This is a genomic window from uncultured Psychrobacter sp., assembly GCF_947500265.1.
Lineage (GTDB): Bacteria > Pseudomonadota > Gammaproteobacteria > Pseudomonadales > Moraxellaceae > Psychrobacter.
Window position 1 is genome coordinate 57672 of record NZ_CANMRN010000007.1, and the last position, 57671, is coordinate 115342.

A 57671-nucleotide genomic window follows, 5' to 3' on the forward strand; every position below is an offset into this window, starting at 1 on the left:
CGTTAGCAGTATTGGTAGAACCATAACATTTAGTCAAAACATCTTTGACACCAGCAACTTCTAATACAGCACGCATTGCGCCACCAGCGATTACGCCAGTACCTTCAGATGCAGGTTGCATGTAGACTTTACTAGCACCATGACGTGCTTTGATTGGATGATGCAAAGTTGCATCATTTAGCTCAACAGTAATCATATTACGTTTGGCAGCTTCTAGTGCTTTTTGGATAGCAGCTGGCACTTCACGTGCTTTACCGCGACCAAAACCTACACGACCATTGCCATCGCCCACTACAGTCAATGCAGTGAAAGAGAAAATACGACCACCTTTAACAACTTTCGCTACGCGATCAACGGTAACTAAGCGTTCTACTAGACCGTCAGTCTGTTCATTTTTATCATTTTTATCATTTCTAGCCATGATTAAAACTCCAATCCGTTTTCGCGAGCAGCTTCTGCTAAAGCTTTAACTCGACCATGATATTTGAAACCACTACGGTCAAAGGCAACTTTAGTAATGCCAGCTGCTTTTGCGCGTTCTGCGATCATTTGGCCTACAGACGTTGCTGAATCAGCATTACCAGTCGCGCCTGAACGCAAGCTGCTGTCTAAGGTAGATGCCTGAGCAATCACTTCACCACCATTTGGAGAGATAATCTGGGCATAAATATGTTTTGACGTGCGGTTAACCGTTAAGCGATGAACGCCTAAGAAACGGATATGCGCGCGTGTTTTCTTAGCTCGACGCAGACGAGCTGCTTTTTTATCAAACATTTCAACTCACCTTATTTTTTCTTAGCTTCTTTGCGAATCACATGCTCGTCACTATAACGAATACCTTTACCTTTGTAAGGCTCAGGTGGGCGGAAACCACGGATGTTGGCGGCTGCTTGACCAAGCTGCTGTTTATTGTTTGATTTCAAAACAATTTCAGTTTGCGTTGGCGTTTCAGCTGATACACCTTCAGGTAACGTATACTCTACTGGATGAGAATAACCAACGTTCAAGGTTACTTTGTTACCAGTAACTTGCGCGCGATAACCAACACCAATTAACTGAAGACGTCTTTCAAAGCCTTCGTTTACGCCAGTAACATAGTTGTTAACAAGAGCGCGCATGGTGCCAGTGTGCATCATAGCTTCTTTTGAATCGACTGTAGGTGAGAAAATGATAGCATCATCTTCCTGTTTCAGCTCGACCAATTCATGCAGGCGTAAAGACATAGTACCGTTCTTGCCTTTAACTTCGACCTGCCGATCGTTCAAAGTAACGCTTACGCCGTTTGGCAGCGTCACTGGGGCTTTAGCCACACGAGACATAGGAATATTCCTTAAAAAATTTAACTTCTTTATATTAGCGAAAAAACTAACAGGCTAAAAAGCGTGTTAGTTTAGCATAGTTGACTGTGTTAGACATCTATCAATTCAAAATAATTTAATATTACTCAACCGATAGAAGCCTAACAACCATCAAATAGACTTCATCGTCGTATAGCTTACGCTACAAATGCGACGATTTCACCACCGATACCAGCAGCGCGTGCAGCACGATCGCTCATGATACCTTGGCTAGTAGATACGATAGCAACACCCATACCTTGCTTAACAGTAGGGATAGCGTCTTTACCGCGGAACTGGCGTAAACCAGGACGGCTATAACGTTGGATAGTTTCGATGACAGCACGGCCTTCGAAATATTTCAATTCAATAGTAAGGGTTGCTTTGTTGTTTTCTTCTTCAGCAACAACAGCGCTAGCCACATAACCTTCGCTAACTAGCAAATCAGCAATTGATTTACGTAATTTAGAGCTCGGCATTGCTACCGATACTTTGTTAGCCATTTGTGCGTTACGGATACGGGTTAGCATATCCCCAACGGTATCTTGCATACTCATATAGTTACTCCTTACCAGCTTGCTTTACGAACACCAGGCACATCGCCTTGCATGACACGCTCACGCAGCATATTGCGTGACAAGCCAAACTTGCGGAAGTAACCGTGAGGACGACCGGTGATAGCACAACGATTACGCAGACGTACTGGTGATGAGTTGCGTGGAAGAGCTTGTAGCTCTAACATCGCTTCCATACGAGTTTCGTCACTTGCAGTCATATCACTGATAGTTTCTTTTAGCTTGATACGCTTTTCAGCATATTTAGCAACCATTTTTTCGCGCTTTAATTCGCGGTTAATCATGCTCTTCTTTGCCATAACGTCTTTACCTTATTTAAATGGGAAGCCGAATGCTTTAAGCAACGCACGACCTTCTTCATCAGATTGAGCTGACGTGGTGATTGTCACATCCATACCACGGATACGATCAATCTTGTCAAAATCTACTTCTGGGAATACGATTTGTTCTTTGATACCCAATGAGTAGTTACCACGTCCGTCAAAGGCTTTAGGTGAAAAACCGCGGAAATCACGAATACGAGGAATTGCAATGGCAACGAGACGATCTAAAAATTCGTACATTTGCTCACCGCGTAGCGTTACTTTACAGCCAATTGGCCATTCTTCACGAATCTTAAAGCCAGCAACTGATTTACGCGCTTTGGTGACAACAGGTTTTTGACCAGCAATCGCGGTCATATCAGCTACAGCACCTTCCAACAATTTCTTGTCTTGAGACGCGCCGCCCACACCCATATTAAGTGTGATTTTAGTGATTTTAGGCACTTGCATCACATTTGCCAAACCAAGCTCTTCTTTGATTTGCTGCTTTAGTTCATCGTTATATAAAGATTTTAATCTTGCCATTACCATTACACCCTTAGTGTCTTACGCAGTCGCCACTACTTCACCGCTTGAACGATAGACGCGTTGTTTCTTGCCGTCTTCGCCAAACTGATAAGTAATACGGTCTGCTTTTTGGGTTTGCGCATTTAAGATTGCGACATTTGAGATATGCAGAAAAGCTTCTTGCTTAAGAATGCCACCTTCAACGCCAGTTGCCTGATTTGGCTTCTGATGTTTAGTAACAATATTAATGCCTTCAACTTTAATACGATCGTTTTTTACAGCTTGTACAGTACCTTGCTTGCCTTTGTCTTTCCCAGCAATCACGATAACTGTATCGCCTTTACGTAATTTTGACATGGATTACCTCACAATACTTCTGGTGCTAGTGATACAATTTTCATAAACTGATCACCACGTAGTTCACGAGTTACCGGTCCAAAAATACGAGTTGCAATCGGCGCTTTGTTTTGGTTCAACAATACCGCAGCATTGTCGTCAAAACGTAACACAGAACCATCTGGACGACGAACGCCTTTTTTGGTACGTACAACTACTGCATTCATCACGTCGCCTTTTTTAACACGACCACGAGGAATGGCTTCTTTAACCGTTACTTTAATAATGTCGCCAACTGATGCATAACGACGATGAGAACCACCCAGTACTTTAATGCACTGAACTCGCCTTGCACCGCTATTGTCTGCAACTTCCAGCATTGACTCAACCTGAATCATAGCGTTACTCCACACGTATGAGCAATAAAAACCAGTTGCTGCCGCTAGCACAGAATGAGTAGGACGGCATTTTAATATAAATAACCGCGACTTACTCTTAATGTGAGTGATATACGCTCGGCGCAATCAGCATCCTTAAAAAGGCGGCTATTTTAACAGCTTCTGGCTTTTAATGCAATTTACTTAGATTTTTTCTACTTTTTCAACCACATCAACTAAAGTCCAAGACTTAGTTTTTGAGATTGGACGCGTTTCTTTGATGCGGACAAGGTCGCCTTGTTGGCAAACGTTATTCTCATCATGAGCTTTGATTTTCGTAGAACGACGAAGCTGCTTGCCATACAAAGGATGACGAACCAGACGCTCAATCAAAACTGTGATGGACTTGTCCATCTTGTCGCTGACAACTCGTCCTGTCAATACGCTAGCATTGGTAGCTGTTTGATTGTTATCGCTCATGAGTCGCCTCGTTGTTTCTCGTTAATCAAAGTCTGAAGCTGGGCAATCGTGCGACGATTGGCTCTAACTTCATGGGTATTACCCAACTGACCAGTTGCTTTAGCCATACGAATACGGAAAGCATCAAGTTGCTTTTCATCAAGTAACTGGGTCAGTTCTTCTAATGATTTATCACGTAATTCACTGATCTTCATTACATTATCGTCCGCTTAACAATGGTAGTTTTAAAGGGCAATTTTGCTGCAGCGAGCGTTAATGCATCACGAGCAAGCTCTTCAGATACCCCTTCAATTTCATATAGCACTTTACCAGGTTTGATTTCGCATACCCAATATTCTACTGGACCTTTACCTTTACCCATACGTACTTCTAATGGTTTGTTGGTAATTGGTTTGTCAGGGAATACACGAATCCAAATCTTACCGCCACGCTTAATTTTACGAGTGATGGTACGACGTGCTGCTTCGATTTGACGAGCTGTCATACGACCACGCGTCAATGATTTTAGACCAATTTGTCCGAATGCAACGGTGCTTCCACGATGAGCTAGCCCAGTGTTACGACCTTTGTGCATTTTACGAAACTTGGTACGTTTTGGCTGTAACATAGTTTAACCTCTGTCTGAGTTTCGACGGTTTCCACGACCACGGCGTTTTGGCGCACGAGTCTGCTCTTCTTTGACGGGATTATATACACTGTTCATACCGTCAAGGATTTCGCCACGGAAAATCCAAACTTTAACACCGATGGTGCCGTAAGTTGTCTCTGCACGAATTGACGAGTAGTCAATATCAGCACGGAGTGTATGCAATGGCACACGACCTTCACGGTACCATTCACTACGAGCAATCTCAGCACCGCCTAGACGGCCAGACAGCTCAACCTTGATACCTTTAGCACCAGAACGCATGCTGTTCTGTACCGCGCGTTTCATCGCACGACGGAACATAACACGACGCTCAAGCTGGCTACCGATGCCGTCTGCTACCAAACGTGCATCAAGGTCAGGTGACGTGATTTCTTCAATGTTGACCTGAGCAGGTACGCCCATAATTTTGGTCAATTCTTTTTGAAGTCTTTCGATATCTTCGCCTTTTTTACCGATAACAATACCAGGACGCGCAGTGGCGATGGTAATCTTAGCAGCGCCAGTAGGACGCTCGATCATGATGTTGCTGATCATAGCGTTATCTAGCTTTTTGCGTAGATATTCACGAACTTGAATGTCGTTGATTAGGTATTCTGAGTATTGTTTAGGGTTAGCATACCAGTTTGCGTTATGCTTTTTTACAACACCAAGACGAATTCCGATTGGATGTACTTTTTGACCCATAACTTATTCTCCTACCTTTATAGTGATGTGACAAGTACGCTTGCTGATACGATCAGCACGGCCTTTGGCACGTGGTAGGATACGTTTTAGCGTAATGCCTTCATCAACATAGATAGTAGCGACTTTTAGGTCGTCAATATCTAAGCCGTGATTATGTTCGGCATTGGCGATGGCTGAGTTAAGGCATTTCTTAACAAACACAGCGCCTTTTTTATTGCTATACGTTAGGATATCCAAAGCACGCTCAATAGATTTGCCACGAACTTCATCAGCAACGAGTCTAACTTTTTGTGCCGATATGGCGGCACCGCGTAATTTTGCAGTTACTTCCATGGTAAGCACCTTATCTCTTAGCTTTTTTGTCAATGCCGTGACCACGATACGTACGAGTCGGGGCAAATTCACCTAGTTTATGACCAACCATCTGCTCGCTCACGATAACCGGTACATGAGTACGGCCGTTGTGAACAGATAAAGTTAGGCCAACCATTTGTGGCAGAATCATCGAGCGGCGCGACCAAGTCTTAATTGGCTTGCGTGAGTTGGTGTCTAATGCATTCTCAACTTTAGCAAACAAGTGCGCGTCTATGAATGGACCTTTTTTCAATGAACGAGGCATGAAATTCTTCCTTTATTTCTTCTTGGCGCGACGGCGGATGATCATGTTGTCAGTACGCTTATTGTGACGCGTTTTAAGTCCTTTAGACTTCTGACCCCAAGGGCTGGTTGGATGGCGACCTTTGTTACGACCTTCACCACCACCGTGTGGGTGATCAACCGGGTTCATAGCGACACCACGAACAGAAGGACGAACACCACGCCAACGTGAAGCACCGGCTTTACCAAGTGATTTCAAGTTGTTTTCAGTGTTAGAAACTTCACCAATAACAGCGCGGCAATTTACGTGTACACGGCGAGTTTCGCCAGAACGCATACGTAGAATAGCATAAACACCGTCGCGACCTAGTAACTGAACGCTAGCACCCGCAGAACGAGCCATCTGTGCACCTTTACCGATTTTAAGCTCGATATTGTGAATCACAGTACCCAATGGGATGTTTTTTAGCGGTAAGCAGTTACCTGGACGAATTGGAGAAGTCTCGCCTGACATTACTGTATCACCAACTACTTGTTTCTTAGCAGCGATAATGTAACGACGTTCGCCATCAGCATACTTAAGTAGAGCAATATGAGCAGTACGGTTAGGATCGTATTCGATACGCTCTACCGTTGCTGGGATATTGTCTTTAGTACGTTTGAAATCGATAATGCGATAATGTTGCTTATGACCACCGCCAATGTGACGAGTAGTAATGCGGCCATTATTGTTACGACCACCTGACTTGCTTTTTGATTCTAGAAGTGCTGCAAACGGACGACCTTTGTACAGGTGTGGATGCACTACTTTTTCAACAAAACGACGGCCTGGTGATGTTGGCTTTGCTCTTACGATAGGCATGAGTGTAATCCTTATTCGTTATTCGCTGTTTCACTAGTAGAATCAGTAGTATTCGCTACTTCTTCACCAGCATCAGCCATTTGTACATCTTGACCAGCTTTTAAGGTAACATAGGCTTTTTTGTAGTCGTTACGACGGCCGATGCTTTTACCAAAACGCTTTGTCTTACCTTTAACATTCAAAGTGTTTACTTTAGTAACTTCAACACCTTCAAACATCAACTCAACTGCTTTTTTGACTTCAAGCTTAGTAGCATTAGAATCAATTTTAAATACCTGCACACCAAGTGAGTCGCCAAGCATTTGAGATTTTTCTGAGAATACAGGCCCTCTTAAGACCTGATAAAGTCTTGCGTTATTCATGCTAGTGCTTCCTCAAATTGTTTCGCAGCTTCAACTGACATGATCACTTTATCAAATGCGATCAAGCTCACTGGGTCCACTTCATTTGTACCAAGTACATTGACGTGTGGAATGTTGCGAGCAGCTAAGTATAAGTTTTCATCAACTTCTTTAGTAACGATTAGTGCACGAGGTGCATTCAAATCGTTCAACTTAGCAATCAGTTCTTTGGTTTTCGGCCCAGAAACGCTCAACTCTTCTACCAAAATCAGACGCTCTTGACGAATCAATTCTGCTAGGATGCACTGCATCGCACCGCGATACATTTTACGGTTTACTTTCTGTGACCAATCTTGTGGTTTTGCAGCGAATGCACGACCACCTGAACGCCAGATTGGGCTACGAATAGAACCCGCACGAGCGCGACCAGTACCTTTTTGGCGCCATGGCTTAATACCACCGCCAGAAACTTCGGCACGTGTTTTTTGTGCGCGTGTACCTTGGCGAGCACCAGCTAAATAAGCGGTGACGACTTGATGCACTAGTGCTTCGTTGAATTCACGACCAAATGCCGTATCAGAAAGCTCAACCGCCGCACCTGTAACTGTTTTTAAATCCACGTTAATCCCCTTGCTTAGGCTTTGACTGACGGACGTACGATAACATCGCCACCGGTGGCACCTGGGATAGCACCCTTGATGACAAGTAACCCTTTTTCGGCATCAACCGAAATCACTTCTAGGCCCTGAACGGTAACACGTTTGTTACCCATCTGACCCGCCATCTTCTTGCCTTTGAATACTTTACCTGGTGACTGGTTTTGACCAGTTGAACCATGCGCACGATGAGACACTGAGTTACCATGAGTAGCATCTTGCATACTAAAGTTGTGACGCTTAACAGGGCCTTGGAAACCTTTACCTTTGCTCTGTCCTGTCACATCAACCATCTGACCTTGTTCGAACAAGTCAGCTAGAATCTCGCCACCAATCTCACGACCTTCAAGATCGCTTTCGTTGGCACAGAATTCCCAAACACCACGGCCAGCTTTAACACCAGCTTTAGCGAAGTGACCCTTTTGTGCAGCTGTTACGCGGCTGTCACGACGAGTACCTGTGGTAATTTGGATGGCTTGGTAACCATCTACATCAGTATTTTTTACTTGAGTAATGCGGTTTGCATCGACCTCAACAACTGTTACAGGGATAGATGCGCCTGTTTCAGTGAAGACACGGGTCATGCCGCACTTTTTACCGACTAAACCGATCGCCATTTTAGACCTCTTTATATCTTATATTAATGGGTTGGGTGTTTAATGTGCATTAACCCAAAGCAATTTGAACGTCAACACCCGCCGCTAAATCTAATTTCATTAGCGCATCCACAGTTTTGTCAGTTGGCTGAACGATATCAACCATACGCTTATGAGTACGGATTTCGTACTGGTCACGAGCGTCTTTGTTAACGTGTGGTGAGGTTAGAACGTTGAAGCGCTCAATGCGAGTCGGCAACGGTACAGGACCACAAACTTGCGCACCGGTGCGCTTTGCAGTATCAACAATCTCTTGTGCAGATTGATCAATCAGACGATGATCAAAAGACTTAAGACGGATACGGATTCTCTGGTTAGCCATGCCAGCAAGCTCCTAATATGTGCCTTTGTCATTCTTGCGTCGCAAGACCATGATCAAAAGCAGTTTGGTTAAATATTCACTTAAAGCGGCCTTCTGTTCTTAACCAGAATGAGTTCTTTATCCGAACTTATAGCGTGCCAAAAGCAAAATAGTTTAAAGCCCCGCCAACCCTCCTATTAATTGGAAAGTAGCAAAGGCATAATGAAATAGTGCTAGAAACGATGCTCTAGCTGTCATAGCGCCAGCTTTTTTTATTCAGCTGCGCATATATAATTCAGTGGTGTATATTATACATAGTATTTTAGGTATTGCAAGAGCAATCTCTAGTATCATTAGAGATGCTCCATCTTATACTGGCTACTAATCACACAAATATTTTCATCTAAAATTATTATTTATTTTAAATAATATTAATCTAAAACAATATCATACTGCTCTTGGGTGTATAGATTCTCTACATCAAAAGTAATGACCCTACCCAGTAGATACTCTAAATCAGCCACTGTGTCTGACTCTGTTGTAAGCAGTAAATCAATGACTGCCGCATGAGCAACCACTGTGAACTTTTTGGGAGAGTTATAAGTGCGGGCGCAGCGCATAATCTCACGGAAAATCTCAAAGCAAACCGTCTCTGCGGTTTTGACAAACCCTCGCCCTTGACAAGTTGAGCACGGCTCACACAGTTGTTGACCCAATGATTCACGCGTGCGCTTGCGTGTCATCTCTACCAGTCCAAGCTCACTGACCTGCGTAATCTTAGTTTTTGCATAATCTTGAGTAAGCTGCGCCTGTAAGCTCTCAAGCACGTCATCTTTATGCTGTTGCTCAAGCATATCAATAAAATCTAGAATTATAATGCCGCCTAAATTACGTAGTCGTAGCTGACGAGCGATAGCATGTGTGGCTTCTAGATTAGTCTTATAGACTGTATCCTCTAATGAGCGACCGCCTACAAAAGAACCTGTATTAACATCAATCGTCGTCATAGCTTCGGTCTGATCGATGATCAGATAGCCGCCAGACTTTAGATCGACACGGCGCTTTAATGCATCACGTAAGTCGTCTTCGACACGGTGTACATCAAACAACGACTGCTCAGCGGTGTAATGCACGATACGATCATAGACGAAGGGAACAAACTCTTTGGCAAAGTATCTGACTTGCTCATAAATCTGCGTATTATCAATAATGACTTTTTCGGTATCAGCGTGAACCAAATCACGGATAGAACGTAATGGTAATGACAGTTCTTGATAGATCAGCTCTGAGCTCTGGTGATGATTAATCTCTTGGCGACGAGCACAGATAGTACGCCACAGCTGCAATAGATAATAAATATCTTCTTCTAGCTTATCGACAGGAACTCGCTCAGCAGCGGTACGGGCAATCAGTCCACCCTTCAGATTGACCGTCTGCATCAGGCTACTAAGCTCAGTCTTTAATCGGCTACGCTCTTCTTCACCATCGATACGCTGCGATATACCAATATGATCGCTCGATGGCAAATATACTAGATAACGTGATGGTAGCGAGATATTGGTTGTTAGACGAGCACCTTTACTTCCTAACTGGTCTTTGGTTACCTGTACCAGAATACGCTGACTTTCATGCAAGCGATGCTGAATCAAAGTTTTAGACGCTGGTACGATCTCTGTACTTTGCGCACTGACAATAGGCGGTGTCACAGCCAAGCTATCAGCAGCAGCGTTGGTAGTTGCATCGTCCTCATTTATCTCGTGCTTAGTGGCCTTAGCCGCTTTGTTTTTTTCTACAACGGGTCGTGGTTCACGCTGCATATCGTTGACATGTAGAAATGCGGTCCGTGATTGACCAATATCTACGAAGGCTGCCTGCATACCAGGAAGGACGCGTACGACCGTCCCCAGATAGATATTGCCGACCAACCCCAGTTTGTGATGTCGTTCAATATAAATCTCGCCCAAAATACCATTGTCTAAAACCGCAACACGGGATTCCATTGGACTAATATTAATCAGCAGCTCTTCGGACATAGTTTTTTCTCTTATCTCTCAGCTTTCTTATTAGACGGTCATCGCCTATTAGATTGACAGTGTAACAAATGCGACTTGCTCTTGCCCATTACCCTACCGTGTCATTATGTGCATATCCCATTATAACGGGTTGACTGTGTCCATACTGCCTTCTGTCATTTCTTTGATTAGTGCCAGTGTTTGTGCCAGTGGCAGACCAACGACATTGGTATAGCTGCCATTAATACGACTGACCCATGTAGCACCAAGTCCTTGAATGCCATATCCACCTGCTTTATCAGCAGGTTCGCCACTATTCCAGTAGTCGCTCATCATCTGTGTCGTCAGTGGTATAAAAGTCACTTCCGTACGCTCAGTGATTCGCTGCTGGTCAATAATTTGCAAGCACTGTGTAGGTTCTGATGGGCTTCGTTCTGCTTTAGGCAATAGCTGTACTTGAGTCGCTTGAACGGCAGTCCATACTTCATGGATGTTATCAGACATACGCTGCCACATACTATATGCATGGTCGCGATCGATGGGTTTGACCAATACTGTTTTACCATCTGACAGCACGCCAATAGTATCAGAGGTCAGAATAATAAACGGTGAGGTAAGGCTATCGTGATCCGCTTGAGAGGTATCGCTTAATTGTTGTATCGCCGCATCGGCTTTGGTTTCGACCATGCGTTCGATATAGTCTGTCGGCGACTCATTATCTAACGGCGTCTCATCAATATCTACACTTAAGATAGTAAAGTCTAGTTGCGCTCTTTCTAGTAGCTCACGACGACGCGGAGAGCCAGATGCCAAAACGATATCCATCGATATTCTCTTCATTTATAAATTTATGATGTGGGTGGTCATACAGTATTGTGGGCCGAGCAAGCTAAGCTGTTAATCAGAGTAACAGCTATAACTAGTGATTCATTAACGCGAAAACTTGCGCAAAGCAAACAGTACGAGTGGCCAGCTGAGGATACTCATAAACAGTGATAAAGCAGACTGAGCGACAAAGACGTTTTGAATAAACATCTGTAGTATCCATAGATTTAACTGAAAGACAATCAACCCTAGACTAGCAATTAACCACGCGCTAACGGTATTCAACTGTCTGACGTAGATACTGGTAATTTTGATAACCAGTGCAACCACAACAGCGGCGAACGCTTGCTGACCTAAATGCGTATCCATCAATAAATCAGCAATCAGTCCAACCGTAAATGCGGTAAAAATGCCGACATAGCGCGGCTGAAACAGCAACCAATAAATCAGCACCATGATCATGACCATGGGACGCAGTGTGGCCATGCTTGGGCTTAATGGATAGACATTGAGTGATGATGCAGCGATGAAACTCAGAACAATCACAACTATCAATAGTACCGTGGCATTCTCAGAATCAGGATACGACATGGGTACTTACCTTAGCGAGTGTTTGATGGTTGCGGTGATATTGTTGATTGGATATTGGCAAGGTGAATACCATAAATGAAAAGCTTTAAAACATCAATAAGCCAGCTAATTAGCCGTCAATACCATGGCTTACGTCATTATCTATGGAGCAATAGCAGCAGCATTGTTCTCATTTAGTAGCTTGTCTTGAAGTATTAAAACATAGGCATTATCGATAAAGTTAGCTGCTGGAGTAACTTCGATCGTTCTAAAGTTATCGGTTTGCTCGTCTTTGACATGCGCGATACGCCCTACTCGATAACCTGCTGGAATACGACCGCCCAGTCCTGAAGACACTAGTTCATCACCTACTCGCACATCCGATGTTTTGAAGACGTAATTGAGACTTAATGAAGATGGGATGCCTTGACCTGTGACGATAGCACGCTGACCGGTACGCTTAACAGTGACCGCAACTGACTGCTGCTCATCTGTAATCAACAACAGACGGCTAGTATTCGGATAGACATTGATAATCTGTCCTAATACACCGTCTTCATCGATGACCGTTTGCCCAACTTGTACACCATCTTGCTCACCTTTATTAAGCACGACAATTTGTCTGAGCAAATTGGTATCTGTACCGATGACTTGCGCCAAATTAAGATCGAACTGCTCGGGCTTGGTGGTAGATAAGATACCTTGCAGGCGTGCGTTCTGTGCCAAGATATAATCTTGCTGTTGTAGCTTGGCATGCGCGTGTATCAATTGCGACTTTAGCTGCATGTTTTCGCGACGCAGTGCTTCTTTTGATTGCAGACTACCACCAGCCCAATGCTTGGCATAGCTTGGCAATAGAGACAGCTCATAGATTGGCTGCATGGCGGCATGACTGGTACTACGTACAGGCTTGAACCAATCAGAGTTTTTGCTATCAAACCACATCAAAATTAAGGCTGCTATCAATACAATAACTGTCTTACGAAGTGATAACGGCTGGCGAGCAAAAATACTTGGAGTCATAAGTCGTCTGATTTAAGGATTCTAAAATGAACAATAGCACTTATTTACAGCATCAGTGTTTATCGAGGATATTGGGTTCTAGCACAAATGAATGCAATTAAAGGTAGCACAATCGGCTACCTTTAATTTTATATATAGTCAATTTTCTATAAATTGGATACGGTGTCAGTCACGCTCAGCCTAATACTTATAGTACTTTCGCTCGGCTTCCTTGTATCCAAATTATATTGAACCGACTATATTTATAATTTCATCATTCACATAAATCATCATATATTGCCAAGACTATATAGCAATTAAAGATAAAGATGACTTAAACAAAAATCATGTTTAAACTTTTATTATTGATGAAATCAAGCGCGATACCACCACCACGGCTAACGCAGGTTAATGGGTCTTCTGCTACCGTCACTGGCAAACCGGTCTCTTGTGAGATAAGTTTGTCTAAGTCACGTAATAGCGCGCCGCCACCTGTCAATACAATGCCACGCTCAGCGATATCTGATGATAACTCTGGCGGAGTCTGCTCAAGTGCTACTTTTACAGCGCTAACAATACCACTCAATGGATCAGTCAACGCTTTTTGCACTTCTTCTGAATTGACAGTAAAGGTCTTTGGTACACCTTCTGCCATGCTACGACCACGAACTTCTACTTCTAGTTGGCTGTCTTCATTCAATGCAGAACCGACTTCTTTTTTGATGCGCTCAGCAGTCGTTTCACCAATGACACAACCATGCGTACGGCGTACATGAGTAATGATCGCTTCATCAAACATATCGCCGCCGATACGAATCGACTCAGCATATACGCAACCAGACAGTGCGATAACAGCAATCTCAGTTGTACCACCACCAATATCCACAACCATAGAACCACTGGCTTCATGAACTGGCATACCAGCACCGATAGCCGCAGCCATCGGCTCTTCTAGCAATAATACTTTGCTCGCACCTGCTGACGATACTGCCTCACGAATCGCCTTGCGCTCAACTAGAGTAGACTTGCATGGTACACAAACCACGACGTTAGGCTGTGCCATAAAACGCTTGGCTTTTACTTTGGCGATAAAGTGCTTAAGCATTTTTTGCGTCACTTCAAAATCAGCAATCACACCGTCTTTTAACGGGCGAATTGCTGTGATGTTCGCAGGCGTACGACCTAGCATCTGCTTGGCATCGATACCAACAGCGGCGACGGTCGGGTTCTGAGTACGATTGCTTCGTAACGCGACCACCGTAGGCTCGTCAAGCACGACGCCTTTATTAGGAATAAAAATTAGGGTGTTCGCAGTACCGAGGTCGATAGCGATATTATTTGATAAAAATCCAAACAGGTTCATGACTAATATATCCAGCGTCTTACGAATGAGGCGAATGAGATTGACTGAGGTGTTACTCGTCAGTATTGAGCAGGTCGTCGTTAAACATTACTTGTGGCAACAATTAATCATCCCAACAAGTCAAAATCCAAACAATAATGATGAAATGAAAAAACTGAGCTAAATTATACCGATTTAGCTCAAAAAAAACATAGATATTTGCATCAGTAAGTAAGGATTTTTGTCTTAGACGCCAAAAGTTGTTACAAAGTTTGAAATAGTAGCGAATATCATTCAACTCAATGAAACATCATTTAATCTGATAACTAACAAGGCTCTACAGGCAGATGAATGTTTTGCTTAATAGCAGATGCATACTGTAACGTATTTTAGAAGCTAATTGGAGAGCAATTGAGGAACAATGATGAATTAGGGGGTCAGTTTTGCAATTCTCTGTAAATCATTGTGTCTTAATTGGCATTATGGCTCGGCTGGCACCATATCTTATTCAATATTACGTTTTTATCAATTCAGTCTCTTGGTTGAGATTGTGCATCAATCAAGCGTCATGCTCTGTAAACTTGAGTCAGATGCTTTATAATAAGCCCACTTACTATTTGTTTGTATTTTAGTTGTTTCTATTTTAGCGCTTACGTATTTTCGTTTTCGTAACCAACTACTCTAACAAAAACTGTCCTTAACTGGAGAAACTATGTCTCAGCAGCCAGCAACGTCTGACAGCAACGTCAGCCGTGAAGAAATCCTAGAAGTTGCCAACCTTGCCCGCTTAGGTGTCGATGAAAGTACAGCCGATAGCTATGCTGATGATATCAGTAAAGTATTAAAACTGATGAATACGCTATCTAATGTTGATACCACAGACATCAAGCCACTAGCCAATATCCATGAAGCTTGCCAAGAGTTGCGTGCTGATGTGGCAAAACACGACATCAATCGTGAGCGTAATCAGTCAGTTGCGCCTGCCGTAGAAGAAGGCTTATATCTAGTGCCTCAGGTGATTGAATAATAGTGGCTGAATAACACAATTACGCATTTGCCATTATCCTATTTTATTTTATGCTATTAACATTTTGACGGACGACACCTTATGTCTGAACTTCATTTATTAAGTACCGAGCAGCTCATTACTGGCTTGCAAAACAAACAATTTAGCAGCGCAGAATTAACCGAACACTACATCAAGCGTATCGATGCGCTAGATAGCAAGATTAACAGCTTTATCACTCATACTTCTGAGACAGCACGCGCACAAGCAAAAGCAGCAGACGAGATGCGTGCTCAGGGCGATCAGCGTCCGCTACTTGGTGTCCCGATGGCGCATAAAGACATCTTTTGCACCCAGGGCGTACTGACCACTTGTGGCTCAAAGATGCTACATAACTTTGTCTCACCATATGACGCGACTATCGTCTCTAACATCGACAAAGCTGGCATGATTAGCTTAGGTAAGCTCAATATGGATGAGTTTGCGATGGGCTCAGACAACAGTAGCTCTTACTACGGTACCGTACAGAATCCTTGGAACCTAGAGCGCGTCCCTGGTGGCTCGTCAGGTGGTAGTGCTGCCGCCGTTGCCGCTGGTTTTGTCCCTGTTGCTACCGGTAGTGATACGGGTGGCTCTATTCGTCAGCCTGCTTCATTCTGTGGTCTAACGGGCATCAAGCCTACTTATGGGCGTGTGTCACGCTTTGGTATGATTGCCTACGCTTCAAGTTTGGATCAAGCAGGTAGCATGGGACGCAGCGCCAAAGATTGCGCCTATCTACTCCAGCCAATGATTGGTCATGATCCGCGCGATGCAACTTCTATCAAGTACGAGATGCCTGACTACGTACAAGACATCAATGATGCAGAGGCCGCGGCTGGTGATAAGCCATTTGAAGGTCTTCGTATTGGTGTGGCCAAAGAATACTTCGGTGCAGGGCTTGATAGCGAAGTCGAGCAAGCAGCACGTGCTGCGCTCAAAAAATACGAAGAGCTGGGCGCAACGATTGTAGAAGTGAACATCACTGATCCTGAAATCACGCTTGCCACTTACTATATGCTAGCGCCTGCTGAAGCATCTTCGAACCTATCACGCTTCGATGGCGTACGTTTTGGCTATCGCTGTGAGAATCCAACGGATCTTATCGATCTATACACACGCTCACGCTCTGAAGGCTTTGGCCCTGAAGTACAGCGCCGTATCTTGACAGGAACGTATGCGCTATCGGCTGGCTACTTTGATGCTTACTATACTAAAGCACAGAAGATTCGCCGCTTAATCGTTAAAGACTTCGATGAAGCGTTTGCTAGCTGTGATGTGATTGCCAGTCCAACCGCACCAACCGCTGCTTATAAGCTCAGTGAAGACCTAGATCCTGCAACGATGTATTTAGGTGACGTTTATACCATCGCGGTCAACCTAGCGGGTCTACCTGCCCTCAGTCAGCCAGTTGGTTTGACGACAGAAGGCCTACCTATTGGCTTACAATTAATCGGTAAGCACTGGCAAGAGAGTCAACTGCTCACGACTGCGCACCTGTTCCAGCAGCATACTGATCATCACCTACAACACTCTACCATCGCAAAGGAGACGGTATAATGAGTACAGCTACTACTGATAACAATGCTGTCCGTGAGCACGCCGTGCGTAAAGAGCTATTTGTCGATGGCTATGAAGTGGTCATCGGTATCGAGATTCACTGCCAGCTAAATACGGAAAGTAAGATCTTCTCAAGTGCGCCGACTGACTTTGGTCATGAGCCAAACAGCCAAGCTAGCATCGTCGATCTAGGTTTGCCTGGTGTATTACCAGTGTTAAATGCTGGTGTGGTCGATCGCGCGCTAAAATTCGGTATCGGTGTCAATGCTGAGCTGGGTCTATTTAATACGTTTGACCGTAAAAACTACTTTTACCCTGACTTGCCTAAAGGCTATCAAATCACCCAGATGGCTAATCCTATCGTTGGTGAAGGCTATATCGATGTCGTCGTCAACGAAGGCGAAAAGAACGAATATCCGAAACGTATGGGTATCACTCGCGCGCATCTAGAAGAAGATGCGGGTAAATCTGTACATGACGCAGTCGACGGTATGACTGGCGTGGATTTGAACCGTGCTGGTACGCCACTAATCGAAATCGTCTCTGAGCCAGACATGCGCTCTGCTCACGAAGCACTTGCCTACATCAAAGCCATTCATCAGCTAGTCACGTGGCTAGGTATTTCAGACGCAGTAATGGCCGAAGGCTCATTCCGCTGTGACTGTAACGTCTCTGTGCGCAAGCCAGGCGCTGATCTTGGTACACGTACTGAGCTAAAGAACCTAAACTCGTTCCGCTTTATCGAGCGTGCTATCAATCGTGAAATCGAGCGTCAAATCGATATCCTAGAAGATGGTGGCAAAGTCGTTCAAGCGACGATGCTGTATGATCCAGAGCGCGATGAAACGCGTACCATGCGTACCAAAGAAGACGCTAACGACTATCGCTACTTCCCTGATCCTGACCTGCTACCTGTCCGTATCGAGCAGCATACGGTTGATGCGATCAAAGCAGCGATGCCAGAGCTACCAGTCGCTCGTCGCGCACGCTTTGAAGAAGCGCTTGGTCTATCAGAATATGACGCTCGTATCTTAACTGGTAGTCGTCAAATTGCCGATTACTTCGAAGATGTGGTGGCTGAAATCGGTCAGCAAGATGCCAAAATGGCTGGCAACTGGGTCATGGGTGACTTGCTCGGCGCGCTGAACAAAGATGACACCGATATCATCGACTCCCCTATCAGCGCCAAACAATTGGCTGGCATGCTCAAGCGTATCAAAGATGACACGCTATCTGGCAAACTGGCCAAGAAAGTCTTTAGTGCTCTATATGAGCGCGAAGGCGGCGATGGCGATGATGCAGCAGATAAAATCATCAAAGACAAAGGCCTCAAGCAAGAAACCGATACTGGCGCTATCAAAGCGATGGTCGAAGAAGTCATCGCAAAAAATGAAGCGATGGTCGAAGAGTATCGCGGCGGTAAAGAAAAAGCCTTTAACGGTCTGGTCGGTCAGGTCATGAAAGCCAGTCGCGGTAGTGCGAACCCACAGCAAGTAAACCAAATTCTAAAAGAATTATTGGGTTAACATTGGCTGCTAAGCGATTATACTGACTATGCTAGGCAGAATAATATTGTAGATTTTGGCTACTATAAATAGCCCTTGCAATATACATAATTTTGCGTAAAATAGTCAGTCACTCGGGGCGTAGCGCAGTCTGGTAGCGCACTACACTGGGGGTGTAGTGGTCGCAGGTTCAAATCCTGCCGTTCCGACCAAACATAGCAGTAATAGAGAAAAGCCAATCATTGTTTTCAATGGTTGGCTTTTTTTTGTGCTAAATTTGGTGGGTGATTTTTTGATTAAGAAAATAATAATGATTATAAAAATTCTGTAAGGCTAGGACTGATTACTTGAAAGCCAGCTACTCACAAACCTTTGGATTGGCTTGTCTTACATTTAACTTTAATTTAAAGGTAGAAAGGTGCGAACGTGAGTTTAAAAACAGCTAAGGATTATTTAGAGAACTATAAAAAAGATATGGCTATTCAATATATAAATGTCTGTACCTTCCTTGAGCTGCTTATCGATTTTGAGCAGACAAATCTAGAAGAGATTATAATTTATCTAAATATAAACTCATTCCCTTCTACTACTACTCTGTATAGAAAAAACAAAGGTTATATTAGCCCTAAAGGGGATAACGAAAATGACTGTCAAAGCACTTGTAACTTTTTTTATGAGATTGATAAAGTAACGAGCTTCTCAGTAATTACAGGGTTTGCTTATGAAGAACAGGAGAAGTATGCAGACTTATATTTTTCATTGCTAGAGCTGTTTAAGTCTAACGCTTTGAAGCAGGTTAGCTTTATAAAAAAATATGCTGCTCATGAAGCTATGAGCAGAGGGTTTGGTTATTTAAGTAGAGATGCAACAGGTAGCTTATTTAGTTCTAATGAACTTGTAACGGGACTATCACAGAAAAAAATAGATGAACTAACCGCTGCAGAACATATTGTTAAGGTAGAGATTGATCATAGTACAGATTTAAAAGAAGCCACTGATATTCAAAAGATAGTAATAGCAAGGATTAATGAATATATGAATGCTCAGATGGAATCATACAATGCAAGCCCTACTCATCGCGATGAGATATCAAAACTTCTTACTGATAAGTCTAGTGATAGTAAAAAAACAATAAAAAGTGACAAAGAGTTGATAGCAGAACTTCAAGCAAAAGTAGCAGCTCTTGAAAGCCAATTAGCAGAAGCTAAAAAAAATCTAAACGACTCAGAGCAAGTTATTTCTGGCAAAGATAAGTCTATGCACCCTAGAACTGCGAATAATGCAAGCAAGATAATAGCAGCTCTCACTAGTGAACTTCTGAAGATGGATATAACACAGCCTTTCGCCAAAAATAGTAATGGGCAAATAATGACAGCTATTGAAAAACAGGGGAATACAGTTAGCAAAGATGTTATTGCACACTGGCTAAAGCTTGCCCATGAAAACAGTATTTAACTCTAACTAGAACCTCTGTTTTTCTAATTAGAACTATCGAATAACCTTACTTCGTAAACTAGCAACCATAAGCCGCAGCAATCAAGTTACGGTAAATTATGGAGCTAGATACATGAAACAGAAAAATCATATCCCAACTAAGCCAAAACAGAAGCCATCTCAATATCAGCCTAAATGGCAACTCTCTCTACTTAAAGCGGTAGTTAGCATCCTATTACCCTACCTGCTATCGTCGCCTGATATCAGTATTCATATCCATCACATTAATATCATGTTTTAAAGCCAAAAAACTGAGCACTGCCCTAGCCGATACTCGTATCCTATAGACTTTTATAGAGCGAGCCGTTAGGGTAAATGCTATACCTTCACACTGGTTTATCCTATGTCCGATCCTGTCAATCAGCCCACACCTAATCGCCTCATAGATAACTCACCTTGGGAACGTTACCGCCGACCCTATGTGCGTGATTTGGCTTATGTACTGGCATGCCCCAATGTTTTGACGCAGTGGCTAGACTTTGCGCTGCATCAGATTACACATACCGTTGCCGTGCATAGCGCACAATTTTGGCAGACGCAGTTTGAGGCGTATAAGCAACGATTAGTAGAGCTAGACACCACTGCCGCCTATCAAGAGCTGACTCGCTATTTACTCAAACGCCCAAGTCCCAATCGACTGGGTTTTCATTTTGAAGGCTTAGTGTCATATTGGTTAGAGGATGGGTTCGCACGCAAGCTGCATCCGTATGAGACACTGGCTAGCAATGTGCAGCTCTATAATGGCAAGCAGACGACAGGTGAGCTTGATTTAATTTTGTATAACCATACAGAACAGCTGGTTGAACATTGGGAGCTAGCCATTAAGTTTTTTATGGGGTCAGCACCTTTTGAACCTGTGAACTGGGTTGGGATTAACTCCAATGATAATCTACAGCGCAAAATGACACACATGCAAACCAAGCAGTTTCGAGCGGTGTGGGTAGATACAGAAAACCATGGACAGGTAAAAATTGATAAGCGTTATGGCGTGATCAAAGGGCGATTCTTTTTACCAATTAATACAAATGATTGCGGTGATTATGACTGGCCATATTGGCTAACGCCGAGCTTTCCAATGCATGAGTGGTGTGATAAGAGAGACATGGCAGGTCTTGCAACGATTGACAATACAGCTTTGCGAGCCGCGCATTATATTGAATGGTTCACCAAGCGCGACTTTTGTGATGAGCGAAATGCTTATGATAGTCGCCAGCAGCCGATAGTTTGGTCAGATAGCGAGCTACCTAAAACAGGTTTATATTTTGAAGGTAATCGACCAATCGTTATCTATCCAAGGCAGTCAGACCAACTCGATGAATAAATTTAGCTAACCTAAAGTTTTAAGATGAAACTGCTTGGATAATGTTTTAGCCTTAACAATCGGACAGCTTTCACAGAGCGCTTAATAGCTCTCAATCACTTGCATTAGCTCATATCTAAGCATATCGGCACTCGGCATACGCTCAGCGTGGAAGCGCACCATCGCAATACCTGCACTGGCAAGCGCCTTATCTTTTTTATCATCCGCTTTTTGACGGGCTTTGCTACTATGCGTCCAGTCATCAAGCTCGATAGCGACCAAGGTAGTCTGAGCATCGACATCCACAATCACATAGTCAACGCTCTGGCGGCAGATACGATTGAACCAAAAGCTACGCTCTGATGTCTCGCTACTATTAGCCTCGATGATCCGTGACAGCTGTACTTGGACAAATATGTGATACTCCGGCAGCGCATTTTTTAACTTATTAAAGAATATCACTTCCGTATCGGTCATAATCGGCATCGGCGCAAATGGCCAAATAGCCAACTCATCACCGCGCACAGGTTTTGGATCAGGCTCAACGACAGGGCGTTTTGCTAATAGCTTCGGTAACGTAATCAGCCCTAAAAAGCCAACGGCCAATATTAAAAATACAACACCAAACGACATGGTTCTACCTTATACAATATGAGAGTGATGGGCTACTTGTCATTATTAATAGCAATGAACAATGCACCGACCACGACAAGGCAACCTATATAGGCTGACAGGTTATACAACAACAGATTATAAAAATGGCGCTCATCTTAACCAAGGCTACGCTAATCAGCAATCTATAAAACAAAAAACACGACAGTATTTGTCGTGTTTTTATATAGAGTAGATAAAAGTCGAATTGCAACCGTTAGAAACGCTCTAGCTTAACGCCAGTAAAGCACCCAAGCGCTGGTCGTATTAACTTTAGGGTCACTATTGATTTTATCTTTTAATGCCAATGCTGCGACTTTGCCACGTTCAGGCCCAACCACGACACGTACTCCACGACTGGTGGCACTGGTCTTGACTTGATAACCTGCTGCTCGGAATTTTTTCGCTAACTCATCTGCTTTGGCTTGGTCGTTTGCTAGAGCCACTTGCACCCCAAAACTACCCTTAGCGTCTGTTTCTTTGACTTCTTTACGCGCTTCGCTCAGTTTTTGCTGCGCTTCACGTTTTGCATCGGCAGATTTCTTCGCAAGGGCTTCTTCTTGTTGACGCTTCTTCTCACGTGCTTGTTCAGCGGCTGCCGCTTCACGCTCTAAACGCTGTACCTGTTTGCTCGATGGGATAGTAATACTTTGACCCAGTTGTAGCGCTGCCGATGGCGATAGATTGTTAGCTTGAGCCAATACTTCTACAGGCATATTATATTGTCTTGCCAGTTTGATGAGTCCATCACCTTTCTTAATTTGGTATTCAGAAGGCGATTTTGGTGGCTCATTTTTAGCCGCTTCAGCTGCTTCTCTTTTTCTCTCAGCCGCTGCTTGGGCTTCAGCCTGCTTTTTTGCTTCGGCTAGTCTCTCTGCCTCCGCTTGTTTTTTACTTTCAGCAAGTTTTTTGGCGGCCGCTTGCTCTTTGATAGCCGCTTGCCTTTGAGCTTCTTGTTGCTCTTGAACCGATTTTTGCTTCTCGGCTTCGCTAGACTTTGTAGTATCAGTAGCAGATTGACTCTCAGTACGAGGCTGAACGGTCAGATTTGTAGTAACGTCTTTTGTAGCCTCTGTACTGCTGGTGTCATCAGTAGCTGGCGCACTATTATCGACATATTGCTGGCTCTCAGCACGTGCCTTGGCCAACGCTTCTGCTTCTGCAACTTCCTGCTCTGTCAAAAACTCTTTTGCACGTTTTTCTTGCTCTGCAACGCGGGCTGCACGTTCTTTTTGCTTTTGCGCAAGGATACGTTTTTCTGTCTCGATATCAGTGGTGAGCGGCTGCGGGGACTCTTGCTCCGAGCTTGATTTGTCAACCATCGCTGACATCGGCTCTGGTTGGTCACTATCGCCAATCTGCTGCACCATGGCGTATAGCATCACGCTACCGCCGATAATCATCCCAATGCCCAATAAGGCTTGTCTCGAAAAGTTCATCCGTTTACGTCTCTTAGTTGGTAATAAGGTTGATTGAGCGGCGCAGCGACTACCTCAAAGCAGTATATCCAATCGCTTTAATCATAATCTCTTACCGCCAGTTACTGTCAGTTAATGCCATCAGGGTTCAAAATTTGTGCCGACCGTCTTCTACCAGTCTGGCAAATCATTTTGATTATAAAGCATATTTTTCATGCTGTCTGCTATCAGGCTACGACTAAGATTAACATTAAACAGGCACTACTTTAACTTAAATTGTCATATGCTAAGGGCACTTAACGCTTCCCCAATCGTATGAAACGAGCCACATACAACGATAAGGTCTTGCGGTTGGCTCGCCTCTATCACTGTATGGGTCGCTGTATGCAAACCTTCAAACTCATATATATTGGTGCTATCGACATATTTAACCAAAACACCTTGCAGCTGCTCAGTAGTCGCGGCACGAGGGTAATCAATCTCAGCGACAAACCAGTCACTAATCGGTAAGCCTGCCTCAGTCAAACGCTGTACCACTTTATCGATGTCTTTATCACCTAACATAGAAAATAGCATTTTTATCTTTGGTGTAGGGATATTCGCTGAGCTATCTTGATTATTTTGCTTGGCTACGTGCTGCTGCCAAAACGGTAATAGCTGCGCTAGTAAAAACTCAACACCTTGCTCATTATGCGCCACATCAAATAACCAGTGGCGACTATGACTCTCACGATAATCAAAACGACCTGCCAGTTTGACAATTTGTAGTGCTTGCTCAATGGCTTTGATACCGACATCTAATGGACTTGCTAATACTGCGGATAAGGCATTGGCCGTGTTAGTTAACGATAACGCAGGACGTGGTAACTGCAAGGTAACCGCTGCATTACTATATTGCCAAGTCGTTGAATCAATATCGCGGTAGCTAAAATCTTGTCCTATTTGGTAGCAAGTCGCCTGCTGAGTATCGATAGCGTGTTGCACGCTAGCTGGCATCTCAGTAGCACCGTAAATCAGAGGAATGCCGTTGCGCAAGATACCTGCTTTTTCGCGACCAATATCCTCGACATTGTCACCCAACCAGTCAACGTGATCGATGCCGATATTGGTAATGACTGCCATGTCAGGATCAATAATATTGACCACATCTAGCCGTCCACCCAGTCCCACTTCTAATACCCACACGTCACAATCTGCCTCAGCGAATATCAATAGTGCTGCTAGTGTGGTCATCTCAAAGAACGACAACGTCAAATCACATTGTAAGCGAGCTGCTTCTACTTTGCTAAAAGCCTCAATCAGCGTCTGGTCGCTGACCATCTCGCCATTGATACGTACACGCTCATTGAAGGCACTAAGATGTGGCGACTGATATAGCGCCGTCTTGTACCCTGCGGCTTTACACATTTCGGCGATGACAGCAGTTGTAGAGCCTTTGCCATTGGTACCTGCTACAGTAAATACATAAGCGTCATCTTTAGCTGACTGCACCACGCCTAACGCTTCTGCAACAGGCAATACACGTGATAATCCCATATCGATTGCAGACACATGAATCTGCTGCATATAATCGAGCCACTCAGTTAGGCTAGCACTTTCATTAGGACTATGGGCATTAGGGCTGCGAAGGTCAGAGGTTAAAAGGTCAGACATGAATAAAACCTATATAAAATTTAATAAGAGATAAAAATATATGTGTTAGCTAAAACCAAAAATAGCACTTACCGTGCAATGACGATAAATGCTATTAAGGGTCTTGCATATGCAGTAGATGTTAGCACGCAGCTAAGTCTTTATGCACTCAATAAATGATTCATTATACTGAGTCATTTATCTTGTCGAGCATCTCATTTTACTGAGCATCTACATTTGGGACGCGGCATAGTTTTGCAAGTAGACGATAGATCGTATCAATTAGCTGATGACGATGTACCACTTCATCCACCACACCATGCTCTAATAAGAACTCAGCGCGCTGGAATGGCTCTTCTAACGTCTCGCGTACGGTCTGCTCGATCACGCGCTTACCAGCGAAACCAATCATCGCTTTTGGTTCTGCTAGATGGATATCACCCAGCATCGCCAGTGATGCAGTTACGCCGCCGTACACAGGATTGGTCAATACCACAATGTAAGGAATCCCAGCGATTCTTAGACGCTCAATCGCTGCTGCCGTGCGTGCCATTTGCATTAATGACAATAGACCTTCTTGCATACGTGCACCGCCAGAAGCAGCAAAGCAAATCAAAGGTACTTTTTGCTCTAGCGCTTTTTCAGCTGCTTGCACGAAACGATCGCCAACGACTGAACCCATTGACCCGCCCATAAAACGGAAGTCAAAAGCACAGGCGACGATATCAAGGTTACGCAGTTTGCCATACATCGCAACCAACGCTTCAGTCTCACCTGTTTTTTCTTGTGCTTCACTCATACGCGCAGGATATGGCTTACTATCCACAAAGCTCAATGGATCTTTTGCCGTAAATTCTTGTCCTGTCTCGCCGTCTACTTGATCAAGTAACCAGTTCAAGCGCTCACGAGCACTCATCGGTAAATGATGATCACAATGCGGGCACACATAGCAGTTAAAAATCAGCGCTGTGTTGGTAATCATCGAATGACAATTACTACACTTGGTTGACGGTTCAGTCTCTACCGCAGACAGTGGCGCAGTCAAATGCTGCTTGATACCTGGGATAGGGCGATTGAACCATGACTGCCTATCCGTATTGCTGTTTGGCGCGGCTTTAGCAGTATTGTTATCGGGTTTTGTTATTGTATCAGTCATATTATTTGCCATCATAAAAGGCTTATTGACAAGTTTGCTCATTCGCTTGTCATTGAGAGTTTAATGGTTGTCTAAAAAAAACGTCTAATACAGTCATAACATGAGCAGTCATGCGACATACTGATAAATAAATCTCGTATGTCGGTAATTTGATTATGCGCTTGTTGATAGATAATGTATTTGCCAATCAAAGTGACGAATAAATTACTGCTATCAGACACCATATAATAGTGATGTTAGTTTACACTCGTAAACTAATTTTAGCAAAGTCATTTAGTATTGTCTTCACGTAAAGCTTTTAAGTAAAGTCTTTAGGTAAACAATACTGCGATTTGACTTTGCCGTTTCAAATAACTATTTCTTCAAATAACAACAATATGAAAGCAATAGCTATTAAGCGCTTAAGCTGTCTAATGCTGCACGTAGCTCATCCATTTTTGCCATGATGTTTTGCTGTGCATTTGCAACCGCAGCGGTATCGTTAGCATCAATATCGGCAAAATTCTGTACCAATGCACTACCGACGATAACACCATCCGCATGAGTACCGATCGCTTTTGCAGAAGCACCATCACGGATACCAAAACCGACGCATACTGGCAAGTCTGTTTCCGCTTTGATTGCTTGTACTTGAGTTGCTACATCGTCAGTATCTAGCGTGGCTGAACCAGTCACACCTTTTAGTGATACATAATAAATATAGCCGCCACAATGAGTCAATACTTGCTCACGGCGCTCAGGCAAAGTTGTTGGCGATAGCAAGAAAATCTCATTCATCGAATGATCGGTCAAATGCTGAGTGAAACTGCCCGCTTCTGCTGGCGGCAAATCTACCATCAATAGACCATCAACGCCTGACTGCTCGCATAGCGCCACAAAATTGTCATAGCCGATGATTTCAACAGGATTGAGATAGCCCATCAAGATAATTGGCGTTTGCGTATCTGTTTGACGAAACTCTGCGACCATTTTTAGCGCATCACGAGTACTCGTACCTGCTGCTAATGCACGCTCGCCAGCCAAGGCAACAGTTGGACCATCTGCCATTGGGTCAGAGAATGGTAGACCGACTTCGATCATATCGGCGCCGTGTTTCACTAAGTCGTGCAACAGACCTACCGTAGTGGTCGGATTAGGATCGCCTGCCATTACATAAGGAATCAAAGCTTTTTTATTTTGTGATTTTAAGATTTCAAAGGTACTTTCAATTCTGGTCATAGTGGTCTCTTAATTGTTATAAACTGGCTTGTTTGACCCTTCATTTCATAATCTATATTGAACAATAAAAGGTCAAACAATTTTTCTTATAAAGAAGAATCTAGTAACTTATAAATTTGATAGCTTATAAAGATATTCGTTACTACAACTCAATCCCTTCTGCTTTCATCACTGAATGCAGATCCTTGTCACCGCGACCTGACATATTAACGATAATCGTCTGATCAGGGGTCATGGTTTTAGCCAGTTTCAATGCATAAGCGACAGCATGAGCAGTCTCAAGCGCAGGAATGATACCTTCTTTACGAGTTGCCTCATGGAAGCCTTCTAACGCTTCTTTGTCAGTACAGCCGACATACTCAACGCGCTTCATATCTTTTAGGAAGCTATGCTCTGGGCCGACACCAGGATAATCAAGACCCGCTGAGATAGAATGCGTCTCTTGAATCTGGCCATCATCATCTGCCATGAGGTAAGTACGGTTACCATGTAGCACGCCGATACGACCAGCCGCCAATGGTGCTGAATGACGACCTGACTCGATACCATCACCCGTTGCTTCAACACCATACATCTTCACTTCAGTATCGTTCAGGAAGTCAAAGAACAAACCAATCGCGTTTGAGCCACCGCCAACACAAGCAACCAATGCATCAGGCATTTTGCCTGTTTTTTCTAAATGCTGAATACGTGCTTCTTTACCAATAATCGCTTGGAAATCACGAACCAATAGCGGATAAGGATGCGGGCCTGCCACAGTACCGATAATGTAATAGGTGCTATCGACATTGGTCACCCAGTCACGCATGGCTTCGTTCATTGCGTCTTTGAGAGTACGTGAGCCAGAAGTGACCGGCACAACTGTCGCGCCAAGCAAGCGCATACGATAGACGTTCATTTTTTGACGCTCGACATCGTCAGCACCCATATAGACGATACACTCTAGCCCTAAGCGTGCGGCAATCGTTGCTGTCGCTACGCCATGCTGTCCTGCACCAGTCTCAGCGATGATACGTTTTTTGCCACACATTTTGGCAAGCAGTGCCTGACCAATGGTGTTATTTACTTTATGTGCGCCTGTATGGTTTAGGTCTTCGCGCTTAAAGTAAATTTGCGCACCGCCAATCTCATCGCTCAAACGCTTAGCATGATATAGCGGCGTTGGACGACCGACATAATTAACCAAATCGTTGTGATACTCTTCCCAGAATGCTGGGTCTGCTTTGACTTTGGTATAAAGCGTTTCTAGCTCTTCTAGAGCAGCCATTAGCGTCTCAGAGACAAAACGCCCCCCATGTACACCGAAATGACCGCGCGCATCAGGATACTGGTTAAAGTCCTGTACATTTTCAGGATTGGTAAAAGTATTTACAGATTGTGCGGTAGCAGATAAATCTTTGTTCTCGACATGACTCATGATAATTCCTACTGTAATAAGTGGTATTTTTTGGATAACTTTAGATAAATAGAGAAAAAATAATAAAAGGGATAACAATCTAATAAGATTTAAGCAGAAAAATCGGAATAACGATCAACTAAGCAGATTACGTATAGCAAATAGCTTGATACAAACCCATTTAGATGGCGCCAGTGACCGTAGCGTTTTGCCATCGATCGCGCTTGACCGCTTTCATAAAGGCACGCATTTTGGCAGCGTCTTTTTTACCTTTATCAACCTCAATACCACCACTCACATCGACGCCATAAATCGGCAAATCTAATGTAGCGGCAACATTGTCGGCATCGAGTCCACCGGCCAAAACGATTGGCAGTTCGCTGTCATGTGGAATGAGACTCCAGTCAAAACGTGCGCCTGTACCGCCATACTTATGCTGATGATAAGCATCCAGTAAAATACTACTGGCACCTGCGGTCGCAAACTGGTTAATCTGAGCGCGGACACTATCGAGGGTGTCTTGCTCTGTATTGATACGCAATGCTTTGATCCAACGTTTATTGACCATACCTGCCAGCTGTTGGCATTGCTCAGGCGTTTCATCACCATGGAACTGGATAATATCAAAAGAAACGTTGTTTGCTAATTTGAGCAGCTCATCTTTAGGCATATTGACTACCAGTGCCACCACGCTGACAAAAGCAGGTACGGCAGCACTCAGAGTTTGCGCCTGCTCTATCGTGACTGCACGTGGACTTGGTGGATAAAACACCAAACCCACTGCATCTGCACCTAGCTGTGCTGCAGTCTGTATATCACTAAGCTGAGTAAACCCGCAAAACTTAACGTGCATTTTGTGACCTTGCGTTTCATGGTACTGAATATGACACCGATTATAGCGGCATCAGATAGGTTCAAGCCAAAGATAAATCGTTAGATGTGATGAGGTTTTGTTAACCAAACGGCAAAGCCATTGCATCCAAAAACTTATCCTAGCATACTTTTATCCTTAGTTTTGTTTATGATTGCGATTGATTAATATAGGGATACTTTGATGTCTAAGACTGCACAGACAGCCGCTACTGATACTGATACTGATACTGATACTGATACTGATACTGATACTGATACTGACGACCATGCTACTAGCAAAAATCCACCGCATTACTTGATGTGGTTTCGTCGTGACCTACGTATCCATGACAATACTGCTTTAGCAGCGCTTTGCGAACGTGCAAAAGAAGACAACGCCTCAGTGTCTGCCGTATTCTTTTTGACACCTGAGCAGTGGCAAGCACACGATACCTCCCTTGTACAAGTCGATCATATTGCTCGCACGCTACCTATTCTAGCAAAGGAGTTACAAGAAAAACTAAACATCACCTTGATCGTTCAAGTTTGTCCAAACTTCTCAGACTGTATAAAGGCGCTTACAACCTTATGCAATGACAATGAAATCAGCTGCATCATGGCCAATCACGAGTACGAAGGCAATGAGATTGATCGTGATAAGCAATTAAGCAAACAACTTGCAAAAAACGATATCGAGTTTGTCCGCTGGCATGACCAATGCATTTTACCACCGCAAACTATCACGACCAATGATGGCGATAGTATGTATAAGGTCTTCACCCCATTTTATAAAAAATGGCGACATACGTTGGACGTCAGCACCATCCAAATACATGAAGCATCCACAGTGGATAGCGATTATAAAATCAAACTACCATCATCGCAAACGTTTGCCAATACAATCGACGATATCAAAGCAGTAAATGAAAGAATGCTCAGTGACTACCAGCAGACATTGGAAAAGAACGACTCCTTGCAGCATATCGATATGACAGCTCAGCTTGACCAAGCAAGAGACGCTTATCCTGCAGGTGAGTCTGCCGCTTGCCAGCGTCTAGAGGCATTCGTCGATGATGATATCAATGATTATGATATGAGCCGTGATGTCCCCCATCTGCACGCAACGAGTCAGCTATCGGCTTATCTCACTATAGGCTCTATCAGTCCTAGATTCTGCTATCTACAGGCGAGCAAAGCACAAGAGAAGCTACACGGTAATGACGGTGATAATGAAGACATCAATCGCTGGATAAGTGAGCTTGCGTGGCGAGACTTTTATCGTCATGTACTGGTCGAAAAACCAAACCTGATCCGTCATCAAGCGTATAAAGAAGAGACTGACACTAAGGTTAATTGGTCATATGACAATGATGATTTTGAGATATGGTGCGCTGGCAAAACAGGCGTGCCATTGGTCGATGCAGCAATGCTTTGCCTAAATGCGACAGGGTTTATGCACAATCGCCTGCGAATGGTCACAGCGATGTTTTTGACGAAGGATTTATTAATTGATTGGCGCTTGGGTGAGCGTTACTTTATGCAGCAGCTGATAGATGGCGATTTTGCCTCCAATAACGGCGGTTGGCAATGGAGCGCGTCGACAGGTACGGACTCAGCGCCCTACTTCCGCATTATGAACCCCTTTAGCCAAGCCAATACGCACGATTCTAAAGCTCTGTTTATTAAAACTTGGCTACCAGAGTTAAAAGATATTCCTAACAGTATCTTGCACAACGAAGATAAGATGCGTAAAGAACTGGCAAAAGGTGGTAAGTTTGCCAATGTTGACTACCCTGCGCCGATGATCGAGCATAAATCAGTACGCAAGCTAGCTATTGCTGAGTTTAAAAAAGAGGCTTAGTTTTAGAAAATAACTAGCAGACTAGCCATTGGTAGTGACTGGCAACTGGCACGCGCCTGCACCCTGAGTGGTAACCGTCACTACCGCTCCCGTGAGTGCAAATAGCTGCTGCAATTGTGTTTGCGCATTTTTCAGTGCCATATTCATGACATCACCTCGGCAGGCACGCTCAAGCACTTCTTTTTTTGCCATGGTCTGTGCTTGTGCCAATATCTTAGGATCAACTTGCATCATACCAAAAGCCCCTGTCTGCCAGTCGTAAATCTCAATATCATCCAAATATACTGAAAATATCTCTGTAGGCGGCAAAGTAATATTGATTTGCGGCATAGTGGCAGCTGGTGAGTTGGTGTCAGCTACTTGCTCTTCATCCACATTAGCTGGAGCAGGTTGCACCACCTGTACCATCTCAGGTGTCAGTGCACTCAAATCAACGCCTGCCTCTACACGACCATGAGCAATAAACAATGCCTTTTGCTCATCTTGCCACAGTTTCATCCAGCTCCCGGGTCGCTCGCTCGTAATCACTGTATCAACACTGAATGCGACAGTATGTAAGCGGTTTAACTGCTGAATTTGCGTAACCACCCCTTCACGAGTAATAGTTTCTATCGGCGCTTCTTCTGGTTTGTTTTGCGCGCTATAAATAGCAAAAACAATCGCTACTAAGCCAATGAGTAATATCACCCACGACATTGTCGCAATAGGACGTTTCTCAGGCTTTTGAGTGTCATTAGCGTTATTCATATCAGGATTATTCATAGAAGCTACCTTTATAATGTTGCATTGTTTTTACAAGGCTAACTGTGTTTTTATAAGGCTAACTGTATTATCAATACTCTGTAATACCTGAGCTATAAATGCGACTATTGTGCAGTAACTTCAAGTAATGGCTACCATTCCTCTACATAACTTTATGCATAAACCTCTACGCAACCACCTCAATAAACTGTCTCTCAAGTAATCAGTGCTTTCACTATAAAATCATACGAATAGCTCAATTATTTATCCCTTATTGAAGCCTTTGCATCACGTTCGGTCTGAAAAGACAAAAAGTCATTGCGTCTTAGGCGAACTTTACCTAACATAGTCAGATTGTATGAATAAAATGTCAGTCTCAAAGCATTTATCAGGGTTTTGACCTGAATATATTGCATTTTTGGCATATTGATACATCAAATCAAATTTGCCTCTCTTTTATGAGAGTGGTTTTTACTGATGTGCTTTGTATATAAGCAGGTTGGTAACTAGGAAATACCCTAGATTATTGCTAAGTGATAAAGGTAAGCTTGCGGCGGCAATGAAACGATTAGCCATACGCTCAACATCCTACTATTTCTTATTTTTTTATCGTTGATAAGGTTACGCTTTATTTATGAAAGCCAGTCAATTTTTATTTGCCACACTAAAAGAAACCCCAAGTGACGCCGACATCGCCTCAAGCCAATTGATGGTGCGTGCTGGTCTTATCCGCAAGATTGCTTCTGGATTATATATTTGGTTGCCTATGGGTCTGCGTGTCTTGCAAAAGGTCGAACGCATTGTTCGTGAAGAGATGCAAAACGTCGGTGCACAAGAAGTGCTTATGCCGATGACTCAGCCTGCTGAACTTTGGCAGACGACCGGACGTTTTGATGATTATGGTCCTGAGCTATTGCGCTTCAAAGACCGTCATGATCGCGACTTTGTACTTGGTCCAACGCACGAAGAAGTCATCACCAATCTAGCACAAGGTGAGCTACGTAGTTATAAACAACTACCGATTACTTTCTTTCAGATTCAAGGTAAGTTCCGTGATGAGATTCGTCCACGCTTCGGTGTGATGCGCGCACGTGAATTCACCATGAAAGATGCTTACTCTTTCCATGTGGATCAAGCCTCATTGGCCAAGACTTACCATGATATGTATGACGCTTATACACGCATCTTTACCCGCTTGGGCTTAGATTTCCGTGCGGTACAAGCAGATACGGGCTCTATCGGTGGCTTTGCCTCACATGAGTTCCATGTATTGGCAGATAGCGGCGAAGACGACATTGCGTTTTCGGACTCATCTGACTATGCAGCCAACGTAGAGCTAGCAGAGTCTGTCAGCACCGCTGAGCGTCAACCACCGAAAATGGAGCGTGAAGACGTTCTAACCGAAGGCATGACCAGCTGCAAAATGGTTGCTGAACACTTGGACATCCCGTTAGAAACGACGGTTAAAACCTTGATCGTTCATGGTCATACTGAGAATGATGAGCCACAACTGATTGCTATCGTATTGCGCGGCGATCATCAGCTCAACACTATCAAAGCTGAGAAAATCGAAGAAGCAAATGTACCATTGACTTTAGCATCTGACGAAGAACTAAAAGCGGCAGGTCTGCACAAAGGCTATATCGGCGTTAATTTAGATATGCCTGTATTCGTTGATCGTTCGGCAGCTGCGTTATCAGATTTTGTCTGCGGTGCCAATGAAGTGAACAAACATACTATCGGTATGAACTGGGCGCGTGATACACGCATTACTCGTATCGTTGATGTGCGCAATGTACAAGAAGGCGACCCGTCTCCTGATGGTAAAGGCAGCCTTAAAATCAAACGTGGTATCGAAGTCGGTCATATCTTCCAGTTGGGTGATAAATACTCACAAGCGATGAACTGTACGGTTTCTGGCGAAGATGGCAAACCTGTTACTTTGATGATGGGCTGTTATGGTATTGGCGTTAGCCGTATCATTGCCGCTGCTATCGAGCAGAACAATGATGAAAACGGCATCATGTGGCCAAAAACGCCAACGGTTGATGATTCAATCGCTCCTTTTGAAGTCGCCATCATCCCCATGAAGTCTAAAGAAGAGACGGTCATGCAGACGGCAACCGCCCTGTATGAAGAGTTAAAAGCTCAAGGCATCAACGTGCTACTGGACGATCGTAACGAGCGCCCAGGCGTTAAGTTTGCTGATCTTGAGTTGATTGGTATACCGCATCGTATCGTCGTCTCTGATCGCAACTTGGCTGAAGACAAATATGAGTACGTCAATCGCCGTGAAGCCGAAAAGCAAATGCTAAGCCGTGAAGAAGTCATGGCAAAAGTAAGCGGTAAATAGTTTTGTAAATAAAGACTGTATAACAAAAAGCGCCTATCTCACATGATGAGATAGGCGCTTTTTTATTGGCTTAAGATTGATGTATTTTTAGCGAGAACTTACTGGCGAATCAAACGGCTTGGCGTAGGCAATAGACTGATATCACTAACACGGCAAGGATTGATATCGATACCACCGCGGCGCGTATACCACGCCCGTACCATTAGCTCGCTTGGCTGATAGTATTGACTCAAATCAGCAAATATCTGCTCGACACACTGCTCATGAAAACCATTGTGCTGACGGAAGCTCAATATATAACGCAGCATATTTGCATTATTAAAAGGCTTATCAGTTGTAATCGATACGGCCAACGTACCCCAATCTGGTTGATTGGTCACTGGGCAGTTACTGCGCAGTAGATTGGAATAAAAAGTATAGGGCTGCATACCCTCATTTGCCACACTTTCATCGTTCGCCCCTACTGCGTTCTCACTCAGCAGCGACGCATCAGGATGTTCAGTTAACGCAACTTTATCCGTGCTATCTGCCAATGCCTCATCAATGCAAATACCCTCAGGCTGAGCAATCAATAACGCTGTTTCGTTACCATCTAGATCATCGTTTAAACCAAATAACGCTACCTGTACGTCTGTTTGCAAACAAGCTGACAAGTCTTTCGCAATCAACGCTTGTACGTCATTCCAACTGGCAAACTCGGTAAAGTTAATGCTATTCAAGTATAGCTTGAGCGATTTTGATTCTACGATAAATGGTGAGCTAGCAGGAATGCTAAAGCGTGCAATCGCTACTTGCGAGATACCTTGCGGATTTAACCAAGATATCTCAAAGGCCTGCCACCAATCGACACCGACGGCTAGCTTGTCGTCTTGCCAACCAATCGCATCACGTCCCATGCTGCGCGCAATCGGATATAGCGTCTCTGGGCTATACTCAGTTGGATAGTCTGTGGTTTGCTCACCCAAGATACCATGAATACTCATCTGTCTTCCTAATATTAAACCGTTTAAAATTTGCTCTAAATAATAGTATGCTTAGCGAATAATACACACTACAAACGTACACGTGAACCGTTACTTAGCAAGCGATAAGCGATGGTATAAAATATCGCACAGAACATAAAAATAGCCGCCATCGAATACCAAACATTGACATCAGAGTAGCCAAGAATACCGTAACGGAATGAGTTGACCATATAGACGATAGGGTTCAGTAGCGAGATATTTTGCCAAAATGGCGATAAATTCTCCATCGAATAAAACACACCGCCAAGATAGGTCAATGGCGTCAGTACAAAGCTTGGGATAATAGAGATATCATCAAACGAGCGTGCAAATACCGCATTGATAAAACCGCCTAACGAAAACAAGATAGACGTGCCAAGTACCGTAAATACAGTCACAAATAAATGCTCGATACCAAGATCGGTAAAGAAAAGCGCCACTATCGAGACAATCACACCGATAGCCAGTCCACGGAAGATACCACCACTGATATAACCCATCAAAATAGCATGCTTGGATACTGGCGAGACCAAAAGCTCTTCGATACTAGACGTGAACTTGGCACTAAAGAAGCTTGAGACGACGTTAGAGTAACTGTTGGTAATGATCGACATCATGATCAAACCAGGCACGATAAACTGCATGTAAGGCACGCCGCCCATCTCACCCACACGCGAACCAATCATCTTACCAAAGATGACAAAATACAAACTCATCGTGATAACTGGCGGTAGTAACGTCTGCGGCCAGATACGTAAAATACGGCGCACTTCTTTGAACCAAATAGTACGAAACGCAATCCACTTCTTACTCAATGACATTGTTTTATTATGATCGACTAGTTCCTGACTCATAATCCCGCCTCCTTCATGCTATCTGCACTCTGAATGTTTTTGTCTACCAAGCGCATAAATAACTCTTCTAGTCGGTTGGCTTTATTGCGCATACTCGCCACACTGATACCTTTATCAGACAACTGATCAAAGACACCGTTTAGTGACTCACCTTCTGTCAAGGTAACTTCTAGCGTTTGCTCATCTGGTTGCGAGACTCCTGTAACTCCTGTCAGAGCCAACTGCTCAGTGAGCGGCATATCCAAATCAAATACAAACGTCTCTACGGACAACTGCGCCAGTAGCTCTTTCATTTCTGTATTGATTCGAATCTCGCCGTGATCCAAGATCGCAATGCGTTTACACAATTGCTCAGCTTCTTCGAGATAATGAGTCGTCAGAATAATAGTGGTGTTTTCTTCGATATTAATCTGCTGCATAAACTCCCACATCGATCGGCGAAGCTCGATATCGACACCCGCTGTTGGCTCATCAAGAATCAATAGCTTTGGCTTATGAATTAATGCACGGGCAATCATCAAACGGCGTTTCATACCACCAGATAGCTCACGTGATTTACTGTCGCGTTTATCCCATAGTCCTAGCGCGGTTAACAGTCTCTTTGCTCGTGGTTTGGCTTCTTTTGCAGGAATACCAAAATAACCCGCTTGCGTAATCAGGATATCTTCGACTTTTTCGAACATATTAAAGTTAAATTCTTGCGGTACAACGCCAAGGTATTGCTTGGCAATCGAAGGGTTCTCTAATAGGTCTGTGCCGAAAATATGGACGCTACCAGTGGTTGGCTTAAACAATGAGCTAATAATACCAATCATGGTAGATTTGCCTGCGCCGTTTGGCCCGAGTAACGCAAAGAAACCACCTTGTGGTACTGTTAGATCAACCCCTTTTAATGCCGAAAACCCATTATCGTAGGTCTTGGATAGGTTTTTTATGGAGAGTGCTGGTGCATCAGACATGAAGACCTCTTTATTTGTTATCAATTTATATAAAATGCGATTTTAGAATAATAGGCCGTGTTGAACATTCGACTATCATTATCATATAGGCAAAAGCCGTATAAGAATGTTCAACACACTCTACTATCTAAAGGTGACAATGTACGGTAATAAACGAACTAATCTCATAAAATGAGGCTACTCGTGGCGAATTTCAACTGCCTTATATTCGAAGTACCATATTAATAATACTCATCATGAAAAAGCGCCTATCTCATCACTGAAATAGGCGCTTTATAGATAACTATCGTAAAAGCTTGGAAGGTAATCAACAAAGATTAGCTTGCTTCTGCGACCATATAATCTACGGCATTTTGAACTTCTTCATCAGGAATATCCGCGCCACCTTTTGCAGGCATCGCATTGAAACCGTTGATAGCATGGGTATATAGCGTATCTTTACCTTTTGCGATACGTGGGCCCCAAGCGCCAGCATCACCAAAGATAGGAGAGCCTAGCAAGCCTGCAGTATGACAAGTATGACATACAGCATTATATACCGCTTTACCGTCACGAGGACCGTCGCCAGCAGCTGGGCCAGATGAGCGTGCCGTTACATCACAAGCTTCACCGTCTTCAAAACAGATATTGGCAACAGGCTGGATACGCGCAATCAGATTAGGATACAAAGCAATTAGCTTCTGTACTTGCGGCGTATCTTGTGGAATTGGCTCTTCATCAGCGGCAGGCGCTGCAGCAGCAGTTTCTTCGCCTTCTGCTGCTGCAGCGGCTTCGTCAGTAGGCGCAGCACCATCTGTCGTATCTGCAGCAGCTTGGGTATCGTCACCTAGCGTTTCAGGAGCAGCTTCTACGACCTCTTGGCCTTCTGCTACGTCTGATGCAGTTACAGGAGTGTCTACAACATCTTCAGCTTGGCTCACCGCGATACTAGCGATTCCTAGAATGGCAGCTGCCGATAACATAACTACTTTTCTCATTCGTCACGTTCTCTTATTACGTATACAAGGACTAGCACGGCTCGGACATTCTGTCTGTCCTCCTTTGACGACCTCTAAGTCTTCAATAGCAGACAGCCATCCCGCGTGCCAGCGCACTTGCAATCGGTGATTATAAATATGAATTCTCCCCAACATTATAAGGGAAAAGGCAGGTAAATTGCCATGCTTGTTTAATGACTTGGCTGTTTTTTCTTAAAAAACCTCAATCGCGACTGTCATTTATTGGCTTTATGCTTTTTATTTGTTAGACTAAGCGGTCTTTATTTCTAGACACCTTATGCTAATTATCATGCGTATCTAAGCGTGACAGTCAGACATATCGTTATCATATGCGCTCGTAGCTCAGTTGGATAGAGTATCGGTCTCCGAAGCCGAGGGTCGTGGGTTCGATTCCCGCCGAGCGCACCAATCATCGTATTTCACCCTTCCCTAACATTACCTAAAACCTTTACAACCCTCTAATATCAAGATATTAAGTCTTTTAACATTACTTGCCATTACCTAGCAGCACCTATAGAATGTTGTTAAATTTGTTGTTAAAACATTTAACATTTTTTACGGGTTCCCTGAATATGAGAAAAGACTATCTACTAACTGACAATGGCGTAAAGTCCATAGCTAAGCAGTCAGCACCTGACAAAGTCACTCGTCACAGTGATGGTAATAGCTTATCTCTAATACAACATCCTAATGGCTCACTATTTTGGCAAATGTCATACCGCTATCAATCGGATAAAGATATTAAGCCCAAACAAAAAACCTACCAGATCGGTATCTATAAATCATCAAAGCAAATGATCGATTCATCATTCAAGCCTCAAGTATCGCTAAAGCAAGCGCGTATCGAACGTGATAAGGCAAAAGCATTATTGGCTGGCGGTATCGACCCAACCGAACACAAAAGCGTTGAGAAGAACAACTTTGAACAAAAGGACTTATTTAACGTCATTGCTAAAAGCTATCTTGATGAAAAATCCAAAACCACTGTAAAGAACGTGCAAAAGCTGCAAGGGTTCTTAGACAACCACATATTAAAACATCTAGGTGACTATCCTATTGGTACCATCACCGCGCAAGATATTATTAAAACAGGGCTTGCCATTCAAGCCACCTTTGAGCAGCAAGGCAAACACACCTCAGAGACCGCGCATAAATGTATGGGGTTGATTAGCGCCATCTTTGAGTATGCTATTAACACTTTAGGCTATGATATTACCAATATTGCTATTGGACGTAATAAGGCTCTTAGACCGCATAGAGCCGAACGTATGAAAGCGGTAGAGCAGCACCAATTCCCCGACCTACTCCGCAATATTGATCAGTACATTAATAACCACCCAAACGCTCATGAGCAGACCGTAGCGGGTTTACAGCTGATGACGCTGTGCTTTGTGCGTACCAAAGAGCTAAGGCACTTTGAATGGTCAGAGATTGATTATCATAAAAGCGTATGGCGTATTCCAGCGCATAAGATGAAAATGCGCCAAGACCATATTATTCCGCTGTCACCGCAAGCAATGGCTATCATTGAACGTATGCGTCCCTTAACAGAGCAGACAGGCTATGTGTTCTATAACTTTGAATCAAACAAAACCTATAGTGAAGCATGGTTTAATCAGGCACTACAGCGCATGGGCTATACAGGTGACCCCTACCCTAAAATGACGGGGCACGGCTTTAGGCAGCTTGCCAGCACAGGACTGTATGAGCTGCAATTTCGTGAAAGCCTCATAGAGATACAACTTGCCCACTTAGAGCAATCGAGCGTGAGAAGGCGCTACGACTTATCAGAGCATTTAGCCGAGCGCCAAATGATGATGCACCGCTGGGCGAACTATCTCGATGACTTACGCGCGGGCAAGGCGGTCAGCTTTGATTTGTTGACTCCTGATGAACTCACTAAAGAAATGGAAAGCCGTAATGAGCAAACGACTGATATAGCACTGCATGACAAGGACATACTGATAAAGAGCTTGCAGGCACAAGGCGTATCGCAAGAAGTACTAGCCAAACTTGCTGAACAACTTTAACACCACTACCTTACTAGTTATTTTCAGCATTGGGCTGGCAAGCCAAACTTGATAGCGCTAATCGCTGTCATCACTGATTGCAAGGCTAGGATTAATTACCCGAACGACAGCCACCGCACCCTTAGCTGTCAACGCCTTGCTCCTTTTTTGATTTAAGGGTGTGAGGGTGCGAACTGTGAATATATTACTCAAGGAGTTTCTAACATTTGAGGAAGTAGGTAAGTATTTAGAGCAGCATGGATTTTCTTATAATGAACAAATAGAAGAAGATTATTACAAGCTAAAGACTTTCATATTAGATCTTTATAACGAAAAAAAGCTCAACCCTGTTTTTCATTATGATGGTATGAGTCATGTAAGTGTTGTAGACGCTTATGAAGATGAAGATGCTTATGAAGATGAAGATGGAGATGCTTATGAAGATGAAGATGAAGATAATATCGTTTTAAGTGCTCATTATAAATCAGAAAATGGTTACTTCTTTATACATAATAGACAGTTTTATGATCTTCTCAATAATGCAAAAATTCCAATTGATGAAAATATGTGTTTACAAAACTATGTAAAATTTAAAAAACATCCTATCTATAACATAGATGAAGAGAAAGAAGTGACTTTTAAAACTGTACATTTACATAAACCTAGTGAACAGAAAATGCTAGATATACATGGTTTGAGATATCCCAAAGTTGATTTAGATAAGCTGTTTAGACCAACAACCCAAATTTCTAGCTCAAAGATAAATAACGATAACCGATTTAAAGAACTTGTGTTAAAGAAAGAACACTTAGGTGAACATCAAAAACTACTTATTACTTATGCTTTGTTCACACCGAGACAAATAGCTTGCCTGCTTACTGATTACAACCCAGCATATAACCATAATGATGATTTTTATAATGCGCGTTTGGATATGGTAGAAAATGCTGTACAGGTTGACACTTTAATTCCTATTAATAATGAAGAACAGATAATAGCTAAAAAGGTCAAAGAATGGCTTGCTCATCATAACTTTATCTTTGAGGGTTTTAACGATGATCTGCACATTGATATTGATGATTTAGATAATCTAGCAATAGATTACCTAAAGCGTATAGCTGAACTCGAACAAGAAATAGAAGACGCAAAAAATACTGGTGGTTTCTCAATAGGAACGCCTACAGTAGCGCATGGTGAATCTAAGACCAATGAGCAGTTAGTCAATGAATTGGCAGCCGCTAACAACCAAATAGCTAAACTCAAAAGCCAATTAGAACAATCTACGACTGATAAACGTTCTTATACGACTCCAGCCATGAAAATCATGAATAAAGTTATTACCGAATTTTGGCTTGATTACAATCCTAATCAATCAGCACCAAAGCAAGAGATTATTGTCAGATGGATAACAGGTAACTTTAATGATGTATCAAAAGCTTTAGCATTAAATATTGATAAAGTTTGCCGTCATAGCGAAGCAAGAAGCGGAGGAAAATATAAAAGATAGGCGTATTTTAAAATCATTGCTATAACAGCTATCAGCCCTTGTCTATCAAGGGTTTTTTATTGCCCTGATAGCAATATTATTGCCATAACATCATATCAAAAGTGCTTGCATGATAGCCGATATCACCCCGTAACATTCACTTCATAGCAGGGCATTACCGCCCATTCCTCTAACAGCTATGGAATGAATTATTATGACCTTAATTGATCAATATCTAAGAATGACAGATCTTGCCAATCAACCTGAGCGTAAAGCCAAAACTTATACCACTAAATTAGGCCAACAGCGCACCGTCACTGCCAAAGCCGCCACACGCGGTATCACAGGCTTTAGTGTTAAGCACATCTACCATTTAATCAACCAAAATAAATTCCCAGCACCCGTAAAAATTGGGCGGGCTAGTTTATGGCGCTTGTCTGAAATCAATAGCTGGCTAGATAGTCGTGCCCAGCCGTCAGAAGACTATACCACCGCTAATGCACAAGAGGGGGTTTGACATGACAACTTCAGCCGCTGCCCCAGTGACCAACGAGCCAGTACCTAAGACCCAAATAGAGATAATCAGAGCGCATTTAATGACAGGCGCGACTATCACTATATGGGACTCTATCAGCCTTTATAAAATTACAAGTTTAGCCCCTCGCATACATGAATTGCGAGCGGAAGGTATGTTCATTCAAAGTGAAATGGTCAAGCATAACAATAAGTGGTTTGCCGTCTATTGGCTCGATGAGCAAACATTGCTTGGAAGCGAACTATCTACCAAGGAGGCGAATTAAATGCACAATCATCCTAGTGTATCAATCGACACCCCAGACAGCCGCCTAGTGACTGTGGATAGTATCTACTTACGCCTCATGAATGATCGTGTACAAGATATCTGTATTAATACTGAGCACTTGGCCACCGCGCTAGACGCTATCAAAACAAAAGACCACGTTAGCCAAGGCATTCTTGTGGCGGTAAAATCTGCTCTTTATGCCAATAGCGAGCTGGCAAGTATTGTCAGTGGAATGTTTTGTGACTACGCATTGCCATACCAAGTGGAGGTATCAAGCGATGAGTAATAATGATATCAAAACCGACCTAAAGCCCCACCATACGCCAGTCAATGAGCCGCAATCTGACAAGCATGCCTTACTACTAAGACTTAGTATATACATGGCATGGATGGGTATCTTCAGCCTGCTGATATCTTTAGTTGCTCACACACAATTAAATAGCAAATCGTCTGTAACCGACACTAACAATAGTACGGTAAGAGAGGACGGATGATAGATAACCAACGAAGAGTCGTTCAAGAAAAAGCCCGCCGGATCGGGGCGGGCCTATCTAATTTCTTATCTAACTATATGCTGGCAGGTAATATTCAACTAACTAAGTTAGCTAATATTAGTAATAGCATATTACGCGCCAGCGATGTTATAGGAGGTGGGTGATGCACTACTATAGTTTTAATATAGCAGATTATAAGAAAGACACAGACTACTTAAAGCCTATAGAGCATTATATTTATCGTTCATTAATAGATCGCTACTACTTGGATGAAATACCAATACCCAAAAGAACCCAACCGCTTTTGCGTAGGTTAAAACTAGAATCTGAAGTCGAGATTGAAGCGCTTAATTTCGTACTGAATGAGTTTTTTACGCTAGAAGACGATGGATATCATCATAGCCGTATTGATAATGAAATCGCAAAGTATCAGGCGAATGCTGAAAAGAACCGTGAAAATGGTAAGAAAGGAGGCAGACCGCCTAAGAATAAACCAAAAAAAACCCAGTCGGTTAGCAGTGAGTTAGCAGTGGAAAGCGAATTAAAGCCTAACCAAGAACCATTAACTACTAACCAAGAACCATTAACTAACTTACCTTTTGATGATTTTTGGAATGCATATGACTATAAAAAAGGAGGTTTAGCAAAACCAGAAGCTAAATGGCTATCTCTTGGTATTGAGACACAAAAGCTAATCATGGCTCATGTTCCAAGCTATGTTAAGTCAACACCTAATAAAAGTTATCGCAAATACCCTATGACCTACTTAAATAACGAAAGCTGGCTTGACGAGATAACAGACTCGGACATAAGTAGCAATTATGCAGAGCAAAGTAGCAGCGCCCGTCCTCATAGCAACCGTAGTGACTCGTTCGACTCTCAGCCACAGGTCAAGACATTGAGCCATGAGGAACAGATAGCAGCAAATAAAATCAACATGGAAAAGGCGGGGCTAAAAGTATGAGTTTTTATAATATCGATATAGAAAAGGCGCTACTGGCTTCGCTCATGAGCATAGAGAAGTCTTTTGAAATCGTGGCCAGCAAGATTGATGCTAACGACTTTGCAGCAAACAAGCATGAGCTAATATTTCAAGCAGTTAAGGCCTTGGATAAAGATGGTCTGCCATACGATACGGTTATGGTTCACGATTGGTTAGCCTCTAATAATTACGGTATTGATGTTCCTGACAGTTATCTTGCCGAGGTATTGAGCACAAGCCCAGCCACATTATTTAATCTTAAGGCCTATGCCGACCGCATACTCGAGCTGTCAAAGTATCGAGCTGTTAATCGAGTGCTTCTACAAGCGCAAGACGAATTAAGGCAAGCTGATACGCGTCTTGATGACAAGGTGAACGGGATCATTGAGCAGCTAACGACTGTCATTGATACCAACAAAAGCGGTAGCGGTGCACGATCTGTTGGCTCATTGATGGAGGGCTTCTTTAATAATTTACAAGCAGCAAGCAAGGGTGAGGTAAGGCCGTTCTCTCCCACTGGATTTGATGAGCTTGATAACCGATCCCCCATACAGAACGGTGATTTGGTGGTAGTGGGTGCGCGTCCCTCGATGGGTAAGACTACGTTCGGTCAAAACATAGTGCAGAGCATGGTTAAGGATAGCTTTTATACAGACAGCAAGGGGGAGCACAAGCACAAGGCTGGCGTGTTTTTTAGTTTAGAAATGACAGAGGCGTCAGTTATGCAACGATTCATGTCGTCAATGGCAGGAGTAGATCTAGGGGTTATTAGAAGTGGCATGAATGTTAGTACTGACGATTGGGCGAACTTGAATAACACAGTCAGAGACTACAGCAAAGAATATCCTATGTTCATCGAGTCAAGATCATTAATTACCTATCATCAGATGCGAACGACTTTGAATAGAATACGCAATCAGTATGGCGAGATTGGAGTCATTATGATTGACTATCTACAGATCATGGGCGGTATTGATGGTAAGGATAGAGTGAATGCGCTTGGTGAAGTCACAAGGCACCTAAAAGCGTTCGGTAAAGAGTTTAATTGCCCCGTATTACTTTTATCACAGTTGAACCGCAGTCTAGAAAGCCGACCCGATAAGCGGCCTATTATGAGCGACTTAAGGGAGTCGGGCGCAATCGAGCAGGAAGCCGATGTGATTATGTTCTTGTATCGTGACGAGGTTTATAACGAAAAATCAAAAGATAGGGGTATAGCGGAGGTAATTATCGCTAAGAACCGCCAAGGCCAAGTTGGCACCGTTCGACTAGGATTTGAGGGCAGGTACTCGCGCTTCACTAACTACAGTCCAATGACTAGCGACCTTGACGCAATTCCTGATTTTCGCAGCAACTCTTAGCTGGCAAGTAGGTGTCATTATGATAATGAACCTTATAAGCTTAAAGAGGTGTACGTTAAACGTATGCCTTCTTTTGTGCCTCACAATATATCTATCAGCATAGGAGTTTATCAAACTTATTGACAATCAAACCCTAATCCAAACTTGGATTACCCCTCCTAACCGTCATCATTTACTATCTTTGACACCACAAATTAGGAAGCAAAACCATGGAATCAAGAAAGTTAGGAAGCAAAAAACGACTTTTTTGAAATATTAAAATCACGGCAATCGCTTGACTCATAATGGCTACAGTGGAATCAGAGAAGAAAAAAGGAATCAAGAGGAAGCAAGAATTGGTAATCGAGTTATCTCTTTCATTCTTGAGATTTTTTTTAGTTAATTAGATATTTTTTCCAAAATTCGCGTTTTTGGGGGAGATTCAAATTTTGTTAACCATTAAGATATTGGTTATAGACAGTAAGCAACTGGCTATATGAAATCAACTGAACCTTTAATGGAGTAACAACTATGAAAGTTTATATGAATAATGGCGGTCAAGGTGCAGGCTGGCCGAGCACAACAGGTAACCCATCAGGTGGTGGTCGCGATAACAACCCATCGAGCAAATAGGTAGTTAGCTGGTAATTACCAGTTATATTCAGGCCACATGTGCAATACGTGTGGCTTGCTTCTTTAAATAATCCGGCCATTCAACACGTGGATTGTTTACATGTTCACTGACCATCTTCTCGTATTTGACCGTCATAGACTCCCATAAACTATAATACTCATCAAAGTTAGCGCATTCTTCCTCTTTATTTATCTTATTTTGCTTCTCAAATCTCTCATAAATATTTTGAAAGAAAGCATATATAAACCAGATCATTTTTTCAGCACTAGGAGGAAGTCCACCAAGTTCGTTTATATCTTCATTTTTTATGTATCTGACAAACGATTTTTGAGAACTAACTAATACCTCGTTATGCTCATCTTCTGGAGAGTCTTCCATACCTAATAACCAGTAAAACTCTTCAAGACTAATCCAGTTTCTCTTACTGTCACGTTCGCTTTTTTTATCTAAAAAACTATACAACTGACCATCTTCATCATTTGTTCTCCAATTGATCTTGTTTCTAAGACCATAATGACCTTTTGGCATTTCTTTAGGTTCTGAGTTTTTACGGACTTGTTTAGTTTTCTCGCTACTATAAAAATAAAGGTCGGTTAATATAAAATGTATGAATGAGCGTGATGTACAAGTAAACGGACTACCTTTTTTATGAGTCAGGTTATATTTTTTAGTTGCCGTATCATATTCCCATTTATCTGGATCTCGCTTATGCATAAACAACCAGCCCAAACTGATTGGCATAATATCCTTTGAATAAAAATTAGCATGAACCACAACATCAAGATTAGCGATAAAGCTAAGCACTATAAACGAATAGAACTCTCCTGCTAGCATATTTATATTAAGCGCCTCACTTTCATAATTAAAAGCCTTAAATAAGTAAGTCTTGAAGTTCGTAATAAGCTTGCTATTAAATTTCTGACTCAAACAGTCATCTATAATCTTGGCATGCTCAAGTAAGTGGGTTGATGTTTCAGCACCAAATATACATAGCAATGATTCATAAGGATGTTTAGATAACTCTCCCTCTTCTAAGTTTATATCTTCTGGTTTAATACTCCCTTTTTCCTGCGTCGTAGCTAAGTTATCAAATATATCTGCAACCTGAACTTTCTGCTTTCTAGATATTTTAGACAGCTCTTTTGTCAACTTCCTCATCAGAGCTTTGCCTTCAGGTATGCCTTTCCTCAAAAAAAGCGAGGACGGTAGCATACTAATGTTATAACGCTGTATTTCATCTTCAGTGTCGCAGAGATTAATGTTTTTATCCGTCATGCTGTGTGCCTCTTATTCTCTGTATAACCTATCCTGAAACCTCATCACCCAGCTTCGTATCAAGCATCAATCGAATAAACTGCTTAAACTGATTCGGGTTAGACAGTAAATGCATAGTCATATCTTCAAACGTACCTTTGGCATCAAACATAGCATCCTCGGCAGCGTTTGGATAACCACCCAGCATAATCTGATCAACACTGTTATTAGTGAACTGCTTGACCACGATCTCGTTCTCTGTGACTTTATCCCAAATGGTATTCATAAAATTCACTTTATCTTTATCAGTAAAGTCCTCGCCAGCAAATACCTCGTTCAATCGATTAATGACTTTTGACAGTAGCTCTTCTTTTTTGTCTTTGGGCGTGGCCGTACCAGCACCGCCGCCAGTTTCTAGCTCGCCACTACCTTCTTGTAGTTTTAGGTCTTGCTGGTGCAGCTTTGAGACACGGTAATGACTCATAACGATGTTACTTAGATCGACGTCCTCTTCGTTGTCCACGCTTTCACGTAGCATCGGCTGTAGGTTACGCGCGTATAGGCTCAGCTTCTCTAGCTCTTTATCGTCATAGTCCACGATTTGCGACATAAACTCATATTGACGGGTAAAGGTGCCTAGATCCTTTTTAAAGATTTCCAGCGCATCTTGATCAGCTTTAAAACCTTTGTAGTCGTTCTCCGCATTAGTGATTAGCACCACATTGCCAGTCCCTTTTGCTTGCTCAAGCATATTCTTAGCATGCTGTGCTTTTGTACGAGCCTGATGGTATTGCTTTTGCCAACGCTCGACCGCTGGCTTGCAGATATTACTAATGGCAGCGTTAGACTTGTTCTTACTATAAAAGGCCTCAACAAACTGATCGACCTCATTCCATAAGAAAATACCGCTGGCACGCAGTTTCTCATAAAGGTCAAACACCTGATCAGGGTCAGACACATCCGCTAAGGTTGCGGTCTCATAATATGGCTGAAATGCTTCGAGAATATCGTCAGGATCATTAAAGAAGTCGAGCACAAACGTACCGCTCTCTGCTTTACCCTTATAGGTACGGTTCAACCGTGAAAGCGTTTGTACGCAGTCCACGCCAGTTAGCTTCTTATCCACGTACATGGCGCACAGTTTCGGCTGGTCAAAGCCTGTCTGGAACTTATTGGCCACTAGCATCACTTGATAGTCATCACTGTCAAAAGCTTTACGCATATCACGGCCTTTTAACCCAATATTCATATTACTCTCAGTAAACTTCTCACCGACAAGCGTACCACTGTCAGGATCATTGTCGTTAAAAGCAACCTCTCCTGAAAAGGCGACCATAGCATTGATACCGCGGTAACTGTTATCACTGATATATTTATCAAAGGCCAGCTTATAGCGTACCGCTTCTTTACGTGAGCCTGTCACTACCATCGCTTTGGCTTGCCCGCCGAGTAAGCCTTTTATGTTGTCGTTAAAGTGCTCAATGATGATTTTTACTTTCTGCGCGATGTTATGATCATGCAGTCGCACCCAGTTATTCAGCTTAATCTTCGCGCGGCGAGCATCAACTTCATCATCAGTAGCGGCCATCTTTTGCTTAAGCTGATAGACCACTTTATAGTTGGTGTAGTTTTTAAGCACATCTAGGATAAAGCCCTCTTCAATGGCTTGGCGCATGGAATAGACATGATAAGCCGCTGGCAGGTTATCTTTTGAGGCTGGCAAGTCAGGATTGGGCAGACGGCCAAATAGCTCAATGGTTTTTGGCTTAGGTGTGGCGGTAAAGGCGTAATAGCTTAGATTCGGGCTGCTACGACGTGCGGCTAACGTGGCATCTAATATGTCTTCGCTAGATAGCGGCGTGTCATTCTCAGTAGCATTGCTCTCTGTATCGCCTGAGACCAGCACTTCTTTGAGCTGGCGTGCGGTAGATCCTGTCTGTGATGAGTGCGCTTCATCGGCAATAATCGCATAGCGGCGCGACTTGAGTACGCTTGAATCTTCAATGGCTTTGAGTACAAAAGGAAAGGTTTGAATAGTAACGATAATAATCGGCTGGGAGTTGACCAGTGCTTCGGCAAGCTGCTCAGACTTTGAGCCGTCACCTTCTTTACGGTTGATCTTACCGACTACGCCATCAGCATGTTCAAACTGATAAATGGTGTCTTGTAGTTGGTCGTCCAGTACAGTGCGATCAGTGATGACAATGACTGAGTCAAACTGCTTATCCCCATCGCTGTTGTACAAGGTGGATAGCTGATGGGCAGTCCATGCAATAGAGTTAGACTTACCCGAACCAGCACTATGCTGGATCAGATACTTTTGACCCGCGCCCTCATCAATGGCCGCATTAACCAATTTGGTCACCACATCCCACTGATGATAGCGCGGAAACATCATGGTCTCTTTTTTGGACTTACGCCCAATAGCGTCTTCTTCTTCCTCAATCTGCAAGTGCATAAAGTGCCCAAGGATAGCCAGCAAGTTATCAGGCGTCATCACTTCATTCCATAGGTAATCGGTGGCATAACGACTGCTATCCGCTGGCACGTCATTACCCGCACCGCCATCACTAGTGCCTTTGTTAAAGGGTAAGAAGTAGGTACGGTCACCTGCCAGCCTTGTCGTCATATAGACTTCATACTGACTGACCGCAAAATGTACCAATGCGCCACGTTTAAACGTTAGCAGAGGCTCAGGTTTCTTAGTATCAAGGTCTTTTGGCAGGCGGGTCTTCTTATACTGAGTAATGGCGTTTTGTACCGCTTGCTTAAACTCAGACTTTAACTCCATCGTCGTCACGGGCAAGCCATTGACGAATAGCACGATATCGATACGGTTGCGCTTAGCGACTTTGCCATTAGCGTCAGCGCCGTCTTTAAGACTGGTATAAGGGCTATACACTACCTCAGGAACGACACGGCAGATATTGGCCTCATAGCGTGCCATGATATCAGGGTTGAGACTATGCTCAGGCTTGAACTGGCACAAACTAAAGCGCGCGTTACGAATCTTAAGCCCATGACGCAATACACCCAATGTGCCATAAGTGCGCGACGCTGTGTCGGTGGCCTGCTCATCGGCCTTGTTTAGCTGTTTAACTAATGCGGTGATGAAATGACGCTCAGAATCGATAGGAAAAGTACGGCAGAATTTCTCCCACTCCTGCGGTTGGGTGGTCTTCACAAAGTCGAGCGCGTCTTGCTCGTATAGTGCGGTCTCTGCCCGATAGCCGCTAGGACTACCCAATTGCCAGCCTTGCGCTTGCATCTGAGTGACGATATCGGCTTGGAAGACAGATTCGTAAGTAGTGTCGGTCATTTAAAGTCCGTTTAATTTTATTATTTAATAGCTTATAAAGTATTCGATATGAAGTACTAAAAGTAAAGATACGACTCTGTCATGCGTAATAGCTTAATACGTTCTTTCTCATCACTTGTTAAGTGCCTAGACACATGAGGAAAAACTCTTATCATAAACGTTTTTAAGTTATCAAATGCTTCGTCAGAATATACGACTCCCTTGTTTTGCTGATTAAGTATGCTCATAACCCATTGGATATACTTAGTAGGTATAACAACATCGGGGATATCTTCCCAACGATCTATAACATTAGGATTAAGCATTGTAATTTTGTTTTTCATAACTTGGTCACATCGCCCCTTACAAACCCATTTAATATACTCAATACGGTCAGTGCTTTTATAAGCCTTATCTATACCTTCCCAAAAAACAATAATTCCATGTTTTTCATTTTCTAAAAACTCGCTATTACAAACATGACATTTGAGACTTAGATCTCCATCAAATATTTTTGCTGGCTTCGGTGATTCACGCTCCCACTCCTTAAACGACTTCGGAAAAAACCTGCGGGCAAGCTCTAAACCTTCAGCAGAACGCAGTAATTTCCCCTCAATCAACTCTTTATCATATATTAGGTAATCAATATTATTATTAGTCTTGAACCCATCTAGATTTGTGGTCAATCCTGAACTAGGTATAGTTGAATAAAACCCCATAAACGAATCACAATTATGAGTGTCTAGTCTATCTCTGATATTTTGCTCGACCGTTGGAGTTACTGAGCTACCTGAATGAGCTTTGTGCTTACAACTAACTAACCATCTAACTATCGTGACCCCTCCAATACCATGACGGTGCTCTTCAACAATTAAATCTACTCCACCATCAGCACCTCTATCTGGAGTAGATATTATCTTAAACCCCATAAATTCTAAAAACTCCCGAGCAAATAGCTCAAAAGTATCTTGCAACCCATTTGCTACATGAGCTTCTGGTATTTCTTTAAAATCTAATACAGCCATATATTTTCTCTTTATATTTTTAACTATAAAAACTGACTAAACTTAAAAATCATTCAGGCGCCCGCCAACCCCTCACATCAATCTTACCCGTAACAGCAGCAGATATTAGAGCGATGCGGCATACTTGCACGAGTTAGGCGGTTTATTCGGCTTTATTAAAAAACGTAATCCAAGTTTTACGGCTCATCGCACATCTGCTTAAAGCTTTTACCAAATAACGCTTTATTCAGTTTTTGCTGATTACTAAACACTTCATCAGAGTCGGCATGATAGACCTGATCATTGACGCAATTACCAAAACCAAAAGTAACCAAGTTTATCTTGGCGTACTTAGTAGGATTGCTGGCTTTTTCTTCCTGATAGCGCTTGGTAGCCAAACTGCGATAATACTTACCACCATCGTCTGTGATATCTGCTTGTTCTTGAATTTGCTCTTCAACAAACTGCTTCCATCTATTTTGCACAGCCGTTTCATTCTTTAATAACGGCTCAATATAAGTTTTACACATTTGCGGGCTTTGCTTGAGTGCCTCACTGGGATTCAGATATCCCAAAATCGTCAATTTATTTTGTTTATATTCGCCGTCAATAGACTTGACCAACTCTTGCTTATAACCTTTTGCTTCAGGCACCACATCAAGTCGTTCAATATTATTCTTAACTTTTATATATTCTTCAGTAAGCTTGTCTAAGTCTTTCATCGATAACTTGTCTAGTGCATCAATATCCATCGGTGGAAAAAAGCTTTCTAGATTTGATCTGGTTAAGCTTTCTAATACTAAATGTGAATTCTTGATTTGCTTAGCGGTATATTTTTTACTATCAAAGTCACCCTGCATACTGCAAAAATCATCTTCCCATTTATAGGTCTGTGCTTGGGCGATGGTGGTCACGGCCATTGATGCCAATAGAGCTGCTACGGTAACTGCTTTCATCATATAACTCCTTTTATTGATTTTCTTTTATCAAACGCAATATGCGCTTAATCTCTATTTACAGCTACTCAGACGCCCGCCAGCCCCGCACATCAATCTTGCCTGTGACGGCGGCGGATATTAAGGCGGTGCGGCGTTCTTGCATAAGTTGGATGGCTTTTTCTGCTTTACTAACCAAATTTGAAAAAACCTTTAGCTTGTCGCTTAAGTATTGGCAGATTTGTTCTTGTTCATCAAATGGTGGAATAACAAAGCCTAGTTCTAATAAATTCTCTTGCGTCATACTTGGTAATGCAGTATTTGTTGAAAGCTGATCAAAAGGGAATAGTAATGCTTGATGATAAATGTAATTTGGCTTAGCGTTACTAGACGCTTCACTATAAAACATGGTATCCACTGTCCAAAATTTTCCCGAAACTAATAGCGGTTTATCTACAGTCCCTTTTCTTCCAAATAGTACGGACTCACCATCAAATAAGTAATCCGAACTACGCTTGAAAATCCCGCCCGATCCATAAACAGGATAGCCACCACTTTCTACTTCTACCTCTTTATAGTCTCGACCGTTACGAATTCTCAAAACATTTTTTAGGCGACCAACCTCCCAATGCTCAGGCACTTCCCCAAGCCATTCGACGCCTGAATCTTTCATCGGGGCATCAGGGTTTAAGCCCTTGGTGACGGCGTGGCTGATGACTGCTTGGCGCTTTTCTTTTAACAGTTGAATTAGGGTTTGCTGTTTTTCGATTAGGGTATCAATTTTGGCGGTTTCATGGTCAAGGAAGTTGGCAATACTATTAGCTTGAAACAACTCGAGATTTGGAATAACTAAACGCCCTAATCTTTCTGAATTTAGAATTTTGACTACATTACCAGTAGCCATCTGTTCTAACTCGTTTCTTGCTGCAAGCAATAGATAGTAATTATATTTTGAATCATCTTTAAAGCTAATAGCAGTAATTTGTTGATTAGTTGTGACAACTTTAGATGTATATGCGGCTTTACCAATAGTTCCAATACAACACAATAAAACTGAATTTTCGGCAATCTTTTTTTGCGTCTTCCAACCTAACTCAGTCAAATACTTTGATCCATTGACCTCTTCAGATTCTTCTTTTATATCTTCTGGTCGTACCCATTCATATATTGTCACATCATCAGAATAATACTCACTAATAGCTGTAGATGGTGTCATTCCAGTTATAAATGAAGCCTTTCTTTTCAAACTTATGGTAGACCAATTCTTAGGGATCTTTCCTAACCACTCAACACCTGATTCTTTATACTCTTCATACTGTTGATACTTTGCCATTACGAATGCACCTCACCCAATAACTGCATAATCTCCGTGCTGACCGCATCCAAATCTGCATCGATATCAGCTAGTGGACGCGGTGGCTCATACACATAGAAGTGACGGTTGAATGGTATTTCAAAGCCCACGATGCCAATCTCTTCATCAATCACATCTGTCTTATCAGCATTGATCCACGCATCAGGCACATGCGGCTGTACTTCACGGGCGAAGTAACTTTCGATCAGCTCAGTGGTCGTCACCTCAGGATTGAGCGGCACGTTTTCATAATCACGTAATTCGCTATCGGTTTGGAACTCGACGACTTTGGCTGGCTTGTCTGAATTGGCTGGTTTATAGCTAAACGCACCATAGAGCGGATTGGCAACCTTCACTGCTTTTTTGATGACGGGTTCTGCTTCAGGGTTTTTCCATGTGATAGCATCCATCAGCTGCTTTTTCTCTTTGGTGTCTAAGTTAACCTCAGCGTCTTTTAACGCTTGCTTAAACACCTTTTCAAACTCATTAAAGTCATCGAATTGGTTTTCACCGATAGCCGCTTGCAAGGCTTTAGCTTTATTCATGATCTCAAGCTGATCTCGCCATACTTTAGAGTCAAGCACGTCTTTGATTTGCTTTTCTTTTAGCTCAGAGAAGTCCGCCTTAATCATCGCACGCGCCTCAGTCGTGACCGCTGATAAGTCGCCGTAGTTATTATTCTCGCTATCAGTTGTCCAGTTACCACCAAATGCCTCATATAGCGCTGGCATGACCATATCAAATGGTTTGGGTGCATAGCGTAAGGTTTCGATAGCATCATCAGATAACTGAGCAGACAAACGTAACGGGCGCTCAATCGTGATACGGCGATAGCCAAACTCATGGGTGGCAAATATCTTACTGGCAAAGGTCTTGGCAGGTGAGCTGGCACTTTTAGAATGGGGATTAGCAGACTGACGGCCACGGTTAGATTTCACCTCTTCAGGCTTATCGAGCACACGCGCATCAACCACCTCAAAGTCACCAAAGCTACGGATAATGGTTTTGATATCGTCATCGCTCATCTCATTGCGCTTTGAGCCAAGTGACTTACGCATCTTGCTGTATAGGTTACTGCCGTCGATCAGTTGCACCTTGCCACGGCGCGCGGCTGCTTTTTTATTGCTTAATACCCAGACATAGGTCGCGATACCCGTGTTATAGAACATATCAGTAGGCAGAGCGATGATGGCTTCTAGTAAATCAGCCTCAAGGATATAACGACGGATCTCACTCTCGCCGCTTCCTGCACCGCCTGTAAACAATGGCGAGCCATTTAAGATGATACCGATACGGCTGCCTTGGTTACTATTTTGACTATTACCAGCTTCTTGCTCATTAGTAGTGATCGGACGCATCTTGCTAATCAAATGCATCAGGAACAATAGCGACCCATCGGACACGCGCGGCAAGCCAGCCCCAAAGCGGCCGTCGAAGCCTTTTTGTTCGTGCTCGTCTTTAATCTCACCTGATATCTTTTTCCAATCTACCCCGAATGGCGGGTTAGACAGCATATAGTCAAACTTCTCAGCGACCAGCTGATCACTAGACAAGGTATTGCCCAGCTTAATGTTATTCACTTCTTGCCCTTTGATCAGCATGTCGGCTTTACAGATGGCATAAGACTCAGGGTTGAGCTCTTGCCCATAAGTACGCATGACCGCATCAGGGTTCAGCTCTAGCACGTATTCCATACCTGAGGATAGGAAGCCGCCCGTACCTGCTGTCGGGTCATATATGGTACGAATGATGCCGTCTTTGGTCAGTGCATCATCATCTTCCATAAATACCAGTGAAGTGGTTAGGCGCACAATATCGCGCGGCGTGAAGTGCTCTCCTGCGGTCTCGTTCGAGCTTTCAGCAAAGCGGCGGATTAGCTCTTCAAACACAAAGCCCATTTCATGGTTAGAGATAGCCTCAGGACTTAGATCAGTATTGGCGAACATCCGCACCACTTTATATAGTAAGTTGGCATCGGCCAGTTGCCCGACAAACTCTTCAAATTTAAAGTGCTCAAATATCTCACGCGCATCTTTAGAGAAAGATTGCACGTAAGTGTTTAGGTTGTCCTTGATATCGCTTTGACCCATTTTGCTCAGATCCATCGGCGAGGTATTGTAAAACGGTCGCTTGCTGGCACGTATCAAAAACTTCTCTTGCGCTTCCTCTGGCAGACCCATATCAGCGATACGCTGGTTTTCTGCAACGACAGCGGCTTTGGTGTCTTCTAATACGCACTCTAGGCGGCGCAGTAGCGTGAATGGCAGGATGATGCGGCCGTATTGAGATTGCTTAAAGTCACCACGTAGCAGATCAGCGACAGACCAAATGAAAGCCGCTGTTTGAGAGAAATTTTTGGTCATAGGTTCGTCTTATTGTTTGTTGGGCAGGGATATAAGGTGTAAATCGTATGTCAGCGATGAAGTGATACTCATCCTAGACAAAATATAACCATCATAAGGGTATTCGACATTACTCGGCAAGTCTGAATGTGAGATTTATGGGAATAGTAATATATTTCATTATATAGAGATTCGACGTACTACCTGTTTTTAGCAATTCAACCCCATGCAAGCAAAGTGCAAGTTGATTTTAATATCAGTAGATAGCAGGAAACGAAAAATTGGGAATAGGATAATTTTAAAGTCACCATTCAAAGATAAAATTAATTGACTGTTTTGATTACTGACAATGATACAATTAATCAAATTTTATCGAGTTAGAGGTTGGTACATGCGGTTATATGCGGGTTTAGTTAATATAGGTATTGGGGTTAGTTTGCTGGTAGGCGCTATCGGTAATGTTAGCGCTGCACCTATCGAATTTTGCGATGGTGAATATACAACCATTGATTTGAATAACTGTACCAGTAAGAACTTAGATTATGAGGACAGTAAACTTAACAGTACATACAAAACGCTAAGAGGTATGCTCGATAGAACCGAAAAAAACAATCTCAAGCAAGCTCAGTTAGCATGGATTGATTTTAGAGATAAATCCTGCAATTTTACCTCCCGTGAGTTGGTAGGCGGTAGTATGCACGCTATTGAATACACCTCGTGCTTAACGAATTACACTTATCAGAGGCGTATTGAGCTGCAAAAAGAGATTTACAATATCCAAAGATAGAATCACCCCAGCCAGCCACAAAAAAATGCGTAAAAAACGCTTAACTTAGTACAGCATTATTTGAACACGTGCAGTTACTAGCAGTTCAACCCTATGCAAAAAAGTATCAAACAGAAAAAATTATTAGTGATTAGATGGCGCGTTGAGCATAATCTTTGTAACCAAACTTGCTTTGCATAAACAGCGAAAAACTATCTTAGCGATAACAAAATGTTGTTAAATTTGTTGTTAAAATGAAATACTAAAAACCTATAAGCCTTATTTTATAAGGCTTCATAATTATTGATTGACTCCCGCCGAGCGCACCAATTATACTGTTTATAACCTCGCTCCACCCTTCCCTTAGTACTATCTTAAACTACCTATACTCATCAAACCTACATATCGAAATGTTTGCGGTTTTTCTGTGCTTGTCTATTTCTAGTGCTCTCATCTATAGTCGATTTAGTATAATTTGGATACAAGGAAGCCGAGTGAAAGTACTACAAGTAGTAGACTGAGCGAAACTGACACCGTAGCCA

The 57671-nt window shown here is 43.0% G+C and carries 60 protein-coding genes and 2 tRNA genes (1 of these 62 only partly in view); 20 read left to right on the forward strand and 42 right to left on the reverse strand.

Features of this window, described 5'->3' with window-relative positions; all coding sequences use genetic code 11:
• From rpsE to Q0788_RS10795, 24 genes are all read right to left on the reverse strand, one after another.
• Positions 1-421: the 5' portion of a 30S ribosomal protein S5 gene (rpsE, locus tag Q0788_RS10680; RefSeq protein ID WP_057758716.1), read on the reverse strand. Its footprint begins 95 nt before the window's first position; 421 of the gene's 516 nt are visible here — the first part of the coding sequence; the start codon lies at positions 419-421; its stop codon lies beyond the left edge, outside the window.
• A gap of 2 nt (positions 422-423) precedes the next feature.
• Positions 424-774, reverse strand: coding sequence for a 50S ribosomal protein L18 (rplR, locus tag Q0788_RS10685; protein ID WP_057758713.1), 351 nt, complete (start codon positions 772-774; stop codon positions 424-426).
• Between the two features lie 11 nt (positions 775-785).
• The gene (gene rplF / locus Q0788_RS10690; protein ID WP_298810438.1) at positions 786-1319 is read right to left on the reverse strand and encodes a 50S ribosomal protein L6; all 534 of its coding nucleotides are present in this window, start codon (positions 1317-1319) and stop codon (positions 786-788) included.
• A 176-nt stretch (positions 1320-1495) separates the two neighbouring features.
• A complete protein-coding gene (gene rpsH / locus Q0788_RS10695; RefSeq protein ID WP_101204864.1) occupies positions 1496-1894 on the reverse strand; it encodes a 30S ribosomal protein S8 in 399 nt (132 codons plus the stop codon).
• 11 nt (positions 1895-1905) lie between these two features.
• The gene (gene rpsN / locus Q0788_RS10700) at positions 1906-2211 is read right to left on the reverse strand and encodes a 30S ribosomal protein S14 (RefSeq protein WP_010196705.1); all 306 of its coding nucleotides are present in this window, start codon (positions 2209-2211) and stop codon (positions 1906-1908) included.
• A 12-nt stretch (positions 2212-2223) separates the two neighbouring features.
• Positions 2224-2760: a 50S ribosomal protein L5 gene (rplE, locus tag Q0788_RS10705; protein WP_101204865.1), complete on the reverse strand. Its 537-nt coding sequence runs from the start codon at positions 2758-2760 to the stop codon at positions 2224-2226.
• A gap of 21 nt (positions 2761-2781) precedes the next feature.
• Positions 2782-3099 carry a 50S ribosomal protein L24 gene (rplX, locus tag Q0788_RS10710; RefSeq protein WP_101204866.1) on the reverse strand — a complete coding sequence of 106 codons (318 nt, stop codon included), beginning with the start codon at positions 3097-3099 and terminating at the stop codon, positions 2782-2784.
• Positions 3100-3107: 8 nt separating this feature from the next.
• The gene (gene rplN, locus Q0788_RS10715) at positions 3108-3476 is read right to left on the reverse strand and encodes a 50S ribosomal protein L14 (protein WP_010196702.1); all 369 of its coding nucleotides are present in this window, start codon (positions 3474-3476) and stop codon (positions 3108-3110) included.
• Positions 3477-3659: 183 nt separating this feature from the next.
• Positions 3660-3935 carry a 30S ribosomal protein S17 gene (gene rpsQ, locus Q0788_RS10720; RefSeq protein WP_021813375.1) on the reverse strand — a complete coding sequence of 92 codons (276 nt, stop codon included), beginning with the start codon at positions 3933-3935 and terminating at the stop codon, positions 3660-3662.
• Positions 3932-4129 carry a 50S ribosomal protein L29 gene (rpmC, locus tag Q0788_RS10725; RefSeq protein WP_025644397.1) on the reverse strand — a complete coding sequence of 66 codons (198 nt, stop codon included), beginning with the start codon at positions 4127-4129 and terminating at the stop codon, positions 3932-3934. The genes rpsQ and rpmC overlap by 4 nt, the downstream gene beginning before the upstream one ends.
• Positions 4129-4542, reverse strand: a complete 414-nt coding sequence (gene rplP / locus Q0788_RS10730; RefSeq protein ID WP_025644399.1) for a 50S ribosomal protein L16 — start codon at positions 4540-4542, stop codon at positions 4129-4131. The genes rpmC and rplP overlap by 1 nt, the downstream gene beginning before the upstream one ends.
• Before the next feature lie 3 nt (positions 4543-4545).
• Positions 4546-5268: a 30S ribosomal protein S3 gene (rpsC, locus tag Q0788_RS10735; RefSeq protein WP_057758704.1), complete on the reverse strand. Its 723-nt coding sequence runs from the start codon at positions 5266-5268 to the stop codon at positions 4546-4548.
• 3 nt (positions 5269-5271) lie between these two features.
• Entirely contained in the window at positions 5272-5601 is a 330-nt protein-coding gene (gene rplV / locus Q0788_RS10740; RefSeq protein WP_021813373.1) for a 50S ribosomal protein L22, read from the reverse strand.
• Positions 5602-5611: 10 nt separating this feature from the next.
• The gene (rpsS, locus tag Q0788_RS10745) at positions 5612-5887 is read right to left on the reverse strand and encodes a 30S ribosomal protein S19 (RefSeq protein WP_010196682.1); all 276 of its coding nucleotides are present in this window, start codon (positions 5885-5887) and stop codon (positions 5612-5614) included.
• 12 nt (positions 5888-5899) lie between these two features.
• Positions 5900-6727, reverse strand: coding sequence for a 50S ribosomal protein L2 (gene rplB / locus Q0788_RS10750; RefSeq protein WP_057758702.1), 828 nt, complete (start codon positions 6725-6727; stop codon positions 5900-5902).
• A gap of 11 nt (positions 6728-6738) precedes the next feature.
• The gene (gene rplW, locus Q0788_RS10755) at positions 6739-7089 is read right to left on the reverse strand and encodes a 50S ribosomal protein L23 (RefSeq protein ID WP_057758700.1); all 351 of its coding nucleotides are present in this window, start codon (positions 7087-7089) and stop codon (positions 6739-6741) included.
• The gene (gene rplD, locus Q0788_RS10760; RefSeq protein ID WP_057758698.1) at positions 7086-7688 is read right to left on the reverse strand and encodes a 50S ribosomal protein L4; all 603 of its coding nucleotides are present in this window, start codon (positions 7686-7688) and stop codon (positions 7086-7088) included. The genes rplW and rplD overlap by 4 nt, the downstream gene beginning before the upstream one ends.
• 14 nt (positions 7689-7702) lie before the next feature.
• Entirely contained in the window at positions 7703-8341 is a 639-nt protein-coding gene (gene rplC / locus Q0788_RS10765) for a 50S ribosomal protein L3 (protein ID WP_298810442.1), read from the reverse strand.
• A gap of 49 nt (positions 8342-8390) precedes the next feature.
• Positions 8391-8702 carry a 30S ribosomal protein S10 gene (gene rpsJ, locus Q0788_RS10770; protein WP_010196670.1) on the reverse strand — a complete coding sequence of 104 codons (312 nt, stop codon included), beginning with the start codon at positions 8700-8702 and terminating at the stop codon, positions 8391-8393.
• 410 nt (positions 8703-9112) lie between these two features.
• Positions 9113-10714 (reverse strand): Rne/Rng family ribonuclease, encoded by a 1602-nt coding sequence (locus tag Q0788_RS10775; protein ID WP_101204869.1) that lies wholly within the window; start codon positions 10712-10714, stop codon positions 9113-9115.
• 120 nt (positions 10715-10834) lie between these two features.
• The gene (locus Q0788_RS10780; RefSeq protein ID WP_182176686.1) at positions 10835-11518 is read right to left on the reverse strand and encodes a nucleoside triphosphate pyrophosphatase; all 684 of its coding nucleotides are present in this window, start codon (positions 11516-11518) and stop codon (positions 10835-10837) included.
• Positions 11519-11623: 105 nt separating this feature from the next.
• The gene (mreD, locus tag Q0788_RS10785; RefSeq protein ID WP_101204871.1) at positions 11624-12109 is read right to left on the reverse strand and encodes a rod shape-determining protein MreD; all 486 of its coding nucleotides are present in this window, start codon (positions 12107-12109) and stop codon (positions 11624-11626) included.
• Positions 12110-12250: 141 nt separating this feature from the next.
• Entirely contained in the window at positions 12251-13111 is an 861-nt protein-coding gene (mreC, locus tag Q0788_RS10790; protein ID WP_102077941.1) for a rod shape-determining protein MreC, read from the reverse strand.
• 313 nt (positions 13112-13424) lie between these two features.
• On the reverse strand, positions 13425-14453 hold the full coding sequence (locus Q0788_RS10795) for a rod shape-determining protein (RefSeq protein ID WP_082624553.1): 1029 nt from the start codon (positions 14451-14453) through the stop codon (positions 13425-13427).
• 34 nt (positions 14454-14487) lie between these two features.
• On the opposite strand from Q0788_RS10795, the gene Q0788_RS10800 reads away from it, so the two are divergent.
• The 8 genes from Q0788_RS10800 to Q0788_RS10835 all read left to right on the forward strand — a co-directional run bounded on the left by Q0788_RS10800 (position 14488) and on the right by Q0788_RS10835 (position 21357).
• Positions 14488-14616, forward strand: coding sequence for a hypothetical protein (locus tag Q0788_RS10800; protein ID WP_261863515.1), 129 nt, complete (start codon positions 14488-14490; stop codon positions 14614-14616).
• A gap of 528 nt (positions 14617-15144) precedes the next feature.
• Positions 15145-15459: an Asp-tRNA(Asn)/Glu-tRNA(Gln) amidotransferase subunit GatC gene (gene gatC, locus Q0788_RS10805; protein WP_057758683.1), complete on the forward strand. Its 315-nt coding sequence runs from the start codon at positions 15145-15147 to the stop codon at positions 15457-15459.
• 81 nt (positions 15460-15540) lie between these two features.
• Entirely contained in the window at positions 15541-17037 is a 1497-nt protein-coding gene (gene gatA, locus Q0788_RS10810; RefSeq protein WP_298810450.1) for an Asp-tRNA(Asn)/Glu-tRNA(Gln) amidotransferase subunit GatA, read from the forward strand.
• A complete protein-coding gene (gatB, locus tag Q0788_RS10815; RefSeq protein WP_102092404.1) occupies positions 17037-18563 on the forward strand; it encodes an Asp-tRNA(Asn)/Glu-tRNA(Gln) amidotransferase subunit GatB in 1527 nt (508 codons plus the stop codon). Before gatA ends, gatB begins: the two co-directional genes overlap by 1 nt.
• Positions 18564-18677: 114 nt before the next feature.
• Positions 18678-18754 (forward strand) — tRNA-Pro (locus Q0788_RS10820).
• 214 nt (positions 18755-18968) lie between these two features.
• On the forward strand, positions 18969-19997 hold the full coding sequence (locus Q0788_RS10825; RefSeq protein WP_298810452.1) for a hypothetical protein: 1029 nt from the start codon (positions 18969-18971) through the stop codon (positions 19995-19997).
• Positions 19998-20109: 112 nt separating this feature from the next.
• Positions 20110-20277 carry a hypothetical protein gene (locus Q0788_RS10830; RefSeq protein ID WP_298810454.1) on the forward strand — a complete coding sequence of 56 codons (168 nt, stop codon included), beginning with the start codon at positions 20110-20112 and terminating at the stop codon, positions 20275-20277.
• Positions 20278-20379: 102 nt separating this feature from the next.
• Complete coding sequence (locus tag Q0788_RS10835) at positions 20380-21357, forward strand: DUF1853 family protein (protein WP_298810456.1); 978 nt, start codon at positions 20380-20382, stop codon at positions 21355-21357.
• Positions 21358-21438: 81 nt separating this feature from the next.
• Here the strand turns inward: Q0788_RS10835 and Q0788_RS10840 are convergent, their stop codons facing one another.
• The 7 genes from Q0788_RS10840 to Q0788_RS10870 all read right to left on the reverse strand — a co-directional run bounded on the left by Q0788_RS10840 (position 21439) and on the right by Q0788_RS10870 (position 29690).
• The gene (locus tag Q0788_RS10840) at positions 21439-21969 is read right to left on the reverse strand and encodes a DUF2726 domain-containing protein (protein WP_298810458.1); all 531 of its coding nucleotides are present in this window, start codon (positions 21967-21969) and stop codon (positions 21439-21441) included.
• A 251-nt stretch (positions 21970-22220) separates the two neighbouring features.
• Entirely contained in the window at positions 22221-23426 is a 1206-nt protein-coding gene (locus Q0788_RS10845) for a LysM peptidoglycan-binding domain-containing protein (RefSeq protein WP_298810460.1), read from the reverse strand.
• Between the two features lie 258 nt (positions 23427-23684).
• A complete protein-coding gene (gene folC / locus Q0788_RS10850) occupies positions 23685-25058 on the reverse strand; it encodes a bifunctional tetrahydrofolate synthase/dihydrofolate synthase (protein ID WP_298810462.1) in 1374 nt (457 codons plus the stop codon).
• 199 nt (positions 25059-25257) lie between these two features.
• Entirely contained in the window at positions 25258-26205 is a 948-nt protein-coding gene (accD, locus tag Q0788_RS10855; protein WP_298810600.1) for an acetyl-CoA carboxylase, carboxyltransferase subunit beta, read from the reverse strand.
• Positions 26206-26586: 381 nt separating this feature from the next.
• Positions 26587-27411 (reverse strand): tryptophan synthase subunit alpha, encoded by an 825-nt coding sequence (gene trpA, locus Q0788_RS10860; RefSeq protein ID WP_298810465.1) that lies wholly within the window; start codon positions 27409-27411, stop codon positions 26587-26589.
• 142 nt (positions 27412-27553) lie between these two features.
• Positions 27554-28828 (reverse strand): tryptophan synthase subunit beta, encoded by a 1275-nt coding sequence (gene trpB / locus Q0788_RS10865; RefSeq protein WP_057758619.1) that lies wholly within the window; start codon positions 28826-28828, stop codon positions 27554-27556.
• A gap of 160 nt (positions 28829-28988) precedes the next feature.
• A complete protein-coding gene (locus Q0788_RS10870) occupies positions 28989-29690 on the reverse strand; it encodes a phosphoribosylanthranilate isomerase (protein WP_298810602.1) in 702 nt (233 codons plus the stop codon).
• 171 nt (positions 29691-29861) lie between these two features.
• On the opposite strand from Q0788_RS10870, the gene Q0788_RS10875 reads away from it, so the two are divergent.
• The gene (locus Q0788_RS10875; RefSeq protein WP_298810469.1) at positions 29862-31520 is read left to right on the forward strand and encodes a deoxyribodipyrimidine photo-lyase; all 1659 of its coding nucleotides are present in this window, start codon (positions 29862-29864) and stop codon (positions 31518-31520) included.
• Between the two features lie 21 nt (positions 31521-31541).
• Here Q0788_RS10875 and Q0788_RS10880 read toward each other — a convergent pair whose 3' ends face one another.
• Positions 31542-32282 (reverse strand): DUF4230 domain-containing protein, encoded by a 741-nt coding sequence (locus Q0788_RS10880; protein WP_298810471.1) that lies wholly within the window; start codon positions 32280-32282, stop codon positions 31542-31544.
• Positions 32283-32895: 613 nt separating this feature from the next.
• On the opposite strand from Q0788_RS10880, the gene Q0788_RS10885 reads away from it, so the two are divergent.
• Positions 32896-34614, forward strand: a complete 1719-nt coding sequence (locus Q0788_RS10885; RefSeq protein ID WP_102093514.1) for a proline--tRNA ligase — start codon at positions 32896-32898, stop codon at positions 34612-34614.
• Positions 34615-34712: 98 nt separating this feature from the next.
• On the opposite strand, the gene queF is transcribed toward Q0788_RS10885, so the two are convergent.
• From queF to Q0788_RS10905, 4 genes are all read right to left on the reverse strand, one after another.
• A complete protein-coding gene (gene queF, locus Q0788_RS10890) occupies positions 34713-35597 on the reverse strand; it encodes an NADPH-dependent 7-cyano-7-deazaguanine reductase QueF (RefSeq protein WP_298810474.1) in 885 nt (294 codons plus the stop codon).
• A gap of 68 nt (positions 35598-35665) precedes the next feature.
• A complete protein-coding gene (locus Q0788_RS10895) occupies positions 35666-36439 on the reverse strand; it encodes an ABC transporter permease (RefSeq protein WP_261870602.1) in 774 nt (257 codons plus the stop codon).
• Positions 36440-36468: 29 nt separating this feature from the next.
• A complete protein-coding gene (locus Q0788_RS10900) occupies positions 36469-37431 on the reverse strand; it encodes an ABC transporter ATP-binding protein (protein WP_298810477.1) in 963 nt (320 codons plus the stop codon).
• Between the two features lie 317 nt (positions 37432-37748).
• Positions 37749-38408, reverse strand: coding sequence for a c-type cytochrome (locus Q0788_RS10905; RefSeq protein ID WP_298810480.1), 660 nt, complete (start codon positions 38406-38408; stop codon positions 37749-37751).
• 352 nt (positions 38409-38760) lie between these two features.
• On the opposite strand from Q0788_RS10905, the gene Q0788_RS10910 reads away from it, so the two are divergent.
• The 9 genes from Q0788_RS10910 (at position 38761) to Q0788_RS10950 (ending at position 45563) form a co-directional block, all read left to right on the forward strand.
• Positions 38761-38837, forward strand: a tRNA-Arg gene (locus Q0788_RS10910).
• A 164-nt stretch (positions 38838-39001) separates the two neighbouring features.
• Positions 39002-40459: a tyrosine-type recombinase/integrase gene (locus Q0788_RS10915; RefSeq protein ID WP_298810483.1), complete on the forward strand. Its 1458-nt coding sequence runs from the start codon at positions 39002-39004 to the stop codon at positions 40457-40459.
• Between the two features lie 175 nt (positions 40460-40634).
• Positions 40635-41945 carry a hypothetical protein gene (locus Q0788_RS10920; RefSeq protein WP_298810485.1) on the forward strand — a complete coding sequence of 437 codons (1311 nt, stop codon included), beginning with the start codon at positions 40635-40637 and terminating at the stop codon, positions 41943-41945.
• Positions 41946-42138: 193 nt separating this feature from the next.
• Positions 42139-42441, forward strand: coding sequence for an AlpA family transcriptional regulator (locus tag Q0788_RS10925; protein ID WP_298810487.1), 303 nt, complete (start codon positions 42139-42141; stop codon positions 42439-42441).
• A gap of 1 nt (position 42442) precedes the next feature.
• Positions 42443-42724 (forward strand): helix-turn-helix domain-containing protein, encoded by a 282-nt coding sequence (locus Q0788_RS10930; RefSeq protein ID WP_298810489.1) that lies wholly within the window; start codon positions 42443-42445, stop codon positions 42722-42724.
• Entirely contained in the window at positions 42725-43012 is a 288-nt protein-coding gene (locus tag Q0788_RS10935) for a hypothetical protein (protein ID WP_298810491.1), read from the forward strand.
• Positions 43005-43220, forward strand: a complete 216-nt coding sequence (locus tag Q0788_RS10940) for a hypothetical protein (RefSeq protein ID WP_298810493.1) — start codon at positions 43005-43007, stop codon at positions 43218-43220. Before Q0788_RS10935 ends, Q0788_RS10940 begins: the two co-directional genes overlap by 8 nt.
• Before the next feature lie 163 nt (positions 43221-43383).
• Positions 43384-44184, forward strand: a complete 801-nt coding sequence (locus Q0788_RS10945; protein WP_298810496.1) for a DUF1376 domain-containing protein — start codon at positions 43384-43386, stop codon at positions 44182-44184.
• A complete protein-coding gene (locus Q0788_RS10950; RefSeq protein WP_298810498.1) occupies positions 44181-45563 on the forward strand; it encodes a replicative DNA helicase in 1383 nt (460 codons plus the stop codon). The genes Q0788_RS10945 and Q0788_RS10950 overlap by 4 nt, the downstream gene beginning before the upstream one ends.
• 640 nt (positions 45564-46203) lie before the next feature.
• Here Q0788_RS10950 and Q0788_RS10955 read toward each other — a convergent pair.
• The 6 genes from Q0788_RS10955 to Q0788_RS10980 form a co-directional block, all read right to left on the reverse strand.
• On the reverse strand, positions 46204-47451 hold the full coding sequence (locus tag Q0788_RS10955) for a hypothetical protein (RefSeq protein WP_298810500.1): 1248 nt from the start codon (positions 47449-47451) through the stop codon (positions 46204-46206).
• Between the two features lie 28 nt (positions 47452-47479).
• Entirely contained in the window at positions 47480-50749 is a 3270-nt protein-coding gene (locus Q0788_RS10960) for a DEAD/DEAH box helicase family protein (protein ID WP_298810502.1), read from the reverse strand.
• Positions 50750-50805: 56 nt separating this feature from the next.
• The gene (locus Q0788_RS10965; protein ID WP_298810505.1) at positions 50806-51753 is read right to left on the reverse strand and encodes a restriction endonuclease; all 948 of its coding nucleotides are present in this window, start codon (positions 51751-51753) and stop codon (positions 50806-50808) included.
• A gap of 176 nt (positions 51754-51929) precedes the next feature.
• Positions 51930-52688: a hypothetical protein gene (locus Q0788_RS10970; RefSeq protein ID WP_298810508.1), complete on the reverse strand. Its 759-nt coding sequence runs from the start codon at positions 52686-52688 to the stop codon at positions 51930-51932.
• 64 nt (positions 52689-52752) lie between these two features.
• Positions 52753-54000, reverse strand: a complete 1248-nt coding sequence (locus Q0788_RS10975) for a restriction endonuclease subunit S (protein ID WP_298810511.1) — start codon at positions 53998-54000, stop codon at positions 52753-52755.
• The gene (locus tag Q0788_RS10980; protein ID WP_298810514.1) at positions 54000-56384 is read right to left on the reverse strand and encodes a class I SAM-dependent DNA methyltransferase; all 2385 of its coding nucleotides are present in this window, start codon (positions 56382-56384) and stop codon (positions 54000-54002) included. The genes Q0788_RS10975 and Q0788_RS10980 overlap by 1 nt, the downstream gene beginning before the upstream one ends.
• Before the next feature lie 370 nt (positions 56385-56754).
• On the opposite strand from Q0788_RS10980, the gene Q0788_RS10985 reads away from it, so the two are divergent.
• Positions 56755-57150 carry a lysozyme inhibitor LprI family protein gene (locus Q0788_RS10985; RefSeq protein WP_298810517.1) on the forward strand — a complete coding sequence of 132 codons (396 nt, stop codon included), beginning with the start codon at positions 56755-56757 and terminating at the stop codon, positions 57148-57150.
• Positions 57151-57671: the final 521 nt, after the last annotated feature.

Coding starts and splice junctions, on each gene's coding strand:
- Q0788_RS10795 (WP_082624553.1), bottom strand. CDS start 14,453: ATGAACCTGTTTGGATTTTTATCAAATAATATCGCTATCGACCTCGGT.
- rplW (WP_057758700.1), bottom strand. CDS start 7,089: ATGAATAACGCAAGACTTTATCAGGTCTTAAGAGGGCCTGTATTCTCA.
- trpA (WP_298810465.1), bottom strand. CDS start 27,411: ATGACCAGAATTGAAAGTACCTTTGAAATCTTAAAATCACAAAATAAA.
- Q0788_RS10835 (WP_298810456.1), top strand. CDS start 20,380: ATGTCCGATCCTGTCAATCAGCCCACACCTAATCGCCTCATAGATAAC.
- rpsJ (WP_010196670.1), bottom strand. CDS start 8,702: ATGGCTAACCAGAGAATCCGTATCCGTCTTAAGTCTTTTGATCATCGT.
- Q0788_RS10875 (WP_298810469.1), top strand. CDS start 29,862: ATGTCTAAGACTGCACAGACAGCCGCTACTGATACTGATACTGATACT.
- Q0788_RS10930 (WP_298810489.1), top strand. CDS start 42,443: ATGACAACTTCAGCCGCTGCCCCAGTGACCAACGAGCCAGTACCTAAG.
- Q0788_RS10950 (WP_298810498.1), top strand. CDS start 44,181: ATGAGTTTTTATAATATCGATATAGAAAAGGCGCTACTGGCTTCGCTC.
- Q0788_RS10880 (WP_298810471.1), bottom strand. CDS start 32,282: ATGAATAATCCTGATATGAATAACGCTAATGACACTCAAAAGCCTGAG.
- Q0788_RS10780 (WP_182176686.1), bottom strand. CDS start 11,518: ATGGATATCGTTTTGGCATCTGGCTCTCCGCGTCGTCGTGAGCTACTA.
- Q0788_RS10905 (WP_298810480.1), bottom strand. CDS start 38,408: ATGAGAAAAGTAGTTATGTTATCGGCAGCTGCCATTCTAGGAATCGCT.
- rpsQ (WP_021813375.1), bottom strand. CDS start 3,935: ATGAGCGATAACAATCAAACAGCTACCAATGCTAGCGTATTGACAGGA.
- rplR (WP_057758713.1), bottom strand. CDS start 774: ATGTTTGATAAAAAAGCAGCTCGTCTGCGTCGAGCTAAGAAAACACGC.
- Q0788_RS10845 (WP_298810460.1), bottom strand. CDS start 23,426: ATGAACTTTTCGAGACAAGCCTTATTGGGCATTGGGATGATTATCGGC.
- rplV (WP_021813373.1), bottom strand. CDS start 5,601: ATGGAAGTAACTGCAAAATTACGCGGTGCCGCCATATCGGCACAAAAA.
- Q0788_RS10800 (WP_261863515.1), top strand. CDS start 14,488: ATGAGATTGACTGAGGTGTTACTCGTCAGTATTGAGCAGGTCGTCGTT.
- rpsS (WP_010196682.1), bottom strand. CDS start 5,887: ATGCCTCGTTCATTGAAAAAAGGTCCATTCATAGACGCGCACTTGTTT.
- rplX (WP_101204866.1), bottom strand. CDS start 3,099: ATGTCAAAATTACGTAAAGGCGATACAGTTATCGTGATTGCTGGGAAA.
- mreC (WP_102077941.1), bottom strand. CDS start 13,111: ATGACTCCAAGTATTTTTGCTCGCCAGCCGTTATCACTTCGTAAGACA.
- gatB (WP_102092404.1), top strand. CDS start 17,037: ATGAGTACAGCTACTACTGATAACAATGCTGTCCGTGAGCACGCCGTG.
- Q0788_RS10960 (WP_298810502.1), bottom strand. CDS start 50,749: ATGACCGACACTACTTACGAATCTGTCTTCCAAGCCGATATCGTCACT.
- rplF (WP_298810438.1), bottom strand. CDS start 1,319: ATGTCTCGTGTGGCTAAAGCCCCAGTGACGCTGCCAAACGGCGTAAGC.
- gatC (WP_057758683.1), top strand. CDS start 15,145: ATGTCTCAGCAGCCAGCAACGTCTGACAGCAACGTCAGCCGTGAAGAA.
- mreD (WP_101204871.1), bottom strand. CDS start 12,109: ATGTCGTATCCTGATTCTGAGAATGCCACGGTACTATTGATAGTTGTG.
- Q0788_RS10895 (WP_261870602.1), bottom strand. CDS start 36,439: ATGTCATTGAGTAAGAAGTGGATTGCGTTTCGTACTATTTGGTTCAAA.
- rplC (WP_298810442.1), bottom strand. CDS start 8,341: ATGGCGATCGGTTTAGTCGGTAAAAAGTGCGGCATGACCCGTGTCTTC.
- Q0788_RS10840 (WP_298810458.1), bottom strand. CDS start 21,969: ATGTCGTTTGGTGTTGTATTTTTAATATTGGCCGTTGGCTTTTTAGGG.
- Q0788_RS10830 (WP_298810454.1), top strand. CDS start 20,110: ATGAAACAGAAAAATCATATCCCAACTAAGCCAAAACAGAAGCCATCT.
- rpsC (WP_057758704.1), bottom strand. CDS start 5,268: ATGGGTCAAAAAGTACATCCAATCGGAATTCGTCTTGGTGTTGTAAAA.
- gatA (WP_298810450.1), top strand. CDS start 15,541: ATGTCTGAACTTCATTTATTAAGTACCGAGCAGCTCATTACTGGCTTG.
- rplE (WP_101204865.1), bottom strand. CDS start 2,760: ATGGCAAGATTAAAATCTTTATATAACGATGAACTAAAGCAGCAAATC.
- folC (WP_298810462.1), bottom strand. CDS start 25,058: ATGTCTGACCTTTTAACCTCTGACCTTCGCAGCCCTAATGCCCATAGT.
- Q0788_RS10955 (WP_298810500.1), bottom strand. CDS start 47,451: ATGACGGATAAAAACATTAATCTCTGCGACACTGAAGATGAAATACAG.
- rpmC (WP_025644397.1), bottom strand. CDS start 4,129: ATGAAGATCAGTGAATTACGTGATAAATCATTAGAAGAACTGACCCAG.
- accD (WP_298810600.1), bottom strand. CDS start 26,205: ATGGCAAATAATATGACTGATACAATAACAAAACCCGATAACAATACT.
- rplP (WP_025644399.1), bottom strand. CDS start 4,542: ATGTTACAGCCAAAACGTACCAAGTTTCGTAAAATGCACAAAGGTCGT.
- Q0788_RS10885 (WP_102093514.1), top strand. CDS start 32,896: ATGAAAGCCAGTCAATTTTTATTTGCCACACTAAAAGAAACCCCAAGT.
- Q0788_RS10925 (WP_298810487.1), top strand. CDS start 42,139: ATGACCTTAATTGATCAATATCTAAGAATGACAGATCTTGCCAATCAA.
- Q0788_RS10985 (WP_298810517.1), top strand. CDS start 56,755: ATGCGGTTATATGCGGGTTTAGTTAATATAGGTATTGGGGTTAGTTTG.
- Q0788_RS10945 (WP_298810496.1), top strand. CDS start 43,384: ATGCACTACTATAGTTTTAATATAGCAGATTATAAGAAAGACACAGAC.
- rplB (WP_057758702.1), bottom strand. CDS start 6,727: ATGCCTATCGTAAGAGCAAAGCCAACATCACCAGGCCGTCGTTTTGTT.
- Q0788_RS10915 (WP_298810483.1), top strand. CDS start 39,002: ATGAGAAAAGACTATCTACTAACTGACAATGGCGTAAAGTCCATAGCT.
- Q0788_RS10940 (WP_298810493.1), top strand. CDS start 43,005: ATGAGTAATAATGATATCAAAACCGACCTAAAGCCCCACCATACGCCA.
- Q0788_RS10980 (WP_298810514.1), bottom strand. CDS start 56,384: ATGACCAAAAATTTCTCTCAAACAGCGGCTTTCATTTGGTCTGTCGCT.
- queF (WP_298810474.1), bottom strand. CDS start 35,597: ATGAGTATTCATGGTATCTTGGGTGAGCAAACCACAGACTATCCAACT.
- trpB (WP_057758619.1), bottom strand. CDS start 28,828: ATGAGTCATGTCGAGAACAAAGATTTATCTGCTACCGCACAATCTGTA.
- rplN (WP_010196702.1), bottom strand. CDS start 3,476: ATGATTCAGGTTGAGTCAATGCTGGAAGTTGCAGACAATAGCGGTGCA.
- Q0788_RS10935 (WP_298810491.1), top strand. CDS start 42,725: ATGCACAATCATCCTAGTGTATCAATCGACACCCCAGACAGCCGCCTA.
- Q0788_RS10900 (WP_298810477.1), bottom strand. CDS start 37,431: ATGTCTGATGCACCAGCACTCTCCATAAAAAACCTATCCAAGACCTAC.
- Q0788_RS10775 (WP_101204869.1), bottom strand. CDS start 10,714: ATGTCCGAAGAGCTGCTGATTAATATTAGTCCAATGGAATCCCGTGTT.
- rpsN (WP_010196705.1), bottom strand. CDS start 2,211: ATGGCAAAGAAGAGCATGATTAACCGCGAATTAAAGCGCGAAAAAATG.
- rpsH (WP_101204864.1), bottom strand. CDS start 1,894: ATGAGTATGCAAGATACCGTTGGGGATATGCTAACCCGTATCCGTAAC.
- Q0788_RS10970 (WP_298810508.1), bottom strand. CDS start 52,688: ATGAAAGCAGTTACCGTAGCAGCTCTATTGGCATCAATGGCCGTGACC.
- Q0788_RS10965 (WP_298810505.1), bottom strand. CDS start 51,753: ATGGCTGTATTAGATTTTAAAGAAATACCAGAAGCTCATGTAGCAAAT.
- Q0788_RS10975 (WP_298810511.1), bottom strand. CDS start 54,000: ATGGCAAAGTATCAACAGTATGAAGAGTATAAAGAATCAGGTGTTGAG.